The sequence below is a fragment of the Sulfolobus sp. A20 genome (assembly GCF_001719125.1).
GTDB lineage: Archaea > Thermoproteota > Thermoprotei_A > Sulfolobales > Sulfolobaceae > Saccharolobus.
In genome coordinates this window covers 2,474,727-2,532,397 of sequence record NZ_CP017006.1, presented here as the reverse complement: position 1 = coordinate 2,532,397, position 57,671 = coordinate 2,474,727, and the positions used below count along the sequence as shown (strand labels likewise).

At 35.1% G+C, this 57,671-nt stretch carries 46 protein-coding genes and 1 pseudogene (2 of these 47 cut by a window edge); 24 read left to right on the top strand and 23 right to left on the bottom strand.

The features are described from left to right. The 5 genes from BFU36_RS12880 to BFU36_RS12860 form a co-directional block, all read right to left on the bottom strand. Positions 1-467 carry the beginning of a hydantoinase/oxoprolinase N-terminal domain-containing protein gene (locus BFU36_RS12880; protein WP_069284396.1) on the bottom strand. It extends 1,078 nt beyond the left edge of the window, so only the first 467 of its 1,545 coding nucleotides appear in the window; its start codon is at positions 465-467; its stop codon lies beyond the left edge, outside the window. Beyond that, positions 458-1,534 (bottom strand): DUF917 domain-containing protein, encoded by a 1,077-nt coding sequence (locus BFU36_RS12875; protein ID WP_069284395.1) that lies wholly within the window; start codon positions 1,532-1,534, stop codon positions 458-460. Before BFU36_RS12875 ends, BFU36_RS12880 begins: the two co-directional genes overlap by 10 nt. A gap of 4 nt (positions 1,535-1,538) precedes the next feature. Beyond that, positions 1,539-1,928 carry a hypothetical protein gene (locus tag BFU36_RS12870; RefSeq protein ID WP_069284394.1) on the bottom strand — a complete coding sequence of 130 codons (390 nt, stop codon included), beginning with the start codon at positions 1,926-1,928 and terminating at the stop codon, positions 1,539-1,541. Further along, positions 1,925-3,292: a cytosine permease gene (locus BFU36_RS12865; protein ID WP_069284393.1), complete on the bottom strand. Its 1,368-nt coding sequence runs from the start codon at positions 3,290-3,292 to the stop codon at positions 1,925-1,927. Before BFU36_RS12865 ends, BFU36_RS12870 begins: the two co-directional genes overlap by 4 nt. Positions 3,293-3,484: 192 nt before the next feature. After that, a complete protein-coding gene (locus tag BFU36_RS12860; RefSeq protein ID WP_069284392.1) occupies positions 3,485-3,964 on the bottom strand; it encodes an Lrp/AsnC family transcriptional regulator in 480 nt (159 codons plus the stop codon). A gap of 137 nt (positions 3,965-4,101) precedes the next feature. On the opposite strand from BFU36_RS12860, the gene BFU36_RS12855 reads away from it, so the two are divergent. Next, positions 4,102-6,144 (top strand): hydantoinase/oxoprolinase family protein, encoded by a 2,043-nt coding sequence (locus BFU36_RS12855; RefSeq protein ID WP_069284391.1) that lies wholly within the window; start codon positions 4,102-4,104, stop codon positions 6,142-6,144. A gap of 5 nt (positions 6,145-6,149) precedes the next feature. Next, positions 6,150-7,874: a hydantoinase B/oxoprolinase family protein gene (locus BFU36_RS12850; protein WP_069284390.1), complete on the top strand. Its 1,725-nt coding sequence runs from the start codon at positions 6,150-6,152 to the stop codon at positions 7,872-7,874. A 127-nt stretch (positions 7,875-8,001) separates the two neighbouring features. Here BFU36_RS12850 and BFU36_RS12845 read toward each other — a convergent pair whose 3' ends face one another. Together BFU36_RS12845 and BFU36_RS12840 are read right to left on the bottom strand one after the other, a co-directional pair. Continuing rightward, positions 8,002-9,051 carry a sn-glycerol-1-phosphate dehydrogenase gene (locus BFU36_RS12845; RefSeq protein WP_069284389.1) on the bottom strand — a complete coding sequence of 350 codons (1,050 nt, stop codon included), beginning with the start codon at positions 9,049-9,051 and terminating at the stop codon, positions 8,002-8,004. Beyond that, the gene (locus BFU36_RS12840) at positions 9,048-10,505 is read right to left on the bottom strand and encodes an APC family permease (RefSeq protein WP_069284388.1); all 1,458 of its coding nucleotides are present in this window, start codon (positions 10,503-10,505) and stop codon (positions 9,048-9,050) included. Before BFU36_RS12840 ends, BFU36_RS12845 begins: the two co-directional genes overlap by 4 nt. A 165-nt stretch (positions 10,506-10,670) precedes the next feature. On the opposite strand from BFU36_RS12840, the gene BFU36_RS12835 reads away from it, so the two are divergent. Next, complete coding sequence (locus tag BFU36_RS12835) at positions 10,671-11,990, top strand: aspartate aminotransferase family protein (RefSeq protein ID WP_069284387.1); 1,320 nt, start codon at positions 10,671-10,673, stop codon at positions 11,988-11,990. 8 nt (positions 11,991-11,998) lie between these two features. Here the strand turns inward: BFU36_RS12835 and BFU36_RS12830 are convergent, their stop codons facing one another. Further along, a complete protein-coding gene (locus tag BFU36_RS12830; protein ID WP_069284386.1) occupies positions 11,999-12,334 on the bottom strand; it encodes an Lrp/AsnC family transcriptional regulator in 336 nt (111 codons plus the stop codon). Between the two features lie 71 nt (positions 12,335-12,405). Here BFU36_RS12830 and BFU36_RS13725 point away from each other — a divergent pair. Beyond that, positions 12,406-13,106, top strand: a pseudogene (locus BFU36_RS13725) (IS6 family transposase). Here BFU36_RS13725 and BFU36_RS12820 read toward each other — a convergent pair. Together BFU36_RS12820 and BFU36_RS12815 are read right to left on the bottom strand one after the other, a co-directional pair. Then, positions 13,063-13,266 (bottom strand): Lrp/AsnC family transcriptional regulator, encoded by a 204-nt coding sequence (locus BFU36_RS12820; protein ID WP_069284385.1) that lies wholly within the window; start codon positions 13,264-13,266, stop codon positions 13,063-13,065. The pseudogene BFU36_RS13725 and the gene BFU36_RS12820 overlap by 44 nt on opposite strands. Before the next feature lie 252 nt (positions 13,267-13,518). Next, positions 13,519-13,980: a zinc ribbon domain-containing protein gene (locus tag BFU36_RS12815; RefSeq protein WP_069284384.1), complete on the bottom strand. Its 462-nt coding sequence runs from the start codon at positions 13,978-13,980 to the stop codon at positions 13,519-13,521. A 770-nt stretch (positions 13,981-14,750) separates the two neighbouring features. Here BFU36_RS12815 and glcS point away from each other — a divergent pair. Together glcS and BFU36_RS12805 are read left to right on the top strand one after the other, a co-directional pair. Continuing rightward, positions 14,751-16,448, top strand: a complete 1,698-nt coding sequence (glcS, locus tag BFU36_RS12810) for a glucose ABC transporter substrate-binding protein GlcS (RefSeq protein WP_083216417.1) — start codon at positions 14,751-14,753, stop codon at positions 16,446-16,448. Positions 16,449-16,933: 485 nt separating this feature from the next. After that, a complete protein-coding gene (locus BFU36_RS12805) occupies positions 16,934-18,151 on the top strand; it encodes a M20 family metallo-hydrolase (protein WP_069284383.1) in 1,218 nt (405 codons plus the stop codon). 303 nt (positions 18,152-18,454) lie between these two features. Here the strand turns inward: BFU36_RS12805 and BFU36_RS12800 are convergent, their stop codons facing one another. Continuing rightward, positions 18,455-19,492: an alcohol dehydrogenase catalytic domain-containing protein gene (locus BFU36_RS12800; RefSeq protein ID WP_069284382.1), complete on the bottom strand. Its 1,038-nt coding sequence runs from the start codon at positions 19,490-19,492 to the stop codon at positions 18,455-18,457. A gap of 137 nt (positions 19,493-19,629) precedes the next feature. Then, the gene (locus tag BFU36_RS12795; protein ID WP_069284381.1) at positions 19,630-20,637 is read right to left on the bottom strand and encodes a VOC family protein; all 1,008 of its coding nucleotides are present in this window, start codon (positions 20,635-20,637) and stop codon (positions 19,630-19,632) included. 324 nt (positions 20,638-20,961) lie between these two features. On the opposite strand from BFU36_RS12795, the gene BFU36_RS12790 reads away from it, so the two are divergent. Continuing rightward, positions 20,962-21,888, top strand: a complete 927-nt coding sequence (locus tag BFU36_RS12790) for a fumarylacetoacetate hydrolase family protein (protein ID WP_069284380.1) — start codon at positions 20,962-20,964, stop codon at positions 21,886-21,888. A gap of 577 nt (positions 21,889-22,465) precedes the next feature. On the opposite strand, the gene BFU36_RS12785 is transcribed toward BFU36_RS12790, so the two are convergent. Next, positions 22,466-23,425, bottom strand: coding sequence for an amidohydrolase family protein (locus BFU36_RS12785; RefSeq protein ID WP_069284379.1), 960 nt, complete (start codon positions 23,423-23,425; stop codon positions 22,466-22,468). Between the two features lie 465 nt (positions 23,426-23,890). On the opposite strand from BFU36_RS12785, the gene BFU36_RS12780 reads away from it, so the two are divergent. The 3 genes from BFU36_RS12780 (at position 23,891) to BFU36_RS12770 (ending at position 27,583) form a co-directional block, all read left to right on the top strand. Beyond that, the gene (locus BFU36_RS12780; RefSeq protein ID WP_069284378.1) at positions 23,891-25,000 is read left to right on the top strand and encodes an MFS transporter; all 1,110 of its coding nucleotides are present in this window, start codon (positions 23,891-23,893) and stop codon (positions 24,998-25,000) included. Positions 25,001-25,343: 343 nt separating this feature from the next. After that, positions 25,344-26,648: an MFS transporter gene (locus BFU36_RS12775; RefSeq protein ID WP_069284377.1), complete on the top strand. Its 1,305-nt coding sequence runs from the start codon at positions 25,344-25,346 to the stop codon at positions 26,646-26,648. A gap of 143 nt (positions 26,649-26,791) precedes the next feature. Next, on the top strand, positions 26,792-27,583 hold the full coding sequence (locus BFU36_RS12770; RefSeq protein WP_069284376.1) for an alpha/beta fold hydrolase: 792 nt from the start codon (positions 26,792-26,794) through the stop codon (positions 27,581-27,583). Between the two features lie 208 nt (positions 27,584-27,791). Here the strand turns inward: BFU36_RS12770 and BFU36_RS12765 are convergent, their stop codons facing one another. Next, positions 27,792-28,703, bottom strand: a complete 912-nt coding sequence (locus BFU36_RS12765; protein WP_069284822.1) for a fumarylacetoacetate hydrolase family protein — start codon at positions 28,701-28,703, stop codon at positions 27,792-27,794. A gap of 259 nt (positions 28,704-28,962) precedes the next feature. Between BFU36_RS12765 and BFU36_RS12760 the strand changes: the two genes are divergently transcribed. The 3 genes from BFU36_RS12760 to BFU36_RS13980 all read left to right on the top strand — a co-directional run bounded on the left by BFU36_RS12760 (position 28,963) and on the right by BFU36_RS13980 (position 31,943). Next, on the top strand, positions 28,963-30,051 hold the full coding sequence (locus BFU36_RS12760; RefSeq protein WP_069284375.1) for a cupin domain-containing protein: 1,089 nt from the start codon (positions 28,963-28,965) through the stop codon (positions 30,049-30,051). Positions 30,052-30,909: 858 nt separating this feature from the next. Beyond that, positions 30,910-31,569 carry a helix-turn-helix domain-containing protein gene (locus BFU36_RS12755; protein WP_185957833.1) on the top strand — a complete coding sequence of 220 codons (660 nt, stop codon included), beginning with the start codon at positions 30,910-30,912 and terminating at the stop codon, positions 31,567-31,569. A 230-nt stretch (positions 31,570-31,799) separates the two neighbouring features. After that, positions 31,800-31,943 (top strand): hypothetical protein, encoded by a 144-nt coding sequence (locus tag BFU36_RS13980; RefSeq protein ID WP_156770094.1) that lies wholly within the window; start codon positions 31,800-31,802, stop codon positions 31,941-31,943. Between the two features lie 492 nt (positions 31,944-32,435). On the opposite strand, the gene aceA is transcribed toward BFU36_RS13980, so the two are convergent. Next, the gene (gene aceA, locus BFU36_RS12750; protein ID WP_069284373.1) at positions 32,436-33,749 is read right to left on the bottom strand and encodes an isocitrate lyase; all 1,314 of its coding nucleotides are present in this window, start codon (positions 33,747-33,749) and stop codon (positions 32,436-32,438) included. Positions 33,750-34,330: 581 nt separating this feature from the next. Next, positions 34,331-36,808 carry a malate synthase gene (locus BFU36_RS12745; protein ID WP_069284372.1) on the bottom strand — a complete coding sequence of 826 codons (2,478 nt, stop codon included), beginning with the start codon at positions 36,806-36,808 and terminating at the stop codon, positions 34,331-34,333. Between the two features lie 513 nt (positions 36,809-37,321). On the opposite strand from BFU36_RS12745, the gene BFU36_RS12740 reads away from it, so the two are divergent. The 4 genes from BFU36_RS12740 to BFU36_RS12725 all read left to right on the top strand — a co-directional run bounded on the left by BFU36_RS12740 (position 37,322) and on the right by BFU36_RS12725 (position 41,053). Further along, on the top strand, positions 37,322-37,570 hold the full coding sequence (locus tag BFU36_RS12740) for an antitoxin VapB family protein (protein ID WP_069284371.1): 249 nt from the start codon (positions 37,322-37,324) through the stop codon (positions 37,568-37,570). A gap of 78 nt (positions 37,571-37,648) precedes the next feature. Next, positions 37,649-37,912: a type II toxin-antitoxin system VapC family toxin gene (locus tag BFU36_RS12735; protein ID WP_231961162.1), complete on the top strand. Its 264-nt coding sequence runs from the start codon at positions 37,649-37,651 to the stop codon at positions 37,910-37,912. A gap of 279 nt (positions 37,913-38,191) precedes the next feature. Then, a complete protein-coding gene (locus BFU36_RS12730; RefSeq protein WP_231961161.1) occupies positions 38,192-39,115 on the top strand; it encodes an alpha/beta hydrolase in 924 nt (307 codons plus the stop codon). A gap of 270 nt (positions 39,116-39,385) precedes the next feature. After that, positions 39,386-41,053, top strand: coding sequence for a long-chain-fatty-acid--CoA ligase (locus tag BFU36_RS12725; RefSeq protein WP_069284370.1), 1,668 nt, complete (start codon positions 39,386-39,388; stop codon positions 41,051-41,053). 19 nt (positions 41,054-41,072) lie between these two features. Here BFU36_RS12725 and BFU36_RS12720 read toward each other — a convergent pair whose 3' ends face one another. Both BFU36_RS12720 and BFU36_RS12715 read right to left on the bottom strand, forming a co-directional pair. Next, a complete protein-coding gene (locus BFU36_RS12720) occupies positions 41,073-41,615 on the bottom strand; it encodes a Zn-ribbon domain-containing OB-fold protein (RefSeq protein WP_069284369.1) in 543 nt (180 codons plus the stop codon). Between the two features lies 1 nt (position 41,616). Beyond that, positions 41,617-42,807 (bottom strand): thiolase domain-containing protein, encoded by a 1,191-nt coding sequence (locus BFU36_RS12715; protein ID WP_069284368.1) that lies wholly within the window; start codon positions 42,805-42,807, stop codon positions 41,617-41,619. A gap of 89 nt (positions 42,808-42,896) precedes the next feature. Here BFU36_RS12715 and BFU36_RS12710 point away from each other — a divergent pair, with 89 nt between their 5' ends. Together BFU36_RS12710 and BFU36_RS12705 are read left to right on the top strand one after the other, a co-directional pair. Beyond that, positions 42,897-44,867 (top strand): 3-hydroxyacyl-CoA dehydrogenase/enoyl-CoA hydratase family protein, encoded by a 1,971-nt coding sequence (locus BFU36_RS12710; RefSeq protein ID WP_069284367.1) that lies wholly within the window; start codon positions 42,897-42,899, stop codon positions 44,865-44,867. Positions 44,868-44,935: 68 nt separating this feature from the next. Then, positions 44,936-46,432 carry a class I adenylate-forming enzyme family protein gene (locus BFU36_RS12705; protein WP_069284366.1) on the top strand — a complete coding sequence of 499 codons (1,497 nt, stop codon included), beginning with the start codon at positions 44,936-44,938 and terminating at the stop codon, positions 46,430-46,432. A gap of 40 nt (positions 46,433-46,472) precedes the next feature. Here BFU36_RS12705 and BFU36_RS12700 read toward each other — a convergent pair whose 3' ends face one another. Continuing rightward, on the bottom strand, positions 46,473-47,582 hold the full coding sequence (locus BFU36_RS12700; RefSeq protein WP_069284365.1) for a lipoyl protein ligase domain-containing protein: 1,110 nt from the start codon (positions 47,580-47,582) through the stop codon (positions 46,473-46,475). 169 nt (positions 47,583-47,751) lie between these two features. After that, complete coding sequence (locus BFU36_RS12695) at positions 47,752-49,425, bottom strand: long-chain-fatty-acid--CoA ligase (protein WP_069284364.1); 1,674 nt, start codon at positions 49,423-49,425, stop codon at positions 47,752-47,754. A gap of 179 nt (positions 49,426-49,604) precedes the next feature. Between BFU36_RS12695 and BFU36_RS12690 the strand changes: the two genes are divergently transcribed. The 3 genes from BFU36_RS12690 to BFU36_RS12680 all read left to right on the top strand — a co-directional run bounded on the left by BFU36_RS12690 (position 49,605) and on the right by BFU36_RS12680 (position 53,462). After that, positions 49,605-50,603, top strand: coding sequence for a R2-like ligand-binding oxidase (locus BFU36_RS12690; RefSeq protein ID WP_069284363.1), 999 nt, complete (start codon positions 49,605-49,607; stop codon positions 50,601-50,603). Between the two features lie 165 nt (positions 50,604-50,768). Continuing rightward, positions 50,769-51,380 (top strand): hypothetical protein, encoded by a 612-nt coding sequence (locus tag BFU36_RS12685; RefSeq protein WP_069284362.1) that lies wholly within the window; start codon positions 50,769-50,771, stop codon positions 51,378-51,380. Between the two features lie 534 nt (positions 51,381-51,914). Then, on the top strand, positions 51,915-53,462 hold the full coding sequence (locus tag BFU36_RS12680; RefSeq protein WP_069284818.1) for an acyl-CoA dehydrogenase family protein: 1,548 nt from the start codon (positions 51,915-51,917) through the stop codon (positions 53,460-53,462). Here the strand turns inward: BFU36_RS12680 and BFU36_RS12675 are convergent. The 3 genes from BFU36_RS12675 to BFU36_RS12665 all read right to left on the bottom strand — a co-directional run bounded on the left by BFU36_RS12675 (position 53,459) and on the right by BFU36_RS12665 (position 55,801). Then, the gene (locus BFU36_RS12675; RefSeq protein WP_069284361.1) at positions 53,459-54,133 is read right to left on the bottom strand and encodes an SCP2 sterol-binding domain-containing protein; all 675 of its coding nucleotides are present in this window, start codon (positions 54,131-54,133) and stop codon (positions 53,459-53,461) included. The genes BFU36_RS12680 and BFU36_RS12675 overlap by 4 nt on opposite strands. Before the next feature lie 139 nt (positions 54,134-54,272). Beyond that, on the bottom strand, positions 54,273-54,635 hold the full coding sequence (locus BFU36_RS12670) for a Zn-ribbon domain-containing OB-fold protein (RefSeq protein ID WP_069284360.1): 363 nt from the start codon (positions 54,633-54,635) through the stop codon (positions 54,273-54,275). Beyond that, on the bottom strand, positions 54,632-55,801 hold the full coding sequence (locus BFU36_RS12665) for a thiolase family protein (RefSeq protein WP_069284816.1): 1,170 nt from the start codon (positions 55,799-55,801) through the stop codon (positions 54,632-54,634). The genes BFU36_RS12670 and BFU36_RS12665 overlap by 4 nt, the downstream gene beginning before the upstream one ends. 232 nt (positions 55,802-56,033) lie before the next feature. On the opposite strand from BFU36_RS12665, the gene BFU36_RS12660 reads away from it, so the two are divergent. Further along, the gene (locus BFU36_RS12660) at positions 56,034-56,492 is read left to right on the top strand and encodes a MaoC/PaaZ C-terminal domain-containing protein (protein WP_069284359.1); all 459 of its coding nucleotides are present in this window, start codon (positions 56,034-56,036) and stop codon (positions 56,490-56,492) included. A 64-nt stretch (positions 56,493-56,556) separates the two neighbouring features. Continuing rightward, positions 56,557-57,671, top strand: partial view of a long-chain-fatty-acid--CoA ligase gene (locus tag BFU36_RS12655; protein WP_069284358.1) — the 5' portion only. The gene runs 577 nt beyond the window's last position; 1,115 of the gene's 1,692 nt are visible here — the first part of the coding sequence; the start codon lies at positions 56,557-56,559; its stop codon lies beyond the right edge, outside the window.

Here is a 57,671-nt window from a genome sequence, read left to right as displayed (position 1 = left end):
ACGATGGAAAATATTGACGTTATTGCTACGCTATCAACTTTCCCATTTATTTCACTAGCTATTTGATATATTTTGCTTTCGTCGAGAGGCACTATCTCTTCTCCAGTATATTCATGCCCTCCCCTTACTGAATATACGCTAGTAACGAAGGATCTAAGCCTTTCTGGCCATTCCGTAAGAGGTGGTACGCCCTCTCCAGCAGGTAAACCTATCCTTATAACAGCTACTCTATTTAGTCTTTTAGCTTGATGTATTGCATTTAATCCGTGAGTAGTTCCTATCATTAAAGCTTTAATCTCATTTTTCTTCTCTCCAAGGTTATTTATAACCTCAGTTATGGCGTTAAGCAATCCCTCTGTGAGATCTGGTGTGGTTTCTACTTTTGTCGCATATATTAAATTTCTTCCTTCTAGTGCTACTGCATCAGTGTGCGTACTACCTATATCTACACCAATTTTTATAGCCATGTTAATTCCTCCCTCTTCTCTATTGGATTATAATCTATACTATATCCAAAAGCTCTCGGTCCTATATATTTTAATGCCTCTTTTGTTCTTAGCCTTTCGTGAGCCGGGATTCCCACAACTAAGACCTTTTGACCGTATTTGATCCTATCAGTTGTTATTGGCTTAAAGGTGAACACATCTAAGACTGTTATTAGATCTGGAACTGTAACTAACACATTGTTTTTAAGAGTTGCAACTAAGAACTCATTTTGAAAATCTATTTTTAAGGATCTATTAGAGTACTCCTCCATTCCTTCTATTATGACAAAACCTCTCGAAAATCCTTTCTCTATTCTTCTAATAACGTCAACGACTTTTCCCTTAAATAATATTCTAGCCTTTAAGTAATCTAATACTTCATTAAACTTAGACTGATTTAACAATTCCCCTATATTTAGCGCTAATGATAAGGTATTTAAGACTGCTGTTTTATTATACATGTCTAATGTGGTTCCATAAAGGGATATGTATGCTGCCCCACCATATCTCAGAGTTATCACTCTGGCTATCTTTTCAGCCCATACACCGTCTATTCCTTCAACTACTGAAACGTTTCCCCTTTCATCCAGAACTACTACCGGTGATGGATCTACTCCGTAAAAATAAAACGTAGTCATCTGGAGTTCTGGAAACGCTCTTCCCATTCCATCTCCATCCAACACTGGTAAACCTAAAGTTGAAGCAACTATAAGAGGGATAGTTGAATTCACTCCACCTATTTCCAGAGGAGTAATGTATTCAACTTTTCTACCGGTAAGTTCTGAGTACATTTTAAGTGCTTTATGAGCCTCATCTCCACTTGGTACCTTCTCGATCATAACTATTGGAGCACCCATCATTGCACTTCCTACTATATGGGCGTTACTACCTTTGATACTTCTTATCACTTCTACTGGTCCCCTTCTCTCTATGGCTTTCTTAAGCATTAAACCCCCTATATAAGGATCTCCTCCCCCGCCAGTACCTAAGAAAGCAGCGCCAGTCACTAAATTATTTACGTCCGAAGCTCTTACATAGTATGTTTCCATCAAGTCACACCTTTATTATCGAATATCCTCTTCTATAAGCGAGATATAATAATGATGCTCCCCATACTGCTTGAATTATTGACATTAAGCTTTCTATAGCCACTATAGAAGGTGTAGTATATAGGACTGGGGCATAAATTATTGAGATATAACCAAGTGCGAAGGAAACAATTAGCCATGAGAACTGAACTCCAGCTCTTGTCTTATCCTCCATGTTATTGTTTCTGAGATATCTTATAACACCCCAAATGCATAAAAACAAGACAAGAACGCCATATGTCAAATTGTAAATTTTGACAAAATAAGCTATATCTGCTATATATAGGCTAATGTATGCTATGCTCATTAAGAAGTTTACTATTAAGTAGTATGTGAATAAATTGTTTAAGTTCATGATAATCTACCACCTTGATAAGTGTATGGTAAGATCTCTGGACTTTTTCCTAGTGACTTAAAAACGTAGTATATTAAAATATATGCTAGGAAACCAGTTATTAACGCGTTTATTGCAGCTATACCATAGGGAACTAAAAATCCTACTAGTGCACCTAATCCTAATGCTACTATACCAGCAATATTAAGATTATAGTAAGCGTTCCCAGGCTTAAACTTATACCTCTCATGTGGGTCTTTAACTCCTTTTAAGTACCTTCTTACGATGAAGAAGTCAGCAATAGCTATACCTCCCATAGGTGGAAGAATGTTTCCTAATATAGTTATGAAATTCTCGAAAGGAGTTATAGACGAACCTGCAGTGAATCCTACGTATGCTGCTACAGCAGTTCCTATTACGCCATTAATTACTGATGCTAACTCTCTTCTCATTGGATATAAGTTAACAAGAGATAATGATCCACTATACAAGTTATCCGTATTTATTATGAATTGACCAAATATTATAATTAGCAAGACTCCAGCTCCCATACCTAACTCCAACATAGCGTTAGTAACTAAATATGTACCAGTTACCAGAACCATTGCTACTCCACCTAATATCAAGAACGGATATAGGAAAATAATATGAGCTACCCACGCCATACTAGCATCTTTTGCGGTTTTACCAAACCTAGCTATGTCTGGAGATATTATAGTTCCCGCGCTATATAATCCTACAGTGGCTGATATTCCATCTAATAAACTCATGTGTGAGGTTGGTACAGCAGACATGACAGCGGAAAATCCACCTTTTAGTGCGATAACTATAGCAATACCTATCGCAATTAACCATATATGGAAGGGAATAGTGAAATAGCTTAAGAACGATAACATTCTATATCCTATATATGTCATAATGATCATTATTATGCCTCCCCAAATTGCTGCGAAACCAACTGAAAAGAACGGATTGTGAGGAAATATTTCGCTCATAACTATGCCGAATAACCACGTTTCAACAGCATACCACCCAATTCCAGTAGTTACTGTTATCAATAAAAATCCGGCAATCTTTCCTCCCCATCTACCTAGAGGAAATCTCCATAATACATAGGTTGAAAGTCCACTATAGGAACCTATGGCAGCAGCTAGCCCTCCTAAAATGGTTAGAACTAAAGTACCACCTAATACTGCCATCATTGCTTGACTGAATGTTAAACCATATCCTAACGCTCCTCCAGCCCATATTACAGCGATAGCCCCGTAAACAGAAGCGAACACTAGGAACATGTTATAAAATCCATATCTAGAGTGCTTAGGTACCTCTTCTAGGGAATAATCATCGAACCTGGAACTTACCTCTCTACTTTCCTTTCCTCCCATACTCTATGTTAACTTAGTAATAATAATAAATTTTTACACGTTATTTAGCGATAAATTTACTTTTCAAAATATTCAGCTATATATAAGGTTATGTTTCAATGTTACCTTGCAATAATGGGCTATGGTATACAATTACTTTAGACTACTAGATATACGAAAAATTTTTATATTAGTATAATACGAAAATTGTTTTTACTGTAAAATCGTAGCACCCCACGCCTTATGGGATCTTATAGCAAAATTTATCTTATAATCCATAACAGCATCGTGGTTGATTATAGTTAAAATCTCCCCCTTTAACTGAACTGGATCGGAATGAAAAACTCTCACCAGAAGATCCCACTCCCCTACATATTCAGTTATTTCGTAAATTAGTTCATTGGAAATCAAAGACTTAATGTAGTTTTCTCTTAGTTCCTTCACATTCTTTAGTTTCACGAGTATGTCAGCATAAGGCACACCTAAATTTTGAAGAACTATAACTCCTACCACTCTTAAGATTTGCTTATTTTCCAATCTTAGCCTCCTCATTCTAACAGTAGTTTTTGATAATCCTATTTCTCTAGCAATCTTAGCATCTGATATGTTAGCGTTCTTATTTAATATTTTCAAAATCTTGATATCCTTTTCGTCAAGATATTTAGAAAGGATATCCTCCCATTTCTTTGCCATTTCATGCCAACTATATTTTTTTATAATAAAAATCTTTTACCCATAGTCCTTTGAATGGGTTTAGTAGTTCAAAGGACTATGTATTATTAAACTTTAGAAAACAAATCCTTAAATTTGTATAGATATCCAATTGAATAATGATAAGAATTGGAATAGACATAGGTGGCGCGTTCACAGACTTAGTATACTATGATCAGAGCAAGGACGAATTCGAGTGGATAAAGGTAGAAACTACTACTCAAGATCCTTCCATAGGCGTAATAAGAGCAGTAGAAGAATCTAAAGTTGATTTGAAAAATGCTATGGAGATAATTCACGGTCAGACCTTAGCTATAAACACTATAATAGAAAGAAAAGGTGCTAAAGTAGGACTTATTACTACCAAGGGATTTAGAGATATTCTTGAAATACAAAGGGCGAATAGGAGAGACATGTATAATTTCAAGTATAGGAAACCAGAACCATTCGTTCCAAGATATTTAAGAAGAGAAGTGAGTGAAAGGATAACATCGTCTGGGGAGATAATAACTCCTTTAAACATTGAAGAATTGAAAATAGTAGCTGATTACCTTATAAAAAAAGGTGTGGAATCCATTGCGATATCCTTCATCAACTCATATGTTAATCCTACTCATGAATTGAAAGCTAAGGAAGTATTAAAAGAAATTATAGGGGATAATGCGTTTATTACTCTTTCTCACGAGATTACCAGGGAATGGGGAGAATACGAGAGGACTAATACAGCAGTGCTTAACGCCTACATTAAGCCTAAGATGAGCAATTATCTAAAAAAACTTAAAACAGAGATAGATAAAAGAGGGTTTAAAGGTAAATACTACTCTATGCTCTCTAATGGTGGGATGGCGACCTTCGATTTCGCTATGGACTTTCCTATTACCACATTAGAGTCCGGTCCAGTAGCAGGTATAATAGGGGCTATTGCAATAGGGGAATTGGCTCATGAGAGAAACATTATAGGATTAGATGGGGGAAGTACTACTACTAAGGCTAGTCTCGTGGAGAACTTAATGCCCAATATTATAACTGATTATTATATTGAAAGAAATGCATATTCACCAGGTTATCCCGTGAAAGTTCCTACAATAGATATTGTAGAGGTAGGAAATGGAGGTACAAGTATCGCATGGATCGACGAGATAGATAATCTCAAAGTAGGACCTAAGGCTGCTGGTTCATACCCTGGACCAGCTGCTTACGGTAGAGGAGGAACTGAGCCAACTGTCACTGACGCATATATTGTTACTGGGTTACTTAATCCTAGTGAGCTATTAGGAGGAAAATTGAAAGTAATGAAAGAATTGGCAGAGAAGGTAATAAGCAAGATAGCTGATCATTATAAAATTTCAGTAGATGAAGCGGCTGAAGGCATATTAAAGTTGGCGAATAACAACGCGGTAAACGTAATAAGATTAGTTTCTGTTCAAAGAGGATACGACCCTAGAGACTTTGCTTTAATAGCATATGGAGGTTCTGGACCAATGTTCGCTCCTTTCATAGCTGAAGAATTAGACATAAAGAAAGTTATAGTTCCTTTTGTACCGCCTGGTGTGTTTTCTGCATGGGGAATGTTAGTAGCCGATATTAGGCATGACTTAGTTAAAACTGAATTGGTGAGGATAGATAAAGAAGATGCCATTGATAAAATTAATAGTATATTTGATGAATTAGAGAAAAAGATTTTACAAGTCTTTGCCTCAGAGGGATTTAATATAAATGACGTTGTGATGTTTAGAGAGGCAGAGATGAGATACTATGGACAGTCACATACAGTTAAGGTTAATGTTATGAATGGGGAGTTAGGAGATAAGGAAATTAAGGAAATAGTAAATAAATTCCACTTGCAACATGAAGCAACTTATTCCTTTAAGTCAGATAGTCCTATAGAGATTGTTAATTTCCGTGTATATGGAATAATTAAAGCAAGAAAGGTTCCGTTATTAAAGCGTAAGCTAAATGGTAATAGTGTTAAGGAAACTACCAGAAACGTATTCATAAATGGCAGATATGAGGAGTTCAAAGTCTACGATAAATCTACGTTGCCTACAAGGTATAAAGTTCCCGGTCCTGCTGTATTAGAGGATCCAACGTCAACGATAATAATACTTAAGGGGCAAAGAGGAGAAATAGACGAATATGGTAATGTAATAATTACGAGGTGATATGAATGGATCAGTTTACTTTAGAAATAATTAAGAACGGATTAATAGTAGCTTCTGAGGAAATGTTTTACGCCTTCAGTAGGACTGCTAGAAACCCTGTGATATACGAAGTGTTAGATTTCGCCGTAGGTATAACTGATAAGTACGGTAGAGGTCTTGTAGTCCAAGCTCCGGGTGTCCCAGGATTTTCTGGAGTATTAGATTTTACTATACGAGACGTAATGGCTAAGTGGAGGGATGAAATAAAACCTGGTGATATTATAGCTACTAACATACCTTATGATGGAGGAACCCACCTAAACGACGTAGCTCTAATAATGCCGATGTTTTATAAGGATATTCTTTTAGGCTTCGTCGTTAATAAGGGACATTGGAGTGAGATAGGTGGAATGCATTTCGGGAGTTGGACATCAGATGCTACTGAAATATATCAAGAAGGACTTCAGTTACCTTCCATAAAACTATTCGTGGAGGGAAAACCCAACAGAGATGTAATTGATATTATAAAGGCCAATTCCAGAATGCCAGATGCTACATTAGGGGATATGGAAGCACAGATAGCATCTATGAGAGTAGCGTATAAGAGAGTTGAGAGGTTAGTTACGAAGTATGGTATTGATAACGTTTTAACGGCAATGGATAAGCTAATAGAAGATGGGGAGAGATTAAGTAAGTTAAGACTTAAGGAGCTACCTAAGGGCGTATATGAGGCAGAGGATTACATAGATGATGATGGAATGTCTGATAATCCAGTTTATGTAAAAGTAAAAGTTACAATAACTGAGGATAAATTTATAGCTGACTTCACTGGAAGTTCTAAACAAGTTAGAGGACCAATAAATTCTCCATTACCTGCAACAGTCTCTGCAGTAAGGGAAATATATATGGCAGTTACGGATCCTCATGCTCCACCTAATGCTGGGTATTTCAAACCTTTAGAAGTAATAGCCCCGGAGGGTAGTATATTTAATCCTAAGAGACCAGCTCCGACGTCAACCTATTGGGAGTCGATGTCATACGCTACAGATTTAGTATGGAAAGCGTTAGCTCCTCACGTTAATGGAAGACTCCCAGCCGGACACTTTTTATCAATTCTCGCAACCATACTAGGGGGTATGAAGGAAGATGGAGAACCTTTCGCAATTGTGGAACCACAACCAGGTGGATGGGGAGCAAGTAATAATTCCGATGGGGAGAGCGGGCTAGTAGCTAGTGGGGACGGGGAAACATATATAGCTTCAGCCGAAGTGTACGAAAAGAGGATGCCAATCTTAGTTGATAGATTAGAATTGAACGTTAGTGATGGAACTGGGCATGGAAAATACAGGGGAGGATTCGGAATAGTCAAGGATTATGTAGTGATGTGCGAAGAGGCCTACTTCACAGTTTCAATAGGAAGGTCAAAGTACACTACATGGGGAGTTGAAGGTGGAATGAACGGAACGCCAAATTATTGTATGATATTTAAGAGAGGAGAAGAGTCTAGGAGAGTGAGAAAAGTAGCCTCATTACTACTTCGTAAAGGCGATAAAGTAAGTTTAAGAAGTGGTGGGGGTGGAGGTTGGGGCAATCCAGCGGAGAGAGATCCTTATCTGGTTTTAAACGATGTTCTAAATGAGTACATTAGCGTTGAGGACGCAGAAAAAATCTATAAGGTAAAAATTAAGGAAGTTAACGGTAATTATGAGATTGATTGGGATGAAACTAAGAAGATAAGGATTAATAAGTAATTTTATTTAATATCTTTTTATACATCAAAACTATTTTGAATATTTTTTGTTAAAAAAAATCACTATCATTTTTCCAAAAATGTGTGATCTAATATTAAGTTTTGATAGGCTTTTCCATTATTTTTAGTTAAATTATATGAGTATATCTTAATAGCCTTTCTGCAGACGCCTCACTTATACCATAACTCAGTATCGTGTACCAATTCCTCATCTTATTAGCGATAGTAATTGCCTTAACTAATTGTGATTTATTTAAACCTAACTGATCCGCTGTTACTGGGGCATTAACTTTTTCCAAAAGTTTTCTCACCCTTTTAGAATAATTATATCCACGTTGTAAATAACTTACAATTATTGTTCCTATTCCACAATACTCTCCATGTAGACCTTTTTCAGAAATGTTTTCTAATGCGAAACTGATCAGATGCTCAGCTCCTGCAGCTACTCTAGTTGTACCAGAGATCTCCATAAGATATCCATCTAAGACTTCTGCTTGAAACAATGTACTTATCCCTATGTAATTTGCATTACTTATATCGTCTATTCTATTTATGAGAAGTTTAGTTTCTGAAATAGCTATTTTAGCTGCAAAATCGTTATATGGTTCTTCAGCTAGCCAAAACGCTAATCTCCAGTCTGGTATTGCAGTCAATTTGGAAATCATGTCTCCTACACCTGCTGCAATAAACCTTTTTGGTTGATTTTTAAGTACATTATAATCCCCAATTATTAGATTAGGAGCCTTCGTCTTTATTGCCTGTTTTTGGCTTCCGTTCCAGAAAACACTGTAGCCTGTAGAAAAGGCATCACTAGATAAAGTTGTAGGTATAATCGCTAATAATGAATTGGTTTCGTTTGATATATATTTAGCTATATCAGCTATACTCCCTCCACCAACAGCTACTAATAATTCGTGTGGAAAGTTCTCTTTAACGTGAGAGGTCAGTTGTTTAACTTCTTCTAGATTCCCCTTTATATCTATTATTTTTATATTTACTTTATATCCACTAGCATTCAATTTATCATATACCACCTTTCCAGCTATCTTGTATGTATTTTCTCCAGTGAGAATTAGAACGGATTTAGGATATTTAAGAGTCTCTAAGTACTGATCTATCTTATTTAAAGAACCTATGCCCGCTACCAAATTAGAGGAGATCTTTTTTAATTCGATCATTCTATATCCCTCTCAGCATCAAAGCTTCCAGCCTTCGCCAATATGTCTGGCTTTCTCTTCAGATAGTAGTATGATATACCAATTCCTATTAGTACCCATATTACACCCATTAATGTAGCTCCAAAAAAGGCGAAGTTCAGAGATGTAGGTTGAGCTATAGCTTGGGCTAATGCTGACTGTAAGCTAAAATATATAATAAGTACTGAAAATACACTTGCTATAGAAGGTGCAAGGAAGAACTTAATTACATCCAACGGCGAGTAATTTTGACGTGTATGCTTTATGTATAATGATAGTGCTGAGTTGGTTACTGCATGAACAGCAAGTATACAGACGCCTGCCATATCTAGTAAAACTAATCCTCCGTTTACTGGTCCAAATAATATTCCAAATATCAAGCTAATAACAACCGCGAGACTCAACCACACGAGTATGGCATGGGATGGAGTTTTATATTTTGGATGCACATATGCTAACCATTTAGGAAATATTATACCATCTCTAGCTCCCGAAAACCATATTCTGCTAACTGCATTTGTTTTAGCCACACTGTATGATAAATAACTATTAATTGTAAAAGCTGCCAGAAGTGCAAATCCTACTATTCCTAAGAATTTTTGGAAAACTATCAGTCCAGGGTCTGGTGATGTTGCATAAGTAGAGATATTACTAAGTCCCCAACCAACTGTTAACGCGTAAGCTGGTAAGATCAATGATATGCCAGCTAGTATATATGCGTATATTATAGCTTTTTTGACTGTCTTTTTAGATTCCTTCATCTCTTCTGAAATAGTTGTAACAGTGCCTAAGCCAGTGAAATCTAGTATCGAGAAAATAGCGCCAAAAAATATTGCGGGAATGTAAGGTAACGAAATAGTAAAGGGAATTATTGTATTCGCTGAACCTAATCTTATAACAATTATAATAGATGCGATAACTAGGAATATTGCTTCTGCAAACCCCGTATACATGACGTAATTTAACGACGGTCTTATACCTAAATAAGGCAATAATCCCATATATACGGCTAACGCAATTAAGAACACTATCCATAAGAAAGGAATAGAACTTAATAATGAAGATAATAGGAATATGAATCCAGACAGTCCTAAAAGGCTAAACGCTGGTCCAGTCAAATTTTCCCCAATCCAAGAGAATAGGGCGATAGGTGCTAACCATTTACTCCCTTCTGCAGAATACGCGTAATAACTTCCAGCGTTAGCCTTTATTTTAGAAAACTCGTAAGGTGTAATCATGAAAAGACCATAAATCAACCATGCAAGAAGTACGGATATAGCAGTGTATTGCTCTGCAAATGCTACTGTTCCTACTAATAATATGGCTACATCTCCAGCTGGAGCAACAAAAGAGAACGATTGAAACACTCCATGCCATAATCCTACTGCTCCTTTCTTTAGAGTATATTCTTCAATCTTCTTGTTTTCCTCAGTCATATGGTATCCGTTACTTTTGAACACTATAAAAATTTTTGTTGCGTGATAATGGCGCTTGTGCAATTTAATAATGATTTACGAAAGATAGGAGGTAATAATAACTTAAACAATGAACAAATGTATCAAATATAATGTTTTTATTCCGTATACTTTAGACAATATTTTATGACAGAGGAGATATTAGATAGTAGTATTCTAGATGCTCCTAGAATACTAGTTACTCCACCTGGTCCTAAGTCAACAGAAATTTTAAAGCAGCAAGAGGAGTTAGAAACCTCAGCTCTAAATTATCCCAAATATTTTAAAATAGCCATCAAAGAAGCTAAGGGATCTACGATTATTGATGTAGATGGAAATATTTACATTGACTGGTTCGCGGGAATAGCAGTGGTTAATTTAGGTCATAATAATCCTATAATTAGGAAAGCAGTAGAGTCGCAATTAGATAAAGTATGGCATTACATGGAAGTTCCTTCAGAAATAAGGGTAGAATTCATGAAAACGTTAAGAAAGACGCTAAATTTTGATTCAAAGTTCTTATTTACCACTACCGGTGCGGATGCAGTAGAAGCAGCAATCAAAATAGCCAGATGGAATACTGGTAAAAGGCATATCATAGCATTTAATGAAGCATATCATGGAGTTTCAGCAGCTACTGTAGGACTAAGTAATATGCTTAATCATAGAAGATTCCAACCATTTCACGATACTAATGTACTGAGATTACCCTATCCATATGAATTCAGATGTCCGTTTAAAGATTGTTTAAATGATATTCTTTCATTAGTTGAGTATGAAATTAAAAATAATGAGGTAGCTGGGATAATAGTTGAGCCAATAGCAGGAGAAGGCGGATATATTGTACCTCCGAAAGGATTTTTAAAAGGGTTAAGAGAAATCGCTAGCGAGCACAACGTTTTGTTAATAGTAGACGAAATTCAGACGGGAGTAGGAAGAACAGGTAAGATTTGGGCATATGAATGGGAAGGGATAAAGCCTGATATTATAACTATCTCTAAAGGTATTGGAGAAGGTATACCAATTTCATTAGTGGCTTATAATAAAGATCTCGATAATTTACCTCAAGCTTTTCATTTAGGCACTTATAGAGGGAACCCCATAGGAATGGCTGTAGGAAATGCCACCCTTAATTATCTAATGACCTCTAATATTTTGGAGAGAGTAGTAACATTAGGTGATTATACTAAGAAACAATTTAATCAAATTATGGAAGACAGTTATAAGCTAGGTAAATACGAAGTGAGAGGATTAGGATTCATGATAGGTATAGAATTCTCAAATGAGAACAAAAGTCCAATAAGCGTCAAACCTTATATAGACATGTTACTGAGAAATGGAGTAATAATGTATAAGGCTGGTATGTTCGATAATGTACTAAGATATATGGCGCCACTAACTATACCTAAGCTACTGATAGATAGGGGATTAGAAAAATTTGAAGATGTGATAAAAAGTACCAAATAAAAACTAACTTAAAAAACTTCATAGAAATTTTCTTTCGCGATGCTTAGAATTATATGCGTGTTTGAGCTCTGAATATTCTTAATAGTAGTTATTTTATTTAAATAATTCTGCATGAAATCATCTCTATCCTTAAACCTTGCCATGACTATAAAATCGATGTTACCGAGAACGAAGTATACTCCCCAGACTCCCGGCAATCTTGATAGGTCTCTTGCTAAATTATCATAATGTTCCTTCCCATATCTAGATTTAATAAGAGTTATAACGAGGTAATCATAGCCTAGCTTTCTGGCATCTATTCCGGTATAATATCCCGTTATTATACCTTCCTTGTGTGTGGACAACAATTTGGTTGTTTTGATATAAATTGAATTTTCTTTATTGTGGAAAAGTGTTTTTAGGGTGAGGGCGAGTTATTTATGGGGGTGAGAATATCAATAGGTTTGATTTCCTCGCCCTCACCCAAATTATCTCTACCCTTTTAAAGTATATAAGTGTTAAGCCTAGGTTTCATTCCTTGGATGATATTGCATTAGCCTTAACCTCTTACTTGCTAGGCTTGTCAAGTTGGAGGACTTTATTACCTCACACTACCTTGCTCTACTATTTTCACAAGTTGGCTAATGTTAATTATGAGGTTAAGGTTGATGTTAAGCGTGGGGATTATTTGCTCGTTGATGAGACTAAGGTTTTGAGGGTTAATGGTGAGTATTACTACTTATGGGTTGTTAGGCATTACGAGTCTGGGCTTGTTGTGTTCTTCATGTTGACTAGTCTTAGGAGTGGTTTCCACGTTTATGTGATATTAAATGGTATTAAGCTTGAGAATTGGAGGATAAGGTTATCTTCCTACACGATAAGGCATCAGTCTACAAGGCATTCTCTTGGTTCAATGCAAAACACGAGGTTGAAACTTTTGGCAAGAGAAGCTTAGTAGAACTAGTTTTTAGGAGCTTAAAACATAGGCTAGCAAGCATGGACTCACACTTCACATGGAACTCAACAAGGAACACAATAACGAGATGGCTAAAAATATTCTTCCTAATCTACAACACAATTTACTCGAAATCTATTAGCATAAGTTGGAATAAAATTGAATTTTATGGGGGTGGATGAAATTGTTGTCCACACACCCTTCCTTTTCCATTCTCCTTATTCTATATAGGATTGTAGACTTAGGCATCTTAAACTCTTCTGCTAAGTTCTGTAGATTAAATCTTCCATCAGCTTGTATACGTTTCAATATTTTAAGATCTAACTCGTCTAGCTTTAACATCTCATTATCATTATAGTATAATACGGCTTAAAAATTCATAATCTTACACATTTCATATACACTCCGTTACATAAGGATTTTCCCCTCATCGGTTGGGGGAATGTTTCTCCAACCGTGAAAACGTCGTAGATTACGCTGAAGATCCTCATCGATATCTTTCGTTTGAAGGGTAGTTGAGGTTAACAGATATATCTCCCATCTTTATACCATACTAGGATAATGAAACTGACTTCCCCCCTTTAGAGGTTCCCCTCATCGATTTGAGCTTACATCTCTCATATGAGAGGCAGTCGAGAGGGTCAGAGAACCATACAAAATAGCAATAACATCTCTATCATTCTCATAACCGCACTTCACACAATGAAAATTCCTATAACCAACCTCCTCCATCTCATTACCACACTTAGGACAACGCGAAGAGGAGTAAGCGTCAACATAAACAACCTTAAGCCCATGCTTCTTAGCCTCCCACTCGATCCAATATTGTATCCTATGGTACTCCATGAGATAGAGCTTATCCCTAAACTTTATTAATAGGCTTCTAACGCTCTTTATCAAGTTATTTAAATCCTCTAAGTAAATAGCTGAAACGTTAAATAATTTATCCATTTCAACAATCCACTTCCCAATTTTTCTAGCTGAGTTCTCCAAGATGTTTTTAGCCTTCTTGTGGAAATCCCTAAACCTACTTAATATTTTCCACTCTCTTTCCATCTCTTATTTCCTTTGCAAATTTTCAGCTAAACTCTTATAATAATAAGCTAGCCTAGTTGGAATCATAACGTAATTACTATTACCCTTACCAACAACAATTTCATTCATATTCAACGACTACATTATCTTTAGCTTCAAGCTCATGATAACCAGACACTTTACGTATTCTAGGATACTTACCCTTCTTAGGGTTCTTTAACCAACTTTTGTATATTGCTATAGCATCCCTATAACAATCTTGAACAAGCTTAGGGTAAACTTTTCCTTTAAAACTTGATAAGTTCCCTTATGAACTTCCTTAACTAGGTTCTTTTCCAGTTTACTTTCCCCTTAACCAATCAAGTACATATCTTAAACCCCTCTCAGAGGCGAGATTGACTAGGGGAGTGGTGGGGGAGTCATAAGGCTAGCAGTAGCTCCGATTCCTAATCCACCCTTCTTACTAGCTTCCCTACTCACAAAAAGAAGAGAAAAAAGGAGTTTAAATGCCTTACTATCCCCGCCCTTAAAGGTGAGGCTTTCCTCATTTTGTAGCTATGGTCAACGCCAACCAGTTGATAACCACAATGATGATCGATACCAATGATCCCAATACCGTGTTTTTTTACCCTTCCATCTCATTCATATTATGATATCACATAGAATATGACTTGTCCCTAAATTCGAATTTATTTCTCAATCTAATTTATCCTTGAATAATTATAGACTATATTCGTCATAGAGAATTATCATAAAGGTTTATTAATTAACTAAACTTACTATAGTTTGCCATGAAACATAGTTATAGTTTAGTTAAGGGTTTATCATCAACACAAATAGCCATAATTGTTGCTGTAGTAGTAATAATTGTAGTTATTGGGGCAGTAGCAGGAGTACTACTAACAAGAAAACCAACAACAACAGTAGTAACAACAACAGTAACAAGCACAATAACAACAAGCACAACAACACCAGTAGTGACAACAAGCACAACAGGACCAATAGTATTCTACACATGGTGGGCAACAGAAGGAAAAATAGCCCTACAACACTTAGTACCAGCATTTGAGAATACAACTAATATTCAAGTACAACCCTATGTCGTGCCTGGAGCTGGTGGGACAAACGCTAAATACGCAATATTAGCTCTAATAGAGGCTGGAAAACCACCAGCACTCTTCCAGACACAGTTTGGTCCAAACACAATTAGTTATGCTGAGGCCGCGCCTAACGGTATAAACTCATTTGTAAATATTACACCTTATGTGCAGAAGTGGGGACTATTGAACAATACTATTTACGAGGTATTTCAGGTTGGTACTTATAATGGAACTATGCTCTCTGTCCCTATTGATGTTGAACCTGATGGTTTTCTATTCATTAATGCTCAATTATTAAGGGAGTATAATTTACCATTCCCATACAACTTTAGCACACTAATCTACGATACTGTACAGTTGGCAAACCATGGAATCCATCCATGGATAATACCAGGTGGTGATGGTGGATGGGATCAATTTGAATTGTGGTCAGCAATATTCTTATCATTGGCAGGGCCAAAGCTATATAACGAAATGACGTATGGAACTATAAACTTGGATAACGCTACAGTTCAAAAACTAATAAATGAGACTAATTATTGGTTCTTGAACTTCACATCCTACGATTACCCAGGATGGCAATCGATGACGTGGACGCAAGGGTTAACACTACTAATTCAAGGAAAAGCAGCTTTTCAAGTTAATGGTATATGGGTTACTGCATACGCATATGATTTTCTAAACACTACAGCATATCCCCCATTGCCGCAATACATTAATAACTCAAGCGTAGTGTTCATAGAATCACCATTCCCTGGAACACAGAACTATTATATGTTAGCAGTAGGATCAGTAGGCATACCAGTAGGTCCTCAAGAACAACAAGCTTTGCAACTAGCCCACTTCTGGACGTCATATCAAGGAATGGAAATATGGAGTAAGTGGAAAGGATTAACGTATTACAAAAACGCTACTGACTACTTTAACACTCCTGCACAATGGTATGAGTACCAACTATTGCTAAATGATTCTGGCCATCCGCAAGATTTCGTTTATTCCTTACCGAATGGAGGTGTATTCGCTGATGTTTTCGCACAAATCAACTCTGGATTACTAACACTACAACAAGTCGGTAATGCAGGTTTATCAGCTTGGAACTCAACACTAGTCTCAGCAATGCAAGAAGAGGAGAGTGAATGGCTAGCAGCAGCAAAACTAGGCTTAGGATACTTAGGATTTCCAAACCATCCATTTGCAAACTATTATCCACCATGGGTAACGAATCCAGCAGCATATGGGTTAAAGAGTAGTAAAAGTGATAACAACAACAGCTTCATGTGGATACCATTAATGTTAGTTCTGTTAGGATCAGTTACTTTAGTAAGTGATGTGTCGACAAGTAAAGGGTATTTCAAAAGACTTTTTAAAATCTTGCGAATTAATTCATGAATAAATTCAGAAATTTAACATTTTTTCTAAATTCAAATCTTTTTTGGCTTTATGCTATTTAAGAATTGGAAATTTTACAATCTTTCTCTCTTTAAGTTTAGTTAATATCTATCCTTATATCACTATTTTTATGATTATATAAACGTATTTGCCACTGATTTAAGTAATCTAAACAAATACGAAAGGTGTACTTAAGATCACAGAAATATATTGAACTATTTACTATATGTTCATGAAATAGATAAAGTACAAATGAAGAGAAGTAGAGATTAGAGAATTTTTATGTTAAAGACTCTTAACAGAATTAGTCAAATAAAGTTTCTATCTATGACGTTTAGAGATATATGATGAAGTAAAACTATGTTTGATTATATTTTAAAAATGAAATCAAGTTAAATTTTTGAATTAGAAGGAATATTTTTATTTATTTAAGGAAAGAATATACATGAAACTCAATTGCAATACAATCATAAGGTGTTCATTATATGTCAGAAGTTAAGAGAGATATAGAAAACTTAGGTAAGATAGGTAAGGATCCTAAAGGTGGTGTTTCAAGACCTGCGTTATCAGAAGCTGATATACAAGCTAGATTATACGTGATCGAGAAAATGAAAGAAACTGGACTCAAAGTTTACGTAGATATGGGTGGAAATATCATAGGAATTAGGGAAGGTGAGCTAAAGGAACCTTTCATATCAACTGGATCTCACGTAGATAGTGTCTTAAATGGAGGAATGTTTGACGGTGTTTTAGGAGTTGTCGGAGGTATACAAGTTATTAGAGAGTTTGTTGAAGATCATATTAAGACTAAATTCCCCACAGCAGTAATAGTATTTACCGATGAGGAAGGAAACTCTTTTACACCCTTTGCTGGAAGTAAATACTTTGCTGGGTTGATAAAGAAGGAGGAATTACACTCACTAAAGGGAAAGTATGAGAATATAAATTTTGCTGATGCCTTCAAACGTTTCTTAAATAATTTACCAAAAGATGTGAAAGTAATAGAGAAATTTCCGTATAAAATAATAAATCATTTTGAACTTCATATTGAACAAGGTCCAATACTAGAGAATGAAGGAAAACAAATAGGTATTGTAACGGGCATAGTTGGAATTTTAAGAATATGGATAGAACTTATAGGTAAGCAATCCCATGCGGGGACCACACCTATGAGTATGAGAAGTGATCCAATGATACCTGCTTCCGCAATAATTAAAAATGTAAGGGATAGCGTGTTAAAGTATAAGGATATGGTAGGCACTGTAGGTTATATTGATGTTTTCCCAAATGTGGTTAATGTAATTCCGGGTAGAGTAAATTTAGGGGTGGATATAAGGTCATTAGAGATTAAAGATTTAGACAAGATTAAGGATGAAATTATTGCTCATACTATGATTGAATCGGAAAGAGAGAAAGTTAAAGTTAATTTTACGTCTTATATTGAGGAACCGGCTCTATGTTCAAGTGAGAATATTTTTGCAATTAAGAGGGCTGTAGAAGAATTAGGCTATACATTTATGGATATGCCTAGTAGGGCAGGTCACGATTCTCAAATTATGGCTAAAATATCAAAGATTGGAATGATATTTGTACCCAGCAAGGGAGGGATTAGTCACGCTCCAGAAGAATGGACAGATTGGGAAGATATTCAAAGAGGTGTTAAGGTACTAAAGTATAGCATACTAAATATAATGAAAGGTTAATATTTTAAAAATCACTTTCATACTTTTTTCATTACAAGTAGGAATATTAACGTTAGTGGAATACATTTCAACTGGGCATAAGGCTAATAATGATATCTTGAAAAATTGAACTCAGATTGTCAAGACTGAGTCGTATTGCGGATTTTTAATAATTTATATTTCGATGACCGGTAGTATATAGTAAATTAAATTTAAATAATATATATCAACAAAAATGGTATAAATCAAGAAAAAGTAGTATCCTATCTGTATCGCTTATTTATAATTGATATAGTTTTCAAAATATCTTAAAATTGGCTATCATTAGCTAATTTTTATAAATTGCTTACCGTTCTTGTCTAAGACTTCTTTAAATGCTTCGTTAGCACTTTCTAGTTCGTATATTTTCCACGTCTTTACCTTTAATTTTTTATAATATTTAATCACCTGCTTAAATTCATGTAAACTACCTATTCTAGTACTTATTAGTGAGATCTCTCTTCCATATATTAATGGTAAAGGACCTAAAGTAACTTGAAGACTCTTATATCCTCCAAAGAAAACTAATTTTCCATTAGGTCCTAAAACTTCTATACTTTTATCCCAAACGTCAACACCAAGGGGATTAATAGATACTTCAGCCATTCTTCCATTAGTAGTCTTCTTCACGAGTTCAACTACCTCATCTGGTCTTACTACGTAATCAGCTCCAAATTCCTTAAGCCACTCCTTGTTTTGTGGATCTCTGGTGACAGCAACTACGTTTGCTCCTAACATTTTCGCAAATTGAACTGCAAACATTCCTACATTACCGGAAGCTCCGAAAACTACTACGGTATCTCCTAGTTTTACATTCGCCTTATTTAAGGCATGGTATGCAGTGGTAACTGAATGAGATAAACTAGTCGCTAACCCCCAATCCATATCGTCTGGAATGGGGAAAACATTAGTTTCGGGGACAATGGTATATTCAGCATATCCACCATTACTATTAATGCCTATATGTCCTACTTTTCTACATATTTGAGTGCTCCCTTGACTACACATATCACAAGTCCCATCAAATAATACCTCATATACAGCTACTCTATCTCCTTCCCTTATACCCTTAACGTGATCACCAACTCTTTCTACAAATCCAGAAAACTCAATGCCCAAAATGTGGGGCATAGGAGTTAAGGGAGGAGGGCTCTTCAAAGTGAATAAGGAATAAGGAAGATTGTTAACGATTAAGTATTCTAAATTAGTTATTCCCGCGAGTTTAACTTTTACTAATACTTCATGAGAATTTGGTTCTGGTGTCTTAACCTCTTCTAATCTTAAATTCTCAACTCCTGGACCGTGATATACTAATGCTTTCATCTTGATATTAGATTGTACTTCCTTACTTAAAAACTTTGTCAATGTCGCCTTAATTAATTTAGAAATATTATATAATGTAAAAAGAATAATATAGAAAATATTAAGGTGAAAATGAGGTTATTTTCCTAACAGTTTAGTCATATATTTACATTCAGCTTTTGCCTAATTATTTCCTTTAATTCGGTTTCTATTTTATTAGGAGGTATTGGTGTACCTTCAAATACTAATTCTCTTAAATGACCCCATGTAGTTAACCAATTAGTGTCCTCTTTAATATCCCATACTAACGGTTCCCAGTCCGGCACGAAATTCCAGTACCCTCCATGAGTTACTTCTATTATGTTACCTCCTGGTTCTCTAACGTAAGTTGAAATAGTATCCCCAGATACGGGATGTCTTAATGGACCCCCTATTACTTCAAGGCCATATTCTGTGTAAATATCTGCTGCTGTAAGAACATCAGTAACGTATTCGACAAAGTAAGTCAAGTGACTTAATCTACCTGGTATACCATGAGAATCCAAGGCAACAGCAATATCATGAGATGAACCACAAACGGTCATAAAGTAGGCTAAAGGCTTATTTCCATCCTTAACGTACTCGTTAACCTTAAATCCTAGAGATTTTAGGAGATTTACTGAATTAAGTAAAGACTCCTCATTATGTGCAAACACAAGTGTGTGAGATAAATCCTTTGCTTTTATACCATTTAATGGTTTCTTTCCTCTTACCTTAATCGCAGTTGTCCTTAATTCCCCTATTGGTCTAGAGATCTTCATATCCCAAACTATTTTCCCTATTTGTCCGGAAGGTAAGATAAATCTAAATCCTTTACCTACTCCGAGATCTGGTTCTCCCTCATCCCATCCTAAGCCTAATCCCTTAGACTCAATTATTTTAGCTGCTTTATATAAATCGTCTTCACTATCAGCCCTCCAAGTAATTTCTTTTATACCGTTAGTTTCACTCTCGGTTAACTTAAGACTATATGTATACCACTCTTGCCATCCCTTAAAGTACACGGACCTTCCCTTTCTCGCTACCTCATAAAGACCTAGTACGTCTTTGAAGAACCAAATACTTTCATCTAACTTTGGGGTTAATATCTCAATACTAACGAGTTGACTTAATAGTCTATTAGTCAAGGTTCGATTACCTACTACCTTTTTGATTTTTAAATTTAAAAATCTTTCTTGTGAATTCAAAGAGTTCTTTTATTAAAAGTTGGGCAATTTCATTTACGTCCATAAAAAATCTAAATATTAGATTTTGAGTGCGTCATTTATCATTTTTAACCATCTAGTTATTTCCACGGAAAGTTCATGATTGTTAGCCTATTTGATTTACATTATAAGAGTATTTAAGGTATTATTTACATAAATTAGATTGACACAATAAATAATTACGACCATGAATTATTGTTAAAACTCTAAAAAAGCTTTATAAACGTTTGAAACTACATTACTTTAATGGTTAAACTATTAACATTTTCCTCTAAGCAAAATGAGATAAGAAGAGTTGGTGCATATAAGGATGGGAAGGTAATCGATTTGGTAGAGGCTTATAGATTAATATACGAGGCTAAACCTCCGATCTGGTTTTATAATATGAAGGAATTAATCGAGGGCGGAGATCCTGCTATACAATTAGTAAAAAAGGTATTAGAGGATTTAAATGAGCTTAACGTAGACGAAAAGAAAGAGGTAATTTTTGAACCTAATAGTATATTATATCATCCTCCAATAGAAAACCCCGAAAAGATATTTCTATTAGCTGCTAACTATAAGGCTCATGCTCAAGAAACTAATTATAGCCCACCAAAAGAACCTTACATATTTACGAAGTTCAACAACACTTTAATTGGAAACAATCTACCGGTAATAATCCCCAAGTCATCTGAAAAGGTTGATTACGAGATTGAGTTAGCAGTAATCATTGGGAAAAAGGGTAAATACATTAATAGAAGAGATGCTATGAAATACGTATTTGGTTATACAATTGCAAATGATATAAGCTTTAGAGATAAACAATTTCCTACAGAACCCCCTTATGGTATGAGATGGGTTCACGGCAAAGGAATGGATGGAGCTTTTCCATTAGGTCCGTGGATAGTTACAAGTGATGAACTAGAGAACGTATATAATTCTAGGTTAACGCTAAAAGTTAATGGGGAAATAAGGCAAGACGCTTACGCTGAAGATATGATATTTAAAATTGACGAATTGATAGAGTACCTATCTGACGGAATAACTTTAAGCCCAGGGGATATAATATCTACCGGCACACCTTCTGGAGTAGCTTTAGCTAGTGGAAAGTATTTAAAAGAAGGGGATATGATAGAGGCTGAAATAAGTACTATAGGGGTGTTAAGAAATCCTGTAACGAGGGAAAAATAGTAGAATAATATATAAAAAGTTATCAAATTTTTGCGTTATACTAGTTAAGAGTTTTTACCTTTAGGAGATTATCTCAAAATCTATTAGCCTTAGATTTATGATAATAATGCCATATAGTAAAGTAAGTTATAACTATAAATTACCATTTACCTCCTTACGTACTAAAGAGAGTTCCTTTATGATTCATAGGGTTGTTATTTACCTTCATCACTTCATAGCAAGTTCTCCAGCCCTCTCTATTCATTCGGTATCTGACTTCCTCCCCGCCCTAAGAGGCTAGGTTGTCCTCATTGTGTCGCTATGTTAGGTTTTTAGCCGAATTATCCCTTGTATTTTTTCAAGTAAGATCCTCTATCTCTCCTTGAGATCTAAAAACATGTGTGCATATAAAGGTTTAACTTCCCTTATTCGTGTTTTCCCCTTCATTTTACAGTCTTAGACTTAAAAAACCTTGATAATTCCTAGAAGGACCAAAAACTTTGACCTTGATTTTTTCTTAATAGACCTAAAAAATAGGACAATGAGGAATTAGTACGATTACAGCGACTCAGCACTAAGATAAAAAAGGTTCTTTATTCTAAATTTTTAGGTTAAAAAGTTTCTTTGCATTTTCATAAAATACCTTTTCTTTTTCAGTAATCGTATCCTCTATATACTTTAGGAAATCAAGTGGTCTAGATACAAAAAATGGATGATCTGTTCCAAATACAATGTGATCACTTCCAACGGTTTTATACAGAAAATCTAAAGAGTCTCTAGTATACATTATAGTATCATAATAAACGTATTTCAACAGATCTTTTTTGATCGTAACCTGATCGTTAGAAAGTAAATCTATTCTCCCAATCTGGTACGGGACAAATCCTCCTCCATGAGGTATAACAATCTTTAAATTGTATTCTCTTAACTTATTTGAGATCGCTAATCTTGTTATTGTATATGTAGTTTCAAATGGAAAACTAACTATTGGAGCCATTAGTTCCTCTTTCAGAATTTTATCCAATGGCAATGTTCCAGGGTGCAAAAATACTGGTCTATCCAGTTTAGAAATCCTCTCTAGTAAAGGCTTATATTCCTCATCAGCAATAGTCTTTCCATCCTCACTTACACCAGTCCCTATAACAAATCCGTGAAGACCTAAATCACTAATTGCTCTATCAGCTTCTTCAATGGCCTCATTAACATCACTCATGGGTAAAGTAGCTAAACCACCAAAATATTCACCATACTTTTCTACTATCTTCTGATACTCATTGTTACATTCTTTAACCAATCTTACTTCCTCCTTGCCCTTTAAAGTATAAGTCCATGGGGCAGAAATTGAAAGTAGAGAGTAAAATTTGTAGGGAAGCTTTTTTAAATATTGAATTTTCTTTTCTAAGTTAATTCCGCTAATATCCATGAATGCACTTCTATTGCTTCCCCACTTGAACATTACTTTATCTCCGTTAATCGTAATAATCCCTTTTTTACTCAAAGTTTCAACGTAAGTTTTTGGATAAAAGTGAGAGTGAACATCTACTACAACTGTGTCCATGTCTGAAAAGGGAATTATCAGCTTAAAAATTTACTTATTTTAATTCTGAATATATTGCAAGTAAGTTAGATAGTTATATTAAATTTAACTCTCCTCTAATATTTAAACTGTCTTCAATTGAATAAATCTTATAGGTCAGTGCAACCTTACTGAATTCATATTTAAATTTTTATCTTATTACATTAAAGGTGTTATGATACAATAAGAGATAATTTTTTAAACTGGTTGATGAGAAGAGCGCTTTCCAAATTTATTATAAATCCACCTTTCAGCACTCTCGTATAAAAATGTTTCCTAATCAGGTTAAATAGTTTTTACCAAATATTTGTAATTTTTCTATGATCCAATCCTAAGTAAACTTTAAGTCAAGATTTATGATTTTTAATAAGAGATTATCATCAAGAAATTGCGCGTAGAGCTCTCTTCAATAAAGCTTTTATTACGTGTCATAATATAGTCATATTCATGAGAGAAGTTAATAAAAACGCCTTTTTGGTCATAGGTTTTATTACAATGTGCTTTAACTCGTTATACCAATACACGTGGAACATATTATCTCCCATGATAATGATAGGGCTTAACGTAACTCTAACCAAGGTTGAATTAGCTTTTACCATTTTTGTGGTTATATCTACTTTCTCCCAAATAGTAGGAGGCTATATAGCAGATACAAGAGGTCCTAAAATCATAGGTATTGTAGCCTCAATACTTTCTTCCATAGGCTTCTTATTATCATCATTCTCCATGAACATATACATGTTTTACATTTTCTGGTCTGTAGGTAGTATTGGGGAAGGAATTTTGTATGGGATAGCCTCAAATCTAGCCGTTAAGTGGTTTCGAGATAAGTCGGGATTTGCAACTGGCTTAGTAACTTTAGGATTTGGTCTAGGAGGAAGTATTGCAAATCCTATAATTTCTCTTTCAACTAACTTCAGAGAACCTATGTTGTTAATAGGTTTAGTAGAAATAATAGTCTTGCCGATTCTCTTATCTTTAATAAAGTACCCTTCCTCATCCTCATGGGGTCTATCACCTAAAACACTAATTATATCGAAAAAGTGGTGGATCTTATACTTCTCTTATGTTATGATAAATGTTCCAATAATTACTCTAGCTTCTTCCCTATCAGAAATTGGTGAAGGCTTACCTAGAGATGAGCTAATATTAACTATCTCTTTATTTCCGCTATTCAGTGGTTTAGGAAGACCTTTACTTGGTTACGTATCTGATAAGATAGGTAGGTCTAAGAGCGCTATAATCGCAGAGACATTGATTATTTTAGGGGGGTTCATGTTATTAGGTAATTTAATCTCATTTTCTATATTTTTTATAGGATTTTTTGGAGGATCTATACTACCTATCTACTTTTCTCTGGTAGGAGAGAAATTTGGTATTAAATATTCAACATCGAATAATGCATTATTATATACAGCTAAAGCTATCGTTGGTGTTTTAGGTAGTCTAATTTTTAGCTATCTGTTTGAGATAAGTAAAACTACTTCATTGTTATACGTAGAAACTTGTAGCATCATTGGTATATTATTATTTATTATATTCATTTATATCAAATAAATTAATTTCATTCACAACTAAGGTTACATTATCGGAAAAACACGCCTACGGTTTATATTATAATGATATACTGGCAAAACCATTACCCTTGAGGAGGTAGGTCTGACCTTGTAGGTATATGAGAAAAATTGTTGTTCAGACTTTATAGTATTCCTATACATGCAGAAAGTCAGAGACTATGACCGTTATATTCGAATCATTAACTTATCGGATAAGTCTAAATGACTTGATAACCACGATTTATTCGTACGAAGTCACTTATTTGTTACGAGTACTATAGTTCATTTTTACAGAAATTTAATATGAGTAAAATTTTTTATTTAGTTTTATTAAACTCTTTTATATGGAGAAGAAAAAAGGATATACGAGTATATCTCTATCAAAGTATATACCTTTAATCTCAGTAGGAACCTTAATTGAATGGTATGACTTATTTGTAGTAGGTATAGCAGCCTCATTGATCTGGCCATTACTATATTACCCTACAACTAGTTCCGCTGCTGCTTTGGCAGCATCGATAGCTACTTATGGGTCAGTATTTTTCACAAGACCTATAGGGGCTGTAATTTTTGGACATTTTGGTGATAGGATAGGTCGGAAAACAATGCTAATCTGGACGTTAGTTATAACTGCTGTAGGAATGGGGGGAATGGCTCTAACACCTACTTATTCTACTATTGGAATCTTAGCTCCATTGTCTATTCTAATATTTAGGCTAATTCAAGGAATAGGCCTTGGGGGAGAGTATGGGGGAGCGGCAACGATATTAGTGGAATATCTAGTTGATAGTAAAAAGAGAGGCTATTATTCAAGTTTCCTACAGTCAACAGTTCCATTAGGAGTGTTTTTTGCTATTCTAGGATTACTCCTTACAAGAACTTATATGTCTCACGAGGTATTCATTAATATAGGATGGAGAATACTCATAGGGGCAGGTGCTATAGCATTAATTATTGGAGGAATAGTTAGATACATTTTAATGGAGAGCCCCCTATTCCAACAACTTATTGAAAAAGGAGAAGTGGAGAGATCTCCTTCAGCTAAGGCATTTAAGAAAGAATGGAAAACAATGATATTGTTAGCTTTTAGCTGGGCTTACATTGTAACTATTTTTGCAATAATATTCTTTCCGACAGGGCTCAGTTACATGACATCATTAAGAATTCCTCAGACAACTATTTACACAGCGTTGTTTGCCGGAGCTGTTGCTGGATTTTTAGCCACAATAATTGGAGGATATGTTTCTGATATATTTGGGAGGAAAACAGTTCTCTGGACTAGTGGAGTTTTAACTATAATAGCCTCTTATTTATATTTCGCTTTAGTTAGCACTAAGGATCCAATGTATATAATAATTGCAAACTCTTTCCTTAACTTTAGTTATTTCTTAGGATATGGTGCAGTTGCAGTATTTTTCACTGAGCAGTTTCTGACGAAGTATAGATATACAGCTGCAGGCTTTTCATACCAATTAGCAGCAATTATTACTGGAGTATATACTTCATTTCTCTTACCTATCGCTATAGTTACTGCGCATGGTTTGTTGAATGCAAACTTATATCTATTTCTTATGGCACTTTCCCTTTGTATCTTCTCAATAATTTCTATAATACCACTTAAGGAGACTAAGGGAGTGAAAATAGACTAACCCGTTAATCACTTTTCCATCTATTGTTTTTTAAAATATTTTATTAAATTTAAAACTCTCATCAGCTAAAGAAATTCCTGTCGGCTATAGATACTCTAAGGTTTATATAATACTACTCTATATGTTACCATGGGGATATAAAGATGCTAGAGAATTTAGTTGGTAGATATATCAACGTTAAGGGGAAATACGTGTATTTAGAGGAGTATGGTAGAGGGTTACCAATAGTTCTAATACATTTAGCTGGATTTGATGGTAGAATATATCATGATGTTGTTAAATATTTCCCTACGGATAAGTATAGGTTATTATTACTAGACTTGCCAGGGCATGGTAAATCTGAGCCCTGGGAAGTTCAATTAAAGGGTTTAAGTAACGCTTCAGTAAGTTTTTATAGTGACGTAATAATGGAATTAGCTAACGCTCTTAACTTGGAGAGATTTATTGCTGTAGGCACTTCAGTTGGTGGTGATATTGTTCTCGACCTATCTACTAAGGCCAAAAAGCTAATAGCTGGAGTAGCTGCCAATTGTGCAGCAAGAACCAGGACATTTTCCGAAGAGGATGTTAAGAATGCTATTAACACTGATCCTGCAAGAACCTTGTTTTTCGCCAGTCCAAATGCTACTAAGAGTCTTATTGAAAGGCTTACTTGGATTAGAAGTTCTACTAGAAATGAAATTCTCAGATGGGACTTAGCTGCGTGGAACTCTTTTGATATTGCTGATAAATTAGAGTTGATACGAATACCTTTACTTCTCTTAAGAGGGGAATACGATCCAATAGTAACACATGATATGATGAAAAGTACTGCTGAGAAGATAAAGAGTGCTAGATTTAAAGAACTAAAGGGTGCTGGACATTATGCACCTGCAGAAAATCCAGAATTATACGCAAAAGAAGTTATACAATTCTTGGAGGAGAATTTTAAATAAAAGATTTTTAGATCGTTTTCCACTAATTTAAAAAATGTTTCTAGGAAATTTTATTTGTTTTTATATTTTACCCTTTCATTTTCCATAAAAATTAAGATAGTCCTTTAATTTCGGAATTTAATGAACAACAAATCAATAGAATAGTTTTACTTCACGTCAAGGAAAGTTGATTTATAAAAAACTTTAGTTCTATCTGATTTTTCATTTCTTATTCAGTCTTAACGTAATTTTCCAATTCTCCAACATTTTCTATTACTACTTTAACGATATCTCCGGATTTTAAGAACTTACCAGTTCTCAATGCAGTACCAGGAGGAGTTCCAGTAGATATCAAATCCCCAGGCTTTAGGGTTATTCCTTCTGAAGCGTACTCGATTAACGTTGCAATATCGAATATCATGTCTTCGGTGTTTCCATCTTGCCTTAACTCATTATTTACGTAAGTCCTAATTCTCAATTTTTGAGGATTTTTAATCTCATCCTTAGTTACAACCCATGGACCTAAAGGACCTAACGTATCTAGGCTTTTAGCCTTTAGCCAATTAAATTCTGTTTTACCACTCTTTCCCCACCTTAAATCTCTTAAACTTACGTCGTTAAAAATTGTATAACCAAAAACGTATTCATAGGCTTTATTCCTAGGGATATTCTTACCCTCCTTTCCTATTATTACTGCTAACTCTCCTTCATAGTCAACTTGCCTTGAAAAACTAGGTACTATAATTGATTTCTTGTGACCTATTAGTACATTAGGCAACTTTACGAATAAATATGGTTCAACTGGAAGCTCTTGATGTAACTCTTCAGCGTGAGATTTATAGTTAATGGAAGCACATAATATTTTTTCTGGATTCACTGGAGGATAATACTCTATTTCATTCAAATCATAAATCACTTGACTAACCTCATCCAGATTATTTTCGATTTTATTTTTCAACTGTTCTACTAAAATCATGGCACTTTCTCCACCTCTTATTAGCTCGTTTAATGAGTTAAACCAACTTGGAGATGCTGAATGAGTTATTATTTTATAAGCTTGTTTTACGTCCAAAACCTTATCTTTAACTATTAGACCTAACCTTTCATCCCCTTTACCTTTAGAAAACATTAACAATTTCATTCTTACATTTCCCCTGATTATCCATTTATTCACCTAAGTTATATAAATCAATATTTACTTCAGGGTAAGGAATTGCACACGCAGTATGAGTGAACTCATGCTATGATATTAAGCAGATTATGGAGGAGGACAAAGCTCGTAAACGTGATCTTAGACTTAATGTTCTCTGGAACAAAAATGTATTAATAATTATGGTATCAAATCTACAGCATCTCATATGGTGAAAAAATAAATACTTGGTTAGTTTATATTAATATTAATGGCTAATGAAGCTGAGTTTCGCAAATTAGTGGAAGAAATGAAAAGAGAATACTTAGGAACTTATGCTACAAGCTTCGATAAGAGATTCTCAAATTATCCAGTCTTCACAAATAAACCACAACCGTTTATGGTACCATATATGTGGAAGTATGAAGATCTAAAAAGAACCGCATATAGGTTAAGAGATGTTATAGACCCAGAATTCTCTGATAGGGTGACAGTTCACTTGGAAAATCCGGGGATAAAGAAACTAGCCCCTGAGTTTCCAGCCCCTGCTACTACTACTATGTATGCTGGTATTCAAATCATAGCCCCTGAAGATAAACCTCCTGCTCACAGACATTTAACAAATGCCTTCAGAGTAGGATTGGATATGCCTCCAGAGGGAGGATATACTACTGTTAATGGAATTAGGATTAAGATAAATAAAGGAGATGTAGTACTTACTCCAGCTTTTACTTGGCACGATCATGGAAACTTCGGTAAAGACTACGCGATATGGTATGATGGCTTAGATGCTTCCCTAACTTTTTGGTTAGGGATAGAGTGGTACTCATTTCTGAAGGATGTTAATGGTAAGGTAGTACAAGATGTGATAGGAACAGAGGTCGATGTAGAGGGAAAGTATTCTCAAGGATTTTTACCTTTAACCGAAGAGAAGTCAGAAATAAATCCATTATGGTATTATCCATACAAGAAGACACGTGAAGCCCTTATAAAATTAGGAGAAAAAGTTAAGGAAAGGAAAATTGTAGCAATAGAATTAATTAATCCTCAAACCGGAGGTCCAGCATTTCCAACTATGAGTTTAACTTTCATCTTAGTAAGACCAGGAGAAGAGATCAAACCACCTTTAGCCACTGAGAGTGTAGTTATGTTTCCTATGGAAGGAGAAGGTGAAATATGGCTACCAGATAACGGTATCACATATAAGGTAAAGGATCACGATATGATAACATTGCCACCATGGACGAGAAGGATAATAAGAAATAATGGTAAGGATCCATTAATATTATTTGTTCAATCAGACGCACCTACTTATAAAGCCCTCGGAAAGTATAGAGAAGAGAAGCAAGAAGAATCCTAATTTTTTCTTTCATTTTTTATCCACTATATATAACTACTACACATACTACTTTAATGTGTTAATGTAGTTTGTCATCATAAAGCTAAAATTTGCTAAACCTCTCTCGTATTGACAAATATATGTAAATAGGAGTATATTGCCCACATACAGTTTATTAGCGTAATAGATTTGCCTAAATTTAAATCCTCATGATGGCACTGAACTCACACGTGTGAAAATAAGTTGAACTTAGAGAAATCTCTGTCTTCTAAGGCATAGCCTTCAATTAATTCTACCAAGAATAAATCGAGTATTAATAAGATAATGTGTAATACGGATTAATATCTTGTAAAATATAAGTGAAAAATAGTCGTATAATATGGTATGATAATCATAGTTAAATTAATAAAAATGCCTTATTGATTCAAAAATCTAACTACCTATGAATGTAGATCTTAATATTTTTCATCATAAAAACTATGTGATTTATAAAATGGTATATACCTTTAAAATTATGTAAGAATATATAAATCTCCAATCCTGCTCAAAACCTTATTTTTGAATGGATAAAGCTTAACTTTAATATAATATAATGCGAATTCAACTTGATTAATATGGAATTAAATATTTATTTGTACGATAAAATTATATCAAAATAAATTTTTCTAACAAACATTGTGTGGAAATGCTCTTCATCCCATATCTATAAAATTGCACAACGTCAAATCGTTTATGTTTTAAGTTATAATTTACTATTATTTTCCTTTACCTTAAGAAAACGGGAATATGATAGTTCGGACTTCCTAAAATTATTTACTTAACTTGTTGTTTGAATTGACCAAGATGCTTTATATTCAAGAATTTTTATATATTTCACTGATGGGAAAGGAGAATCGTGTTAATCCCCAAGTTCTTCTTAAGGTTAATGGAACACATGAAAATTGTTGGTCCACTGAGATATGGTATAACGTTAAACTTATACACTATCATAAGATCAATGATGGGTCTTACGTTAAGATAATTCTTTTAGTCCCTAAAGAATATAAAAGGCATTTCATTAGTTTGATGAACAGATTCTATAAAACTGTTACCATAAATAGTATTCAATACAATGACAAGGCTAATGTTTTGATATCTATAATCAAGAGGCTAAGACCTAACTCCATTTTTAATTTAATAGAGAGATATGCCGCAATGTTTATAGAGGAAGATATTTCAGACTTTAAGGAAAGTTGGAGCATTGTAATTCCAACTAATTTGAAAGAAGACTTCATTAATGATCTAAAGGAGCAATTGAATGTTCATAGTACCGCGCTTCATCCCTATAAATACTTGACTCAACCCAATTTACCATTAAAGGAATTAGATATTTTAAGGGTAGCATATAAATTTGGATACTTTGATTATCCTAGAAAGATAACCAGTAAAGAGTTAAGTAAGATTTTAGGTATTAGTGAACCCATGCTCATCTATCACTTAAGGAATATTCAAAAGAAAATTACTAGATATATATTAGATTATTACTACGATATATATTGATAATTTTTAATACGTTATTGATGAGACTAAGGTTTTGAGGGTTAATGGTGAGTATTATTTAGGCATTACGAGTCTGGGCTAATTCTTCATGTAGTTTCCACGCTTATACTGGAAAATTGGAGGGATAAAGCTGTCTTCCTACACGATAAGGCTACAAGGCATTCTCTTGGTTAAAACACGATGTTGAAACTTTTGACAAGCTTAGTAAGTTTTCAGAAGCTTAAGCAAGCATGGACTCCACATGGAACTCAACAAGGAACACAATAACGAGATGGCTAAAAATATTCTTCAATACAATTTACTCGAAATCTATTGGCATAAGTTGGAATATGGGAGTGGATGAAATTGTTGTCCACACACAATTTGTCAAATGAAAGTGTATACACATGTATTAATGGAGCTCAGACTTAAGTGATAGTCAAAAATAATGGAAGCCTTAAAAACACTCAGGTATTCGCTAATTTTGCACAGTTTCAAGATTAAATTATAACCAGAGTTTACAGATCTACGAGCAAACGATCCCTATCCTTAACATCAACTTTGACCTTGTAATTAACATTAGCCAACTTGTGAGGGGCAATGTAGTGTGAGGCAATGAAGTCCTCTAACTTGACAAGCAAGACGTCAAGGCTAATACAATCTCATCCAAGGAATGAAACCTAAGCTTAAAAGGGTAGAGATAATTTGAGTTAAGCGAGGAAATCAAACCTATTCATGTTCTCGCCCCAATAAATAACTCGCCCACACCCTAAAAATACTTTTTATTATGAATAAAATTCAATTTATCTTAAACAAACCAAATTATTGTCCACACACAAGGTATAATAGAAAAAGTTTTTTAAGGAAAAAGGTTTTTCACTTCATATTTATTTTCTTATCTTCTCTTTTACTGGAATAAATTGTTCAGCTTCAGTTGAACCTTTCATTGCAACTGTTGAAGCTTGTCCTCCAGACGCTATTGTTAACACTAAGTCAAAATACTCAGTGCCAACTTCCCTTTGATGAGCTACAGCAGTGTAACCATCACGTTGAGCCTGAAATTCCAGCTCTTGTAGCTTAACATAGCCTAACATTCCCTCATTCTTAAATGCCTTAGCTAAGTTGAAGGTATAATAATTAATTAAATGCCAACCAGCTAAGGTTATGAACTGGAACTTATATCCTAAATCAGCTAGCTCCTCAATGAACTTACCAATCTTAGAATCATCCATGAACTTTTTCCAATTGAAAGATGGAGATAAGTTATAAGCTAGTAACTTCCCGGGGTAATGGGTATGTATAGCTTCAGCGAACTGCCTAGCCTCATCTAAATCTGGCTTAGAGGTTTCAAACCATAACAAATCAGCGTAAGGTGCATATGCTAAACCCCTAGCAATTGCGAAATCTATTCCTCCTTTAACCTCATAGTACCCTTCTGCCGTTCTTCTACCAGTCAAGAATTCAGAATCTCTCTCATCAGAATCGTTGGATAAATATACTGCATTTAAAGCATCAGTTCTGGCAATCAGTATGGTAGGAACGCCTAAAACGTCAGATGCTAACCTTGCTGCATTTAATATTCTTATGAAGTTACTAGTAGGTATCAGAACTTTACCACCTAAGTGACCACACTTCTTTTCAGAGGCTAATTGATCTTCAAAATGTACTCCAGCAGCCCCAGCCTCTATCATTGCTTTCATCAATTCATAAGCGTGAATAGGTCCTCCGAATCCAGCTTCGGCATCAGCAACTATTGGTAATAAATAATCTACCTCATACTTTCCCTCACTCCAAGCTATTTGATCCGCCCTAATTAGGGCGTTATTTAACCTTTTAACTAATGTAGGAACACTATTGGATGGGTATAAGCTCAAGTCTGGATAAGTCTGTCCAGATAAATTATTATCAGCTGCTACTTGCCAACCACTTACGTAAATAGCTTTCAATCCAGCTTTAGCCATTTCAACTGCTTGAGAACCGGTTAAGGCTCCAAAAGTAGCAACATAAGGTTCAGTTTGTAATAATTTCCATAATTTTTGAGAGGCTAATTTAGCTAATGTGTATTCAACTCTTATGGAACCCCTTAACCTAACTACATCAAGTGGGGTATAATTCCTTTTTATTCCCTTCCATCGCGGATCTTCATTCCACTCTTGTTCGATCTTGCTTGCCTCTTCTTCCCATATCTTTTTTACGTCCATTTACTTATATCCCCATTCTATTATAAAATTTTTAATATATATACTTAAACTTAACAGTGTTTGATTTAAAGAAGAACATATGGGATATAATTAAGTTGACTGGCGTTTATACTTAAAAAGTATAAATTTTATAAGGTATCTATAGTTACAGTGTATAGAGAAATTATTGTAAGTCAAGTTTCAAAATAATAATAAAATTTATGTAGTTGATGTCCTCAACTATCCTTTTTTTATTTATATTTGCTCTTTTCCGTTAAACAATTTTCACAGATATTCTTCTCACTACATTTAATTATAATTACATAACTAAATTTAAGTGTTAAAAAATAAATGACGTAAATAATGCTACAATCCGAGTATCTAACGACATATTAAGAAATCTAAATGTGTAGGTAAGCTAAACATGATAGAAAGAGCGACAAACCTCGCCCTTAAAGGAAGGAGGTCAGATAATCGTACTCTATCTGACTGTAAGTAACAATTTCATTTACCTCTAAAATTTTTATTTACAAAATAATGGAAACCTCATCCTTTAGGGCGGGTAAAAGGTAATTAGGAAAAATATATTTTCTCATAAAAAGTCAATGATATTCGTCATAGATATAGTCATAAATTTCTAAGACATATTTCTCTATCTCTCCCCTCTTTACCTTTTCCTCAACCATCTCTCTAAACGAGAATAAGCTGTCCATCACCTTTAACCTAGTCTCTGGATCTAAGGGTGAAAGTACAAACAATATTTTTCCACTATTCATTATATACTTCGGGAACAGGAACTCTTTCATTAAGATCTCCATTATAACTGGGGCGAATGATCTGTCAAACCTTGGAGCTAGATTAATTATTTCCTCCTCGACTTCAGAAGGACTGGTACCTAAAAGTTTTGCAATCCTCTCTGAAGCCTCTTTCGCTGACATCTCTCTAAAAGGACCTGCATTATATGCCTTGGAAAGTACCTTATAGACTTCTTCTAATAACCCCTTATCCTCACTTTTGCCAAACTTCTCCAATATTCTCTTAGACGCCCTCATGTCTTGTTCCTTATAAAACTCATTGGTCCAATCCAAATGTAACTTCCATAAACTCTCAAATATTTCCTTAACCTTAGTTCCTTTAGACACTTTAATAACATCATCAGCCGGTATTACGCCATCCTTAGTTAACTTAGGAGCCTTTAAGTAACCGTCCTTAGTTATTACAGCATCTCTATTTATTAAAGTCCACAACCATGAGGTAAATATTCTGTAAGTTGCTAAGTCATTCATAAACCTCTGTTTCAACTCATAATCGTCTATCGCTGCAGCTAGGTTACCATTTAATAATTGGAAGCCGTAATTGGCAGCCATGTAGAAAGCATGTTGTACATGTTCTGGCGTTATATCCCCAGCTGGAACGTCATATAAGGCATGCCACAGATCTTTCCCGCCCCATAGTTCCTTATTTCCTAACAGTTTGTCTGGTGTGTCAATCATATCCCTCCTTATCACCCAAGGAGTTATTTTACCGTTCTCATCTAATAATCCTAACCTTTGAAATAGTGATTTCTCTTCTGGAGTTAATCCGCTGTCTACAGTTGGCATTTTCACTCCTTCGACTTCAACATACTTAACTGGAGCATCAATCATCTTTTGTAACTCCTCTAACTTAGCTCTCAAAGGCTCATTTCCAGCCTTTACGTAATCCTCTTCCTTTGTGGCGACCCAACTTTGCCTAAACATATCGTATAATTTACCCTTTACCTTACCCTCTAATATCTCGTCTAATGTAACTTTACCTTTTACCTCATCTGAGAGGAATATTAGACCAATTAGCCTTTCCCTTAACTTATCAAGTTTTATTCCTCTTAAAGCCCTCGGATTATATTTATTTCTCTGAAAAGGATCCGTCTGAGGATATAACATTACAGCAGCCATTCCTCCTACTGGGGCAGCATCAGCTTCACCATTCTTTGCTCCAGCCATTAGCATTATTAACGCGTTATATCTCTGATAAGCCATCATGTTTGGTGAGGTCATTGTTATGTTTTGAGGATCTGGCAACACCTTCTCTTGTAGCCACATCTCTATCAAACTTCCTAAATAATCCCATCTTCCATTATTTGACTTTATTAACCTCTCTCTGAATATCCATAAGATGACTGGCAAATATCTTCCAGCGTTAACTTCTTCGTACAGTAAGGCTAATTTAAGTGTACCAATTGGTAAGTTAAGTTTCCTTTCTATCCTTCTAAGGATTTTTTCTATTACTAGAGCCTCCTCTGGGGTTTGTGTTTTAGGTAAGTAGAAGTATACCCCAGAACCAGCAGTCTTCATGCTATTGTAGTTGTTTAACGTGTAAATCACGGCTGATACTATAATAGATGGAACTGGCTTATCATTTAACGTAATGTCATAATCTAGTAGATGTAACCCGGGTAACCTGTGAAAGATTGTAGGCCATTTATCTCTTGGCTTATTTATGGTGTAAGTTTTACCTTTCTCGTAATAAGGACTAGGTGCCTTTCCGGATAAGAATAGTTTGACGTTCTTTCTCCCTTCCCATACATCTGCTACTGTCTTTCCAGAGCCGTAAGGGATATACCAAGCTGGAGAGGCATCCTCTTCATCTTCCATAGCGCAAGCCACATCAGCGTTAACTTGGTGATAAGCTCTACTTAACGGATACCAAGGACCAGTTATTTCAAGTCCAGGATTATTTAATGGGTGTGCATCTTTTGGAATCGGTACATTATCGTTTAACCTCCATCTTAAATTGGATTCTCTAACTAGGAAATTATCTATCATACCTTGAACTATTTCTCTGAAAGTTCTCTTATTCCCATCAGCATCTTCAAAAACTTGATCCCATGAAGGAAAAGATCCCTTCTTCTCAACCGGTTCCTTTGACTCCAGCCATTTCCTCCTCTTACTTATAACCCTTTTTATCTCGTCACTAAACTCGATTGCCAGTTCCTCTATGAGTCCTTCTACACTAACTATTTTGTCATTTATTACTCTCTCACCGAAGAGGTCCTTATACTTTTGTAAAATTTCATCCCGGATCTTCAATCGTGATGACAAATCTAAACACTGATAATTTATATCGCAATCGTTCTTTTTAAATTTTACAGTACAGTTTTAACATTATTTATATATAAAAAGTTAAAAATATTTACATAAAAGGGGGGAAGGTCTTTAAATCATTTAGATTGAGTGGCGTAAGAAATGAATTAGATTGCATACTTTTTAAGTGGCATAACTAATTTATTTATTCTAAAAATTTTTTAAATTTCTATATATGTAAAAATTAAAATTATAAAGGAAGAGCAAGTCTCACCTTAGCGAAGAGGAGAATATAAAAAATTCATATACTTAAGTCAATCTTTAAAGGTAACCACCATTTTATGTAACTTCACTCATTTTTATTAAAAACTATAATGTATAACTAGGGTATTGTTTAGACATCTTATATATATAAACGGGGAGTTATGAAATTTATTTCAATTATTTCACGCTATTTCATGTTAAAAATTAAGCAAATTAGCTTTGTCTAACCGAAAATCTTAATATATACATATATGCATATATACATTTATGCCTAAAGTAATAACAATATCTGATGAGGTTTACGAGAAGTTAGTTAAGTTAAAGGGGGATAGGTCGTTTAGTGAGACCATAAATGAGCTAATTCAGTTTTATAACGCAAATAAGAAGGGAAGAAAGGAAATTTTAGATAAGATGTTCGGGATCCTAACAGAGAAAGAGGTTGAAGATCTAGAGAAGGAGATTAGTCAGTTTAGAAATAACTTTAGGACGAGGTCATTAGAAAATGGCAATACTTGACTCCAATGTGATAATAAGAATCATGAAGGGAGATAAGATGAGGCTGTAAAGAGTTTAAGCGATAATATTGCTACAACTGTGTTTAACGTCTATGAGATTTTAAGGTCGAAGCATAGTAGTAAAATTTCACAATACTTTGAAGACATAATAATATATCCATTTACGATGAGAGAAGCTGTAATAGCCTCACAAATCTATAGGGATTTAGCGTCGAGAGGTAAGGTTAAGGTTGAAATCGATATTTTAATATCTTCTATAGTTAATGAAACGCTAATAACTTACGATAAGGATTTCTATGATATTAGCAAGGTTTCAAAAATAAATGTAGAAATATTAGACTAAATTTTATTGAAGGTGCAAGATGTATCATAAGAGAATCGTTAAATGGAAAACCCTATATCAGAATACTTTCTTCATTTTGACGTGAGACTAAGTTTCAATTTTAGGTTTAATTTAAAAATATTAAATGGGAAAATTAAAACACAGACTAAAAAAGGTTAATGGAAGGGGAGTTTTCTTAGCTTAAATTAGTAATGAATTTGAGTAGACAAAAATGATAATTATGCGAACTTATTTATTATGGTAGATAAGCTTAAATACAAGATAAAATAAATGATAATTATGTCTAAAGCTGAATTTACGTTTAAGAGACAAAACGTGGAATTCCTTACTGAAGGTGGTATTAAGTTAAGGGGTTGGCTGTATTTACCAGATAGTGATAAAAAGTCACCGGCAATAGCCATGTCTCACGGGTTTTCAGCAGTAAAAGAAATGTATTTAGATAGTTTTGCGGAAGTTTTTGCAACAGCAGGTTTTGTAGTGTTAGTTTATGATAATAGAAATTTTGGTGAAAGTGAGGGTGAGCCAAGGCAGGAGATAAATCCATGGGATCAAGTAATGGATTATCGATATGCAATATCTTACGTAAAGCAAAGAAGTGAAGTTGACCCAGAGAGGATTGGTATTTGGGGGACTAGCTATTCGGGAGGTCATGTCATAACTGTAGGTGCGTTTGATAGTAGAGTTAAGGCTATAGTTTCCCAAGTTCCATTGGTGAGTGGTTCTGAAAATCTTAAGAGACTGGTAAGATCTGATATGATTCCGGAATTGAGGAGAATGTTTGCTGAGGATTATGAGAGGAGAATAAAGGGTGAAAAACCACTAACTATTCCAGTAGTGTGCAAAAGTCCTCCTGAAACTTGTGCTTTGCCTACTCCAGATTCCTATGAATGGTTTACAGAAACTGCAAAGAAGAGAGCTCCAAACTGGAGAAATGAGGTAACTTTAAGAAGCGTAGAATATTTGTCAATGTATGAGCCTATAACCTATGTTAAGCAAGTCAGTCCTAAGCCAATACTTATGATAGTAGCTGAGAGCGATATTTTAACTCCTACCGATTTAGCCTTAGAAGCTTTCAATATGGCATTAATGCCTAAGGAATTAGAGATTCTTAAAGGTGGTCATTTTGACGCTTATACTAAAGGTTTTGAAATATCAAGCAGGTTAGCGAGGGACTTCTTCCTCCAGCATTTATCTAAGAAGTGATGTTTTGCTGACTTTCTCCACGCCCTAAAGGGTAAGGCTTTCATCACTTTGTAAATGCCTTTTAAGACCGGGAGAGGGTCAGCTATTCTAGTTATTGATGGGAGATATATTTTAAGGGAACTACGTCTCTTTTTTATTTTGAAAAGAAATCATGAAGTTACTCTTATGAAACTTCATTCTAAAGTCTTTTCATAATTTATAATATTAATGGATTATTTTACAATATCTTGAAATAAAATATAAATATTAGTTTTACATATTACATTATCAATGGAAATCATTAAAGGAATGCCCTCAACAATGAATGATTCATATCAATTAAATGTGCATAAGCTATTAGAATATGCCTCGAAAGTTCACGGAGATACTGAGATTATTTCAGATAGAAGACTTCAAGGAGGATTAATACATAAATTAACTTATAGAAAGGTTTATGAAAGAGTAAACAGTTTTGCAAATGCTTTAGAAAGTGAATTAGATGTGAAGCCAGGAGAGACTATTGGAATTCTTGACTGGAATGATCATAGATTTTACGAGTCATACTTTTCTATACCATCGGTTGGTGGGGTTCTTCTAGAATTGAATATAAGATTACACCCATCTGAGCTAGATTATATTATTAAGCACACAAAACCTAAGGGGTTACTTGTCGATGAATCTTTAACACAATTAGCTGAAGTTTTAGCTAAGGGATACGATTTCAACTTCATAGTCTTAATGAGTGATAAACCAGTAGAAGAGATCAAGACAAATCTAAGAAAGGTAGTGGGATATGAGGAATTAGTAAAGTCTCACTCTCCCAATAGGGCTTCTAAGGTTATTGACGAAACGTCAGCAGCTACTGCCGCATTTACATCAGGCACTACTGGTCCACCAAAGGGAATCTTTTACTCTCATAGATCAATATATCTACACGCAGCTGCTGTAGTTATTGCAAACCAATTAACACCTTCTGACGTGGGTTTACAGATAGTTCCAATGTTTCATGCCAATGGTTGGGGAGCTCCTTATGCTACGACCTTAATAGGAACGAAAACAATATACCCTGGAAGATACACTCCAGATACATTGGTAGAGCATATTGTCAATCATAAAGTTACTTTTACCAATGGTGTTCCAACTATACTTTTGGAGGTCGTGAGAAGGCTTCAGAAAATGGGAGTTAAGACTCCCGGACTAAGGATAACTTGTGGTGGAAGTGAGCCACCAGCTGCTTTAGCCAAAGCCTTTAAAGAACTCGGAGGAAAAATAGTTCAAGGATATGGGGCAACAGAAACGAGTCCATTAGTCTCCATGGCTCTCCCAAAGAGTGAGTTAATGAGTCTTGATGATATTGAGAGATTTGAGAAAATGAAGCAAGGATTACTCATGTTTGGTGTTGAGGTTAGGTTGGTTGATCCTGTTTCTGGTGGTGATTTGCCTTGGGATGGTAGGAGTGTTGGTGAGTTGTGGTTTAGGGGTCCTTGGATTGCTAGGGAGTATTTTGATGATCCTAGGTCTTCTAAGTCTTTTACTGAGGATGGTTGGTGGAGGAGTGGTGATGTTGGTGTTATTGATTCTTTGGGCTATATTAAGCTTGTTGATAGGTTGAAGGATGTTGTTAAGAGTGGTGGTGAGTGGATTAGTAGTATTGATTTGGAGAATTATTTGATGGCTCATCCTTATGTTAAGGAGGCTAGTGTTATTGGTGTTCCCCATCCTAAGTGGGGGGAGAGGCCATTAGCGATTGTTGTCTTGAAGGAGGAGTATGAGAATTTATCAAGGGATAGGGTTAAGGAGGAGTTAAGAGAACATTTATTGAAGAGGTTTGCAAAGTGGCAACTACCAGATGAGATAATATTCGAAAAAGAAATACCAAAAACGTCAACTGGTAAATTTGATAAGAAAGTGATGAGGGAAAAATACAATAACATCTATACTTCATCAAGTTCATCTTAGAATTTTTTATAATAAAAAATTATACCTTTTTTAACTCATAAACTAGATAGCCCTCTGGCTCTCTCTTAGCGATATTCACTCTCACTTTCATCCCTACTTGAATATTCTTAGGATCCTCATTAACCCAAGCTAGCACGTTTATGCCCTCTTTTAATCTAGCTATACCTACCACGTAATCTTGATAATGCATGAAGCTGACAGGTTTCACTGTAATTATCGTATAAGTAAGAAGTTCCCCTTCTCCGGAAAGTTCAACAGTATCTAATCCAGACAATTTACATTTAGTGCAATCATCTTGAGGAGGGAAGTATATTGTTCCGCACTTAGGGCATTTAGTTCCTATTATTTTTCCTTTAGATAAATATTCGAAGAATTTGTATATTTTTCCTATAGGAATTACAAATCTCTGAGTTAATTCCCTAACATCAATCCAAAGTGGGTTATTCGTTTTTAAATCTCTTATTATAGGCATTCCACTGGACTTTATTAAAGCATCTATTTGCTCCGCTACCTTTCTATCTATCTCACTATATATCTTTTCCTTTACCTCAGTTACTCCCATGTTAACCACTTGAAGGCTTTCTAGTTGAGTATATTGTTACGTATGCGTAATGTCCTGTTCCTCCTACGTTGTGTGTTATTCCCATTCCGTTCTTTACTTCTACTTGTGTTCCTTTATGAGCCCTATATAGTAGTTGTCTTGTTATTGATACTGCCATGCTTACACCAGTAGCCCCTATTGGATGTCCTTTAGCCTTTAACCCACCGTCAACGTTTACTGGTATTTTACCTCCAATGTATGTCTGTTCCTCCCTTGCTAGTATATGCCCTTCCCCTCTCTTTGCGAATCCTAAGTCTTCATAAGCCATTATTTCAGCAATTGTGAAACAATCGTGAACGTCAGCCACATCGAAATACTTCCAAGCATTATCAAATTCAACATTAGCCCTCTTATAAGCTTCTTCTGTGGCAATCCTAGCTACGTCAATATTTAAGAACTCATCTCTTTTTGATAGGTTTATTGTTCCGGAGGCAAATCCTTGCGAGACTATCCAAACTGGTGAGTCCGTTAACTTCTTAGCTACTTCCTCTGAGGCTAATATCATAGCAGCAGCTCCGTCGGTAATAGGGCAAGCATCATAAACTTTTAACGGATAAGCTACAACTCTGGATTTTAGATAATCTTCCATTTTTATTTGCTTTTGGAAGGTAGCGTAAGGATTGAAACTGCCATAATAGTGATTCTTAATTGCAATCTTACCTAAATCTTCCTCTTTCATTCCATACTTAGCCATTCTCCTCGTTGCATATAGGGCGTAATAACCTGGAAAAGTTAAGCCAAAGTTCTCAAATTCCCAGAAGTAATTCCCTGCTCTTCCCATCATTTCTACGGCTACTTGATGTGGAGATTGGTTCATTTGTTCAACTCCTACAACTAGAGCGACCTTAGATTCTCCGGACTTAATAGCTTGATAAGCTATTCTCATGGCTGCACTGCCAGTTGCACAAGCAGCCTCGACTCTCATAGTACCTTTAGGTGTCAAATTACAATACTCACCAATTGCGATAGCTGATAATGGTTCAGAACTCCATCCACCAGCATTTCCTACTACGAACATGTCAATGTCCTTTTGTTCAATATTAGCCTCTTCTAATGCTTGTTTGACCGCTTCCCATGCAAGTTCTTGTAGATTTACGTCATTTCTAAGTCCAAATTTGGTATGTCCAGTTCCAACTATAGCTACATTTGTCATAGTTATATACTCTTCTCAGAAGTTAATTAATTTTTTGTAGTAGTGATTTATGAGAAAATTTTATTATTTTATAAAATTGTTATATATTTATGCCCATATCAAAAGTAGGTGTAGTAGGAGCTGGAACTATGGGTCATGGGATTGCTGAAGTCGCTGCAATTGCTGGGTATCAAGTGACTTTATCTGATGTGTCAGATAGTATCTTACAAAACGCTGTTCAAAAGATAAAGTGGTCATTGGAAAAGTTGAAGGAAAGGGGACAGTTAAAGGAGGAAGTGGATAAGGTAATGTCACGTATAAAAACTACAACTAATCTTAAAGAATTCGCTGACGTAGATTATGTCATAGAAGCTGTCGTCGAAAATTCAGAAGTTAAGCGAAAGATTTTTTCAGACTTAGATAACATAGTTAAGAATGAGACAATATTTGCAACTAATACTTCTTCAATTCCAATTAGTTACCTAGCTGAAGCAACGAAGAGAGAAGATAGGTTTATTGGATTACACTTCATGAATCCTCCAGTGTTAATGCCATTGGTGGAAATTATCATGGGTAATAAGACTAGTGAGGATACTTTAAAGAAAACGGTAGATTTTGCAAAAAGTATAAATAAGGATTACGTTATTGTAAGAAAAGATATTCCAGGTTTCCTGGTAAATAGGATAAATGGGAGAACTTTCCCCGAAGCAGTCTTGCTATACGATGAGGGATATCCTAAAGAAGACATTGACGCTATGACGAGATTTAGATTGGGAATGCCAATGGGATTTTTAGAGTTAATGGACTTCACTGGGATTGATGTATCTTATAACGTAGCATTAGAAGCAATTAAGAGAGGTGAAACGGAACCTCCACACTTTAAGGTTCTGAAGAAATTAGTCGAGGAAGGAAGGTTAGGGATGAAAGTTGGCAAGGGATTTTATGATTATTCTGGTAAGGTATATGAGAGACCTAAAATCGTTCCTACAGATAACATGTATTATATTAACCCCTTAAGGATAATAGCTCCAGCGGTAAATGAGGGAGCTTGGCTTTTGAGGAATCAAGTGTCTTCAATAGAGGATATAGATAAGGGAATGGTTAAGGGAATGGGATGGCCACAAGGACCTCTGACATTTGCAGATAAGTATGGAGTTGATAACGTGGTTAACTTTCTTAAAATAAGGTATGAGACAACTAAGAACGAGAATTACAAGCCTGATCCCCTATTAGTTGAGATGGTTGAAAAGGGAAAATTAGGTGTGAAGAGTGGTGAAGGGTTTTATAAGTGGAAGTATGAGAGAGTAAATTTTGGCCCTGTCAAGTATGAGAAGTTACATGACTACGCTAAAATAACGATGTCAAGACCAGATAAATTGAATGCGTTAAACGAAGCGATGTGGAATGGGTTAACTCAAGCCTTCAGTAAAGCTAAAGAAGACCCAGAAATAAGGGCGGTAGTGATTACAGGAGAAGGTAGGGCATTCTGTGCTGGAGATGACATAGAGATGATGCATTATTGGAAGGAAATGGCTGGGGTTTTAGAGTGGGATGAGAAGATCTCCTCTCCGCTAATTAATCTCTTGATGAATTATAATAAGCCTATAGTCTCTGCCGTCAATGGACTAGCATTTGGAGGTGGAATGGAACTAAACATATTATTCGATATTATAATAGCCAGCGAGGACGCAATTTTCTCCATTCCAGAGGGTTTAATAGGTGCTTTACCACCATTAGCTTCCTCTGTGGGAGTTGGATTCGTTAGTAGGAAAATTGCTAGATATGCGTTAACTGGTGATTGGATGAGTGCTAAACAAGCTAAGGAATTGGGTTTAGTGGATATTGTAGTCCCGTCAGATCAATTGGAAATTACTACTGTAGAAATTGTGGAGAAGATAAAGAGAATTGCACCTTTATCTACTATGGCAATAAAGAGGGCTATTAATTCCATTAGAAATTCCTTCCTAACACAACTACGTTCTGCCTCTCAAGACCTCTTCATTCTATCGGCAACTGAGGATTTCAAAGAGGGAATGAAAGCGTTTATAGAGAAGAGACAGCCTAGATATAAGGGAAGATAAGAATTTTTATATATTATTATTTTTTATGATAAAAAACTTTATATATAATACGTAAATTAAGAATATCTATGAGCATATGGTCTAAATTTTATCCAAAGGATTTAGACTTAAAGATTCCAGAAGAACCAGCGTATTACTTTTTAGAAAAAGCGTCAAAAGAGAAGGGAGATTCTACATTTCTGGTCTACGAAAATAAGGAGTACACTTATAATAACCTTTACTCTCTATCAAGAAGATTTTCTAATTATTTACAACAAGAAGGACTGAAAAAAGGAGATGCAATAGCATTAATTATGTACAATAGTCCTTTAGTTATACCAATAATTTTTGGCTCGTTTATCATAGGGGTTAGGGTAGCTTTAATAGATCCTTTAACATCTGGAAAGGATCTAGAATATCAGCTCTCTTTGACTAACCCTAAAATTATTGTCACAGAAGATGAAATTTTAAAGAGAGAAAGAGAAATATTATCTTCTCGCTATAAAGTCCTTTCTCTAAACTCTGAAAGCGATCTGAGTAGGTTGTCTGCATCTGAGGAAGTGACTTATGCTAAAGTAAATCCAAGAGAAGATATAGCTGTATCGATGCATTACGCAGGAATTATAGGAAGAACGTATGAAGTTTACCATACGCACTTCGGTCTGATTGCCTCAAATTATGTAAGTACATCTGTCAGATCTAAGGAGATAGGCGAGGGAAATACTATACTCATTTCCCTTCCAATAGCTCATATATTTGGGTTAAATGCACTTTTAGGCAGTATGATAGAGAAGGGAAAGGTGGTATTACTTAGGAGGTATGATAAAGACAGAGTGTTAGAGTCATTAGACAAATATAAGGTTAATATTTGGCCTGCCCCTCCTTTAGTGTTTAAAGAAGTCTATGATAATTTGAAAAAGGAGAAATTTAGCTTAAAGCTATGTATTACCGGAGCGGCTCCAGTTCCTCCGGAATTGCAAAAGATATATTTTGAGGAATTAGGCTTACCTCTTGTTCAAGTATATGGTTTAACTGAGGGATTAGCTGTGACATACCAACCCTCTAACCTTAAGGTATATGGGAGCGTAGGCATTCCATTGCCAACTGTAGAGATAAAACTAGTCGATAAGGAAACGGGTACCAGAGAAGTTCCAATAGGTCAAGAAGGAGAGTTAATAGTTAAGTCTCCTTGGAATATGAAGGGTTATGGAAGTAATGGGGTAATAGATTTAAATGAGACCAATAAGGCTATTAGAAACGGATGGCTTTATACGGGGGATATATTCGTAATGGATCATAATGGTTTACTTTACTTTAAGGGGCTTAAGAAGAGGTTTTTAAAGTATAAAGCTTATCCAATATTACCTAGGGATTTGGAAATAATTTTAGAAAGTCATCCCGCCGTAAAAAAGGCTTACGTTGATGGGGAGTTGGATCCAGAAGTAGGTCATAGGGTTTTCGCTAAAGTAGTATTAAAGGATGAGTATAAGGGTAAGGTAAGTGAGGAAGAATTATTAAATTATGTCAATGAAAAAGTAGCATTTTACAAAAAAATCAGAAAGATTATATTTGTGGATAGTTTATAAAACGAAAAAGAAAAATCTCACTTTTTTAGGTAGTGAGGAGCTAGAGTCTCTTTTTTGCGTCCTCAATAGCCCTAGATATTGATTCAAGTATATCCTCAGCTTTGACTGAAGGCATTTCGAAATTCTTCCTAGAGAAGATCTCGTTAATGGTAGCTAATATTTTCTCTTTATCCTCTATTGACATACCCCTTAATTTTTGTTCTAGTTCAAATAAGTATTCACCTGGAGAGCAATAGAAATCACCACTTATCATAACGTCTTTAATCTCTTTCCCGTCAGTAAGTAAATGAGTTACAATTAACTTCCTAGCCTTATATCTCGAAAATCCTAAGGAATAGCCCTTAGGTATGTTTGAAAATCTCTTTGCACTCGATCTCAGATATAGATTTTGATCTGATTTGGCTATATCCTTGTATTTCTTCCATATATCTTTAGCTTGGTCAGAGAATTCATGTGAATCTAATTTTATTTTAAGCGTCTCTTCCAGACTACTCTTAAATGCATCATATACTTCCTCATCACTGGGTTTCCTCCCAGTCTCCTCCTCTACAGACGTAACGTACTCTTGAACGCTTTTAGCGGTCTTATCCATGAATTTTTCAGGGGGAATCTTTATTACGCTAGCCATCTCCTCAAAGTTCAGTTTTCCAACTCCAATTACCATATTAAGGATTAATATTTCTTCAACTGTAGCAAAACCAAAACCCGTGATTTTCTTATGGGCTCTAGGAGATCCTACTCTTACATCCCCTATATGATCGTACCAAGCACCTTTAACCCCTAACTTATAATAAGCGTGGACTGTTGCAGAACCGATTTGACAGAATGCCTTATCCATGCTTGTGAAAAAGTCTTTAGGAAAAGTCATAAAAAGCGCCATACTTGAGCCCTTTGACGAATATATAGTTCCACCTCCAACGCCAAGCCTCCTTATAACCTCTACATCTCTTTTTCTTGCCTCCTCAAGATTAACTTCCGTATCAACATCTTGGAAATACCCTAAACTTATTCCACTCTTACCTGCACTTGTTACTACTAATATTGGCACGTTAAGTCTCTTAGTCTCATAGATAATTGCAGCAGGAATTGCTACAGTATCAGCTAAATCACTACCTTTTATGAATAGACTTTTCCCTGTTAATGAAGACATATTAAACTATATAAGTACATTTAAGTTTAATAACTTTTTTGTGATATTGATGAAATACGCTTAAGCATTTTTTATGGAATAATTTAAGGAAATTTCACGTGAAGTTAGGAGAAATCACCCTTAAATGTTAATAAAAAACTAGAGACCGAAGTCTTTTAAAAAATTAAGTTTACTTCATGTATATATCCTTATACTTATTCTTTAACTCATCTTTTCTGAACTTGCCTACACTTGTTTTTGGTATTTCTTTTTCGAATATTATCTCATCTGGTAGTTGCCACTTTGCAAACCTCTTCAATAAATGTTCTCTTAACTCCTCCTTAACCCTATCCCTTGATAAATTCTCATACTCCTCCTTCAAGACAACAATCGCTAATGGCCTCTCCCCCCACTTAGGATGGGGAACACCAATAACACTAGCCTCCTTAACATAAGGATGAGCCATCAAATAATTCTCCAAATCAATACTACTAATCCACTCACCACCACTCTTAACAACATCCTTCAACCTATCAACAAGCTTAATATAGCCCAGAGAATCAATAACACCAACATCACCACTCCTCCACCAACCATCCTCAGTAAAAGACTTAGAAGACCTAGGATCATCAAAATACTCCCTAGCAATCCAAGGACCCCTAAACCACAACTCACCAACACTCCTACCATCCCAAGGCAAATCACCACCAGAAACAGGATCAACCAACCTAACCTCAACACCAAACACTATCAAGCCTTGTTTCATCTTAAAGAACTTCTCATCAAGAGATAGTTGTTGCATCTCAGAAGTCTTTTCAACTGCTGCAGAAACTAATGGGCTAGTCTCAGTCGCTCCATAGCCTTGATATGCTTCTATTCCGTATTTAGCAAGTTCCTTAACGAGAAAAGCCGGTGGTTCTTGACCACCTATCCCTATCTTCAGTCCCCTTAAATCGGGTTTTGGTTCCAGCTTTTCCAATCTTCTCAGTAGCTCTAGGACTACAGTTGGTACTGCAGCTGTTCTTGTTACCTTGTAATTGATTATGTAATTAGTTATGGTTTCTGGACTAAACCTTCCCGGGTATATTTGCTTACATCCTTCTATAGTTGCAGCAAATGGGGTTCCCCAACCATTAGCGTGAAATATCGGTACAACTTGTAATAAGACATCCTTTGGATTGAAGTCATGTGCTACAGCCATTGCATGAAGAATAACTGATCTATGTGAGTATAAAATACCCTTAGGTAGCCCCGTTGTACCAGAGGTAAAGGCTGCGTAAGCTGCTGTTTTCTCATCTATTTCTTCAAATTTTCTGTTTGGTGAATGAGATTTTATCAATTCCTCATATCCGTAAAGATCTCTCGGTAAGGAATCTCTAATATTTTTCAATTGCTCTATTTCCTCAATAGGTTTATCACTCATTACTACTGCGAAATCAAATTTATGCGATTTAGAGAGTATTTGTGCCAATTGAAGTAAGGAATCGTCAACCAATAATCCTCGTGCCTTAGTGTGTTCAACAATATATATTAGATCTGAAGGGGGAAGACGAAAGTTCAAGTGTAATAGAGTTGCCCCCAATGAAGGAAGGGAGAATAATGATTCAAAATATCTATGATCGTTCCAGTCTAATATAGCTACAATATCACCAGCTTTGACGTTCATTTCTTTTTCGAATGCGTTAGCCATGGTAGACACTCTTTTGTATATCTTTCCGTAATTTAATACATGAAACTCTCCTCCTACTAACCTTCTATCAGAGATTATTTCCGTTTCACGATGCACTTTTGCCGCGTATTCGAGTAATTTATGAACGTTTAATTGCCAATCATCGTTTGTAGTAGATTTTAAACCCTTTATCATTGTTAAATTTTAGATGATAGTATCTTATATTCTTAACTCTCTATAATTTACCTAAAAATAAAAAATTATGAATTTATACCCTAGGATCCCCTAAATCGCCTTATATATATAATAGCCTCTTAATTAATTTAAAATAGCAAAGTTTATATTGATCAAAACTAATTGAAACAAGAGGACTTATGGGAGTAATAAATCCTGATTACGGAAACGAGAACAAGGAGGGAAAGATTCTTCATAAAAAGTTTAAGTCAACGGTTGAAGGTATTGATTGGAACTCATTCCCAATGAGACTTTTCGAATTAGGAGAAAAATTAAGGTGGAACGCTTATGAGTTAGATTTTTCTCAAGATGCTGAACAATGGAAAAATATGAAACCATCAGATAAGATGCAGACCAAGGTTACATCTTCGTACTTCATTGCCGGTGAGGAATGTGTGGCAAGGGATATATTGCCATTAGCTCAAGTCATGGAGGAGTTAGGATTTGTTGAAGAAACTTTATATCTTACTCAATTCGCTAGGGATGAGGCCAATCACACTGTAGCCTTTAGGAGATGGTTTGAGAGCGTGGGAGAAACCGAAGGAATATATGAATATACATACCAAAACGAGCCTTATAGAAAGCTGTTCTATGAAATAATACCAACTAACATGAGGTCATTATATAAGGATCCATCTCCTGAAAATATCATAAGAGCAGTAGTGTCATATATGTTTGTAGCAGAAGGGATCTTAGCTGAAACTGGATATTATGGATTTGTGAAGGGTTACGAAAAAGTTTTGCCAGTATTACCGGGACTATACAAGATGGTAAAACTAATTGTAAGGGATGAGGCTAGACATATATCTTTTGGAGCCTACGTTGCCGCGTTAATGATCTCTATGCATGGTGAGAGATTATTAAAAGAGTTCATTAACTACTTTAATTCATTATCTCAAGAGGTTGCATTTCCTCTGATTGAAGTTAATAGAAAAATATTGCTTTCACCTAAATGGAGGGATGAAGATATTGGGCCACTGTTCAACTATTTTACTAAGAGTGATGAAGGATTCAAAGATGTTCTTGAGTTTGCTGGTAGAATGTTTCAGCAAAGATATGCAGTAATCGAGAAAGCTGTTAAGTTAAAGCCCGAACAAGTGAGAAGGATTCACCTAAAAGATTTTGGGTTACAAGATTAATTGAAAGAACCTATAAAAATTTTTTACTTGTCTATTTTAGAGAAAATTCCGTGTATGGAAAATAACTTCTTAATTTAAAAAATATTGATAAGTGTTATTAGGGGAGCTGACGTAAAATATCGAAAGTCATGAACCCTTATATTGTTATACAAATAAATAATATTAATGGAATCGTTCTTAGATGAAGCTGTTCAATGGACTGAAAACTTATCCATTTCCAAGATACCACACAAAAGCTTAGAGAACGCTAAATTAATGATCATAGACACTATTTCAGCGACGTTAGTATCATCCAGGTCTGAATGGAGTAAAAAGCTTGGCATTTCAAAAATCGAATCAGTGCTAGAGTTGTTTCCAATTCTCAGTGTAATGTATGATTACGATTCTACCTTACTATATTATGGTCATTTAGGTCATGGAATAACTGCAGCATCGTTATTCTCAATTCCCTACTTAAACGTCTCCGGCGAGGATTTAATGAAGTCAGCTATAGCGTCATCGGAAATTTCAGCCAGAGTTGCTTCTTCGTTATCCATAAGTAAGACTAGAGGGCAATCGATGACGTCTATTCACTCTCTATCGACGTCAATTGTTTTATCAGAATTATATAATACAAACTTAAAGAATTCGATTGGTTTATCATTAGGTTATATGATTAAACCAACGTTACATGGGTTTGTTAGTTTAAGTAAGCTTTATTCAGCGTCATTAGGAGTTGAAATGGGATATAAGGCCTTCAGAGTGTTGCATTTTGGGATTTTCATGATACAACGCTAAAAGATACTTCTTCAACAGCCATATCTGCCTCAGCTTTTCTTAAATTAGCTGAACTTTTCAATGAGGAAAAGTACAAGGAATTCGCTAAAAATACTGTTATAAGCCTTGTAGAGAATTATTTGACTGGTATTAAGGAAGGTGATGCTAGACCTCCTGGAATTTTAACTAATGGTTGCTATTTCAAGAAACGTGGGATAGGAGTTAATAGTGAACTTATATGGGGGGACTACTTTTTATTTGAATCTCTTCTAAAATTAGAGGGAAAGTTAACGAAATTAATCTAAATTATTGCTTTTTAAATGCTATGTTTCATTAAAAATCATTGCACTTGAAAGTGAAACATTTTTGTATGAATAGTTTATTTGATAGCAAAGGTTTTAATCGGTAGATGTATAGTTATTTTTTCATATAATTTATGAAATAGATATAAGAATATAGTGCTAATATTTAATGTGGGAATTAATGATTACATTCGAGTACTTCAGAATATAAGTTTATTAATGTTTCCTTCTTAAATTGATCTGTGAGTTAAAGTTGGTAGAAGCCTTACCGTGGTGGAAAGAAGAACATAAGAAATTAGCTGAAGAGGTAGAAAATTTTGTTGAAGAAAATAGGGGAAGAGCAGAGGAAGCATTATGGAGGAACGAATATCCCTTAGATCTACATAAGAAAGTTGTCGAAAAGGGATGGTGGGGTATTGTAATCCCTAAGGAGTATGGTGGAATGAATGGAGACTACACAAGTACGGCTATCCTTTCAGAGTATATAACCAACTTAGGCTCAGTGGGAGGAGTTTTCGCTACTACGCTCTTCGGGGGGTTATATCAGATTTTAAGGTTTGGAAATGAAGAGCAAAAGGCTAAGTGGTTACCTAAGTTCGCTAAAGGTGCTGTAGGGGCAGTATGTATTACGGAACCTTACGTGGGGAGTGATGCTGCTGGAGCAGAGACTGTAGCAGTCAAAGAGGGTGATAAGTACATATTAAATGGTAAGAAGAGATTTATAACTAACGCTGGTATGGCTGAGACATACGTTGTCTATGCTGTAACAGATCCTAGCCCTAAAGCAAGAAAATCTTACTCCCATCTCTCAGCCTTTATTTTAGAAAAAGGTATGAAAGGTTTTCATGTAGAAAAGATAAATGAACTTCAAGGGTTCGATGGATTATTAAACGGCTACTTAGATTTGGATCATGTTGAAGTCCCTGAGGAAAATAGGCTAAGCGAGGAGGGTCAAGGATGGTGGATCTTAGTTTCTGGGCTTAATTTCGAAAGGTTAGTAATAGGTGCTCAACAAGTTGGTTTATTAAGAGAATTAGCCAAATATGTTGCATTTTATACTAGGAGAAGGGTTCAATTTAATCAAACTACTTTTGAGTATGAAGCTAATCAATATAAGCTAGCGGATATATTAATTTCCTATAGGATAACCAGACTATTAACCTATTATACTGCCTATTTACTCGACCAAGGTATTGATCCAGTAATTGACGCAAATGTGTTAAAAGTATTTTCAACTGAGGCTGTTGAGAAAGCTTCTAGGGATGCTATCCAAGCTATGGGAGGGGATGGATGGACTAAGTTCTATCCAGTGGAAGGAATTTACAGGAACGCTAAGCTAGGAACTATAGGTGGAGGTACTAGTGAGGTTTTAAAGAGGTTTATAGTAAGATATTCTCTTACAGCATTGGCTGACGAGTTAAAGGCTCCGGTAAGACTCCCACATCCTGAGCTTAAAGTGCCAATAACCGTATCGGAAAAGTCTATAAATAAAGAGAAGTTACAAGGTGGAGAGGAAGGAGAAATGCAAGTCTTGAGAGTTTTAGCTAAGGATTACTTAGTTAATCCAGGTTTATTCATGGAGATTAGTGACATCAAGAGGTTTATTGAGTGTGATGATAAACAGTTAAATGAAGTCCTTAACTCCTTAGAGTCTAAGGGACTTGTGAAAATTATAAGGGATAGGGATAAAATTAGATTAGTTAAGGCTACATATGATGGTCTTAGGAAGGCATATCCTAGGGAATACTACATGTACTTCCCAAGGTGGGTTAAGGAAAAAATGGGTGAGTATTTATTTTAAAATATTTTATCTATTATTGTTTTTAACTTAAACGCTTGAATTAAATTCCCTTCTATTTTAGCTTCTCCATTCATTGCAATAGTTCCTACACTTTCCTCCCCGGTAAATATTTTATACCATACCTCTTTTTCAGCTGATATTATTGCATTAGGCTTAACCTTGCACCTACCTTCTAATACGTTAAACTTTCCTTCATTTATAATTAGGCAACACTCGTTATCTTGAAAATCGCTAAATTGAAATGAGGCATTAAAGTTCTTTATTTGTTTTATAATTTCATCATTTTTGTTACATATACCCTCAAAGACTGCCTTTAAGGTTTTACAGAGACCAGACTCAAATCCCAAGTTTATTGATTTAGAACTTAAGACGTTAACTAACTTCAATAAGTTACTTAACTTTCCACTAATGTATATCTTTCCTTCTAATAAAAGATCAACTAATGACTTTCTTCCTTCTAGAAATTCATTAAAACTGTTCTCATCTGTAATAATCTCATTATCTAGCTTGTCCATGCTATCTGAGAAACTTATTCTTGACTTTTCTACGATAATCCCAATAAAGTTGTCTCCAAACTTTATCCCTATTCTTATTCCCTTTTTAGGAATGTCTTCCAATAAGCTCACGTCTATATTTTCAAAGAGAGAATAGATTTTATTTTTTAGATCCATGTTAAGTTTACATATACTGAAGACTATAAATTTTGCTTAATCAAGGTTTATTTGTCTAAAGCTCTCACTATTTTTAAGACTTTTTCCACGTTACCATAAACTTTCCAGGAAATTAGATTGGAAGGATGAAAAAATTGGTTTATATTGTAAAGAAGGGGAATTTTTGATTTTTTACCACCTCTTTAAATATAACTTTTACTCTCTTATTAATATCAACTTCACTAGGATTATTGGCTATCACATTTGCGTAAATGGTGAAACCTTCATCAAGCTTTATTAAGCTTACGATGGTTATTTCCCCCTTCCCATCATTAAATTTAGTTTCCGAATATATTTCTCCTTCACCCTTACTCTCCATAACTGACAATCTATCTGATAAACACTTCGGGCAAATAGCTCTAGGGTAGTAAAATACGTATCCACAATTATTGCATTTAATGTATGGTAATTTCTCTTTGTTAAAGTAATCTAAATATGTTAGGATTATTTCATCTAATCTCACTTTCTCTCACCTATTATTAAAGTACTTGCGTGAGTATTCCATCCTCCTAAACCATTGATTAGGATATAGTCTGCTCCACCTACTTGGTGTCCCTTAGCTAGGTTGTTAAACTGTAAAAACGCCTCTTCAAGAATTATAATACCACTCATGTAAGCGGGTTGTCCCATATTTAGGCTTCCCCCACCAGTATTAACTGGAATATTACCCTTTATTGTCAGATCATTTTCTTCTACGAATTTACCTATTTTACCTTTTTCCGTTAATCCGAGATCTTCAAGCTCCGTCAAAACCATGATTGTAAAGGCGTCATAAATCTCAAACGCATCAATCTTATTTAAATTGAAATTTATCTTCTTCACACTTTCTATTGTTGGAGTATAAACTATGTCGATGTTCCTTTCAGCTACGAATTCTGGCCATATTGCATCTCCATAAGACAATACTTCTAAGGATCTCAACTGTGATGTACCTTTCCCAACTATAAAAGCTAGAAATCCATCGATAGGATAAGTTATTTCAAATAAATGAAGTGGAGAAGAAACTATTCTTGAATTTATTACATCCTTTACTGTTAAAGGTCCTCTGAATAAGGCTCTATCATTATAATTAGCGTTATATCTTTGTTGAACAGCTAATAACGCTCTTTGCTCATCAGTTGTACCAAATAGCTTAGAATGTCTTTTAGCTACCATAGCGTAGAACGATATTGGATCCATGTCCTTGTAAACTCTTATGAGCTCATCAAACGGGGTATTTCTCACTATGTTGTTCATTTCAACTTCAAGATAATCGTTGATCCCTCCCTCCCTCAGTTGCTTTTTCATGATAGTGCCCTTTCCACCTATAACGCATAAAACTCTATCAGCTTCACCGCTTTTTACGGCTTTATAAGCCCTATAGAACATTTCTATTGCCGATGCTCCACCATATTGTACCAAATCAACAAATCTAGGTTTTATCCCTAAATATTCGCTGATATAGTTTTCTGGGAAACCTATTGCGAGGGCACCATCGAAGATCCAAGGTAACCAGCTTGTGATTACACCGTCAATATCTTTTGGCTCTAACTTAGCCATATCCAAAGCTCCCTTTACAGCTTTAGCCATCAAGTCCATTGATGATCCCTCGTAAGATTTCTTATATTCACTTGAAAAACCCAATAACATATTTTTCACTATAAGTGTAACTATCGATTTCCTATAAAAGCTTTAGTATATAATTTATTTATGGACGTACATTGTCATGGATTAACGAATGATTTTATTAACATCATCAAGTTCTCCCATTAAGAGCAGTGGTAAAGATTATATTAAATTATTCTTAATTTATCGATTATTATTATATAAAAATCAGCTTGGGATAGAAAAGTTTATTAAACAACTTTTCTAACTTATGACTATGTCTTCCAATAAATCTCCGCCTCTAACTTTTGATGATTTCGAAATAGGGATGAAGTTCATTTCCCCCAGAATAACAGTTACAGATGCTCATATAGTACTTTTCGCTGGTTTAAGTGGTGATTTTAACCCGCTACATGTAGATGATATGTTCGCTAAGAAAACAATATTTGGAAGTAGAATTGCCCACGGACTATTAACCGTAACTTTACTTTCTGGGCATATGGGGATGTTAGTAGCGGGGACAGCTATGGCTTTCCTAGAAATGCATACTAAGTTCTTAAAACCTGTTAGAGTTGGTGATACTATTTATGGGGAAGCAGAGGTTGTTGATAAGAAGCCAGTTGAGAAGTATAATGGTGGTGTTGTCACTATAAAATCAAGGGTTAAGAATCAGAACGATGAAGTTGTGGTAGAATCGGAATCTAAACTTTTAGTTTCCAGAGTAAGAATATATTAATTAAATAAAATTTATGATTCTATTTATTATAAAACTTTTTAAACAGTCTAAGTCATAGTATATTATGATGGGCAAAATCTACGATTACCAGTTAACCATAGATAAGATTATAGAGTGGAGCTCCTATGCCTATCCAGATCAAGAGATAGTTTATGCCCCACCTAAGATACCAAAAGTGAGATTAACTTACTCTAAACTTAATGATAGAGCCAAGAGAATGGCTAGTGTCATTCAAAATGACTTTAAGATAAAAATTGGAGACAAGGATAATTTAGGTACAAGAATAGGAGTTATGGATTGGAATACCATTAGATTCCTAGAATTATATTACGCAATTCCAATGACTGGTGCTGTAATGCACACTGTTAATGTTAGATTATCACCAGAAGAGATGGCTTATACCATAAATTTAGCTGAAGACGAAATAATATTCACTAATGAAGATTTCATTCCCATACTATCCTCACTTCTGCCTAAACTTCCTACAGTTAAAAAAGTCGTAGTCATGAGTGATAAGAACGAGGATATTGATGTGAAATTACCTAATGTAGAAGTTTACGAATATGAAAAATTGATTAGAGAAGGTAATCCAAATTATATTCCCCCAGAGCTAAATGAAAATACGATAGCTACGATAGTCTTTACGTCTGGAACTACTGGATTACCTAAAGGTGCTTACTTTAGACATCGAGACATAGTCTTACATAGTATAGTAGTGAATGCAGGTGTGTGGACTGGTCCTCCCTTAAATCTTACAAGCAAGGACGTTTGGCTACAAATACCACCATTGTTTCACGTACATGGATGGGGAAGTCCCTATTCATCTTTATTGTTAGGAATGAAGTCCGTATACCCGGGAAGATATGATTGGAACCACATAATAAGGATAATTAAGGAAGAAGGCGTAACATATACTGCTGGAGTTCCAACAATGCTTTATTTAATCATAAATAGCCCAGAGATGGCTAACTATGACTTAAGAGGATTCAAGTTCATTGTAGCAGGTCAAGCAATACCGAGAGGATTGTATGAAGAAGCTAAGAGGAGAGGAATTCTAGTTTGTCAAGGAATGGGTATGACAGAAACTGCCCCACTGATGGGGGGACTAACTTTCAAGCCTAAGATGGAGAATTGGTCAGAAGAGAAGAAGGAAGAATATATATTATATAGAGCTGGAAG

What these genes read in the sequence shown, in the direction of transcription:
- BFU36_RS12875 (WP_069284395.1), bottom strand. Translation starts at nt 1,534, where the DNA reads ATGGAAACATACTATGTAAGAGCTTCGGACGTAAATAATTTAGTGACT.
- BFU36_RS12870 (WP_069284394.1), bottom strand. Translation starts at nt 1,928, where the DNA reads ATGAACTTAAACAATTTATTCACATACTACTTAATAGTAAACTTCTTA.
- BFU36_RS12865 (WP_069284393.1), bottom strand. Translation starts at nt 3,292, where the DNA reads ATGGGAGGAAAGGAAAGTAGAGAGGTAAGTTCCAGGTTCGATGATTAT.
- BFU36_RS12860 (WP_069284392.1), bottom strand. Translation starts at nt 3,964, where the DNA reads ATGGCAAAGAAATGGGAGGATATCCTTTCTAAATATCTTGACGAAAAG.
- BFU36_RS12855 (WP_069284391.1), top strand. Translation starts at nt 4,102, where the DNA reads ATGATAAGAATTGGAATAGACATAGGTGGCGCGTTCACAGACTTAGTA.
- BFU36_RS12850 (WP_069284390.1), top strand. Translation starts at nt 6,150, where the DNA reads ATGGATCAGTTTACTTTAGAAATAATTAAGAACGGATTAATAGTAGCT.
- BFU36_RS12845 (WP_069284389.1), bottom strand. Translation starts at nt 9,051, where the DNA reads ATGATCGAATTAAAAAAGATCTCCTCTAATTTGGTAGCGGGCATAGGT.
- BFU36_RS12840 (WP_069284388.1), bottom strand. Translation starts at nt 10,505, where the DNA reads ATGACTGAGGAAAACAAGAAGATTGAAGAATATACTCTAAAGAAAGGA.
- BFU36_RS12835 (WP_069284387.1), top strand. Translation starts at nt 10,671, where the DNA reads ATGACAGAGGAGATATTAGATAGTAGTATTCTAGATGCTCCTAGAATA.
- BFU36_RS12820 (WP_069284385.1), bottom strand. Translation starts at nt 13,266, where the DNA reads ATGTTAAAGCTAGACGAGTTAGATCTTAAAATATTGAAACGTATACAA.
- BFU36_RS12815 (WP_069284384.1), bottom strand. Translation starts at nt 13,980, where the DNA reads ATGGAAAGAGAGTGGAAAATATTAAGTAGGTTTAGGGATTTCCACAAG.
- glcS (WP_083216417.1), top strand. Translation starts at nt 14,751, where the DNA reads ATGAAACATAGTTATAGTTTAGTTAAGGGTTTATCATCAACACAAATA.
- BFU36_RS12805 (WP_069284383.1), top strand. Translation starts at nt 16,934, where the DNA reads ATGTCAGAAGTTAAGAGAGATATAGAAAACTTAGGTAAGATAGGTAAG.
- BFU36_RS12800 (WP_069284382.1), bottom strand. Translation starts at nt 19,492, where the DNA reads ATGAAAGCATTAGTATATCACGGTCCAGGAGTTGAGAATTTAAGATTA.
- BFU36_RS12790 (WP_069284380.1), top strand. Translation starts at nt 20,962, where the DNA reads ATGGTTAAACTATTAACATTTTCCTCTAAGCAAAATGAGATAAGAAGA.
- BFU36_RS12785 (WP_069284379.1), bottom strand. Translation starts at nt 23,425, where the DNA reads ATGGACACAGTTGTAGTAGATGTTCACTCTCACTTTTATCCAAAAACT.
- BFU36_RS12780 (WP_069284378.1), top strand. Translation starts at nt 23,891, where the DNA reads ATGAGAGAAGTTAATAAAAACGCCTTTTTGGTCATAGGTTTTATTACA.
- BFU36_RS12775 (WP_069284377.1), top strand. Translation starts at nt 25,344, where the DNA reads ATGGAGAAGAAAAAAGGATATACGAGTATATCTCTATCAAAGTATATA.
- BFU36_RS12770 (WP_069284376.1), top strand. Translation starts at nt 26,792, where the DNA reads ATGCTAGAGAATTTAGTTGGTAGATATATCAACGTTAAGGGGAAATAC.
- BFU36_RS12765 (WP_069284822.1), bottom strand. Translation starts at nt 28,703, where the DNA reads ATGAAATTGTTAATGTTTTCTAAAGGTAAAGGGGATGAAAGGTTAGGT.
- BFU36_RS12760 (WP_069284375.1), top strand. Translation starts at nt 28,963, where the DNA reads ATGGCTAATGAAGCTGAGTTTCGCAAATTAGTGGAAGAAATGAAAAGA.
- BFU36_RS12755 (WP_185957833.1), top strand. Translation starts at nt 30,910, where the DNA reads ATGGGAAAGGAGAATCGTGTTAATCCCCAAGTTCTTCTTAAGGTTAAT.
- BFU36_RS13980 (WP_156770094.1), top strand. Translation starts at nt 31,800, where the DNA reads ATGGACTCCACATGGAACTCAACAAGGAACACAATAACGAGATGGCTA.
- aceA (WP_069284373.1), bottom strand. Translation starts at nt 33,749, where the DNA reads ATGGACGTAAAAAAGATATGGGAAGAAGAGGCAAGCAAGATCGAACAA.
- BFU36_RS12740 (WP_069284371.1), top strand. Translation starts at nt 37,322, where the DNA reads ATGCCTAAAGTAATAACAATATCTGATGAGGTTTACGAGAAGTTAGTT.
- BFU36_RS12730 (WP_231961161.1), top strand. Translation starts at nt 38,192, where the DNA reads ATGTCTAAAGCTGAATTTACGTTTAAGAGACAAAACGTGGAATTCCTT.
- BFU36_RS12725 (WP_069284370.1), top strand. Translation starts at nt 39,386, where the DNA reads ATGGAAATCATTAAAGGAATGCCCTCAACAATGAATGATTCATATCAA.
- BFU36_RS12720 (WP_069284369.1), bottom strand. Translation starts at nt 41,615, where the DNA reads ATGGGAGTAACTGAGGTAAAGGAAAAGATATATAGTGAGATAGATAGA.
- BFU36_RS12715 (WP_069284368.1), bottom strand. Translation starts at nt 42,807, where the DNA reads ATGACAAATGTAGCTATAGTTGGAACTGGACATACCAAATTTGGACTT.
- BFU36_RS12710 (WP_069284367.1), top strand. Translation starts at nt 42,897, where the DNA reads ATGCCCATATCAAAAGTAGGTGTAGTAGGAGCTGGAACTATGGGTCAT.
- BFU36_RS12705 (WP_069284366.1), top strand. Translation starts at nt 44,936, where the DNA reads ATGAGCATATGGTCTAAATTTTATCCAAAGGATTTAGACTTAAAGATT.
- BFU36_RS12700 (WP_069284365.1), bottom strand. Translation starts at nt 47,582, where the DNA reads ATGTCTTCATTAACAGGGAAAAGTCTATTCATAAAAGGTAGTGATTTA.
- BFU36_RS12695 (WP_069284364.1), bottom strand. Translation starts at nt 49,425, where the DNA reads ATGATAAAGGGTTTAAAATCTACTACAAACGATGATTGGCAATTAAAC.
- BFU36_RS12690 (WP_069284363.1), top strand. Translation starts at nt 49,605, where the DNA reads ATGGGAGTAATAAATCCTGATTACGGAAACGAGAACAAGGAGGGAAAG.
- BFU36_RS12685 (WP_069284362.1), top strand. Translation starts at nt 50,769, where the DNA reads ATGGAATCGTTCTTAGATGAAGCTGTTCAATGGACTGAAAACTTATCC.
- BFU36_RS12675 (WP_069284361.1), bottom strand. Translation starts at nt 54,133, where the DNA reads ATGGATCTAAAAAATAAAATCTATTCTCTCTTTGAAAATATAGACGTG.
- BFU36_RS12665 (WP_069284816.1), bottom strand. Translation starts at nt 55,801, where the DNA reads ATGTTATTGGGTTTTTCAAGTGAATATAAGAAATCTTACGAGGGATCA.
- BFU36_RS12660 (WP_069284359.1), top strand. Translation starts at nt 56,034, where the DNA reads ATGTCTTCCAATAAATCTCCGCCTCTAACTTTTGATGATTTCGAAATA.